The sequence below is a fragment of the Fuchsiella alkaliacetigena genome, assembly GCF_023227765.1.
Classification (GTDB): Bacteria; Bacillota; Halanaerobiia; order Halobacteroidales; family Acetohalobiaceae; genus Fuchsiella; species Fuchsiella alkaliacetigena.
Window position 1 is genome coordinate 1 of record NZ_JALKBZ010000017.1, and the last position, 53,019, is coordinate 53,019.

Here is a 53,019-nt window from a genome sequence, read left to right on the forward strand (position 1 = left end):
CGAAAGTCTAGAGACGTGGTCAGTAATAACATGAAAATAGGGACAGATTAGTGGACTATGAAGCTAAAGATTGGTAAGTCGTGAAGGAAGGACAGGTGAGTTAGTGACTAGACGCACCTACTATACACTTAGAGACAAGATTGTAACAAAACTAAATCTACACTTAGCAGCAAAGACCGTGATAGAAAATGGAGGAAGTGCCGGAATAGATAGAGTAACAATAGAAGAATTTTGTGAGAACTATCAACAGAATATGAGAGAAATATATAGACAGCTACAGGAAGATAGATATGAAGCATCACCGGTACTTAGAGTAATGATTCCAAAAGACGATGGTCGGAAACGTCCATTAGGTATTCCTACTGTGAAGGACAGAATAGCACAGGCAGCAGTAAAGAGAGTAATAGAACCAATATTTGAAAAGATATTTTGTGAATGTTCCTATGGATTTCGTCCAAGAAAGTCGCAAATGGATGCAATAGATAAAGTAGAGGAATATAAAGAACAGGGATATAAATGGATATTAGATGCCGATATCAAAGGATACTTTGATAATATAGACCATAACTTGTTAATGGAATTTATTACTGAAAGAATAAATGATGGTTGGGTATTGAGAATAATCAAGTCATGGCTAACAGCTGGAGTCATGACCGAAGAAGGATACAAACCAACAAAGCAAGGGACACCCCAGGGAGGAGTAATCTCCCCTCTGTTAGCCAACATTTATCTCCATCAATTAGATCAAATAATGACAAAGAGAGGATATAAAATAGTCAGATTTGCCGATGATTTTGTGATACTTACAAAATCTAAAAAGAAAGCAAATAGAGCACTAGAAGTAGTAAGAGAAATAGCAGAAGAAAGACTAAAACTTACTCTTCATCCAGAAAAGACGGTCATAACTAATTTTGGAGAAGGATTCATATTCCTAGGATTTGAATTTATAGCTTGGCGTTATAAACGTCCAAGAAAGAAAGCTATAAAGAAATTCAAAGATAAAATTAGAAAGAAGACTAGAAGACAACAACCCTGGCCAGTAGAAATAATCATAGGAGCGCTTAATCCTATAATCAGAGGTTGGGGAAATTACTTTGGAAATGGGAATGTGAAAAAACTATTCAGAAAACTAGACAAGTGGGTAAGAATGCGCATAAGGTCATATATAGAAAAGAAAAAAGCGATAAAACACCAAAATAAAAGAATCCCCAATGCCGTATTAAGGCAAAAGGGACTCAAATCATTACTTACCACATTGTCCTAACAAGAGTAAAATTTACATCTGTGATAACACAGAGATGATGACTTACTCCTTGTTAAGGGGCAACGACAATGGAAAGCTGTATACGGGAGAACCGTACGTGCAGTTTGATGAGAGGTCCCAGCCGTGAGGCTGGTCCTACTCTATTGAATATAAAGTTATATCTTTTAGGAGTAATTTTGCTTATTTTATGTTTTTAGCTTATTCTGAAGTTTTTAAATGCTTTGGCTGATAACTGATTATTTAAAGCTAAGGTTGCCGTTAGGCAGCTTTATTTTTTTATACCACTTTTTGTTGTTGAATATACTTTTTAAATTAGTATTAGAAGAAATTAATAGGTATATACTAAAAGTGGATTTGTTTGGAGGAGTTTATATGCAATTAACGGGTAAAGTAAAGTTAGGGCGCAAGACAAAAGAGTTGGTGAAAAGGCTAGCCGGAGAAGAAATAGCTGTTATTGCTCATGAAGATATAGATCAGTTAGCAGCTAACTCCTTAATTGAGGCCGGAGTTAAGGCGGTGATTAATGTTAAGACTTCCAGTACAGGTAAGTATCCTAATTTAGGGCCCGAAAAGTTGTTGCAAGCAGGAATTTTAGTTTTAGAAGAAACAGGTTGGGATATCTTTACTGAGCTAGAGGATGGGGAGACGGTTAAAATTATGGATAATAAGGTTATTAAAGACGATCGGGAGATAGCTCAAGGAGTTCAATTAGACCGAGAAAGACTGGATAAGAAGCTAGCTTTGAGTAAAAAAAATTTGGAGTCTGAACTGGATGAGTTTATTGAAAATACTTTAGAGTATGCTAAGAGAGAAAAAGAGTTAATCTTAGATTTAAGCCTTCCGGCTATTGAGACCGAAGTACAGGCTAAGCAGGTGTTGATAGTAGTTAGAGGTCAAGGCTATAAAGATGATTTAGAGACAATTAGTTCTTATATAAAGGAAGTACAACCGGTTTTGATCGGGGTTGATGGAGGAGCAGATGCTTTATTGGAGTATGGCTTTAAACCGGATTTAATAGTAGGGGATATGGATAGTATTACTGATCAAGCCTTGCAGTCAGGAGCTGAGTTACTGGTACATGCCTATCCAGATGGTGAGGCTCCGGGTTGGCAGAGAGTTGAAAAGCTAGACTTGGCGACTGAGGCTAAGAAGTTTCCGGCCCCTGGAACTAGTGAAGATCTGGCTATGCTTTTAGCCTATGAAAAAGGAGCAGAGTTGATTACCGCGGTAGGTACTCACTCTAACATGATAGACTTTTTGGAAAAAGGTCGAGCAGGAATGGCTAGCACTTTTTTAACTCGTTTGAAGATTGGAGCTAAGCTGGTTGATGCCAAGGGAGTTAATAAGCTTTATAATAGCAGCTTAAGAGTAGAACATATTCTAAAGATTGTAGTTGCTGCTTTAGTGCCGATTATAATTATTTTTTTAGTGGCTACTCCTATGCAGCAGATTTTACGTTTATTATTGATTAAGTTAAGGCTTAGTTTAGGCTTTTGAGTTAGGAAGGAGTAATATTTAATGGTAATTGATATTAGATATCAGATAATAACTACAGTAATTATTTTCTTAACTTTAGCTATGGGTATTTTAATAGGTAGTTCTATGGTAGGGCAGGAAGGCGTAGTTGAAAAACAAAAGGAGTTAATTTCTCATTTGGAAGAGGATTTTTTAGAAATACGCAGCCAAAATCAGCAACTCCAAGAGGAAGTTCAGCTTTTAGAAGGTGAATTGGAAAGTAATAGAGAGTTTCAACAGCAGTTATTTCCTTTGGCTGTGGAAGATCGTTTGGCCGATAAGCGGGCCCTAATTCTTTATGAAGAAGAGGAGCTAGAAGATTTAGCCTGGGACTTAACGGGTATTTTAGAGATGGCTGGTAGTGAAGAGGTGCAGATTAAATTAAGAGAGAGTTTTGAAGGAAAACTAGCTGAAGAGGCTGATTATTATTTGGTTTATTTAAACCATCAAGATTTAAATGAGGAGGAGTTGGACTTTGATTTTAAGAATCAGTTTAAAGAATTAATCCATTTTTCTGAAGAAGATTTTAAGGCTAAACAGGCTTTAATAGAAAGTATTTTAAAGTTGGATGGGGCTATTGATAATAAAAAGAGGAGTGTTTCCTTTGACTGAAGAAATAACGGCTTTACTGCCCGCCTATAATGAAGAACAAAGGATTGGAACTACAATTTCAACTTTGCAAGAAATTCCTGAAGTTGATAAAATAATAGTGATTAACGATGGCTCAACAGATAATACGGCTGAGGTTGTAGCTCAAACAGGAGTAAAGTTGCTTAATTTACAGTCTAATCAGGGTAAAGGAGGGGCTTTAACTGTAGGTATCGAAGTAGTGGATAGTGATTTAATCTGCTTATTAGATGCTGATTTAGGTAGCAGTGTAGAAGAGCTAACTAAGCTATTAAAGCCGGTAAGACAGGGAGAAGCTGATATGAGTATTGCTAAACTGCCTCAGCCTGAAACTAAGGGTGGTTTTGGTTTAGTGACTAATTTAGCTCGTTGGGGGATAAAATACTTTACTGGTTTTGAAGCTCTGGCTCCTTTATCTGGACAAAGGGTTTTAACTAAAGAGGTACTTAAGCAGATAAAAGGTTTTGCGCCTGGTTTTGGAGTGGAAACTGAGCTGACCATTAAAGCTTTACAAGGAGGCTTTAAAGTAGTGGAGGTTCCTGTGCAGATGAAGCACCGCGAGACGGGTAGAGACTGGGCCGGCTTTAAACACCGGGGTCGACAGTTTAAAGATGTATTGGCTGTACTTTATCGAGAGTTCAGAGGTGAATAATTTGGAGTTAATACTGATAACTACTTTGGCTTTAGCTTTAACTTATTTAGTTTATCCTTACTTTAGTCGGCTGCTAATAGCAGGTGGTTTAGTGACTAAGAACTATTTAGGGGAGCCGATACCTACTGCTTATGGTTCTTGTTTAGTAATTAACTATCTGTTTATCTTATTAGTGGGGGCTTACTTTAATATTTATTCTGCGGAACTGTTAAAATCTTGTTTATTTTTTTTGTTGGTAGTAGGAATAGTTGGTTTAGTTGATGATTACTTAGGTGATGGAGAAAATAAAGGCTTAAGCGGGCATTTTCGGGAGTCACTTTTCGGAAATAGGGTTACTACTGGTTTTTTGAAGGCACTAAGTATTAGCTTATTTGCTTTGTTGATGGTGATTAAGTGGAGTCAGGGTATCTTTTGGTCGGGAGTGGATTTTTTATTAATTGTGTTGATGGCTAACTTTATTAATCTCTTAGATTTACGACCTGGACGAGCTTGGAAGGGTTTTTTATTGCTATTTTTAGTTTTAGCCCCCCTAGCTGAAGCTATCTTTTTTAAACTATTAATACCTATATTAGCAATGGCTATAGTACTATTACCTATTGATTTGCAAGGTGAGGCTATGTTAGGAGATGTAGGGGCTAATTTTTTGGGTTCTATTTTGGGTTTGAGCTTACTGTGGGCCCTACCTGCTATCTACAAATTGCTATTAGTGGGGGGACTGATTTCCATTCATCTTTATACCGAACGTGTTTCACTAACTGAAGTAATTGCTGCCAATAGATTTTTAGCTTACTTAGATGCCTGGGGGAGAAAATGAACTTTAGACTAATTAAAATCGAATTTGGAGCAGGGAAATTGTTCAGTGGTCCGGAAATATATTAAGTGAAAACTGAGTTTTAGCATTAGCAGAGGAGGATTTAAAATGGCTAAAGTTAAGTTTGAAACAGATAGATGTAAGGGTTGTAAGCTCTGTACTAATGTTTGTCCGCAGGAAATTATAATTATAGAGGAGGAAGCCAATATTAAGGGTTATTATCCAGCAGCTGTGAAAGAAACAGAAGACTGTATAGGCTGTGCTTTTTGTGCTTTGATTTGTCCTGATGTAGTGATTGAGGTATTTAAAGAGTAAAATTATTGAGCTAGAAATTTTTTTAGTTAAGGAGGCTTGAAGATGAGCGATAAAATACTGATGAAAGGTAATGAAGCAATTGCTGAGGCGGCTATTAGAGCTGGCTGTACTCATTTTTTTGGTTATCCGATCACTCCTCAAAATGAACTGCCGGCTTATATGGCTGAGAAACTGCCGGAGCAGGGGGGAGTTTTCTTACAGGCTGAAAGTGAAGTAGCTGCTATTAATATGGTCTATGGAGCTTCAGCAGCCGGGGCTAGAGTAATGACTTCTTCTTCTAGTCCAGGAATTAGTCTTAAGGCAGAAGGTATTTCTTATATAGCAGGAGCGGAGCTACCCTGTGTGATAGTTAATATGGTTAGAGCCGGGCCCGGTTTGGGCGGAATTGGCCCTTCCCAGTCAGACTACTTTCAGGCTACTAAAGGGATGGCTCACGGGGACTTTAGATTAGCAGTTTTGGCTCCGGATTCGGTACAGGAAGCAGTGGATTTGACTAGACAAGCTTTCGATATTGCTGATAAGTATAGAAATCCAGTAATGATACTGGGAGATGGAGTCATTGGTCAGATGATGGAGCCAGTGGAGTTTAAAGAGATAGATAGTCCAGAGCTGCCTGAGAAAGACTGGATTGTCGATGGAGCTGAAGGAAGAGAGAGAAATATTATCCATTCTCTGCGCTTAAAGACTGAAGATCTAACAGAGCATAACTGGAAGTTGGCTCGTAAATATGAACAGATGCAGGAAGATGAAGTTAGGTATGAAGAGAAGCTAATGGATGATGCTGAGGTAGCTATTGTGGCTTACGGGACTACGGCTCGAGTGGTCAAAACGGCTATCAAAGAAGCTAGAGCTGAAGGGATTAAAGTAGGATTAATTAGGCCAATTAGCCTATTCCCTTTTCCGAAAAAAGTAATTAAAAAGGCAGCTCAACAAGTGGACTGCTTTTTAACTGTAGAGATGAGCACTGGTCAGATGGTAGAGGATGTAAGGTTAGCAGTTAATGGAGAAAGATCTGTTGCTTTTTACGGTAGTCCCGGTGGAGCAGTTCCTTCGCCAGCAGAGATCTTGGTTAAGTTAAAGGAGGTTATGGAGTAATGGAAGAGCTAGCAGGAAGACCTAAATCTTTAACAGAACAAGAATTTCATTACTGTCCGGGCTGTACTCACGGGATAGTTCACCGTTTAGTAGCTGAAGTGATAGATGAACTGGATATTCAAGAGCAGACTATTGGCATAGCTCCCGTAGGCTGTGCAGTATTAGCTTATGACTACTTTGATTTGGATATGCTAGAGGCTGCTCACGGGAGGCCTCCGGCAGTAGCTACGGGAATCAAACGAGTTCATCCCGATAAAGTAGTCTTTACCTATCAAGGTGATGGTGATTATGCTTCGATTGGAACGGCTGAATCGGTACATGCTGCCAGTAGAGGTGAAAGAATTACTACTGTGTTTATCAATAATGCTATTTACGGGATGACCGGAGGACAGATGGCTCCTACTACTTTAGAAGGACAAAAAGCTACTACGGCTCCCCGAGGGCGAGATACAAAGGAAGCAGGCTTTCCGTTGCAGATGTCGGAGATGTTGGCTACTTTAGAAGGAGCAGTCTATGTAGCTCGGGTATCAGTAGACACTCCCCAGCGGATTAAGCAGGCTAAAGAAGCGATTAAAAAGGCTTTTAAGGTTCAACTAAAAGGTTTAGGATATGCTTTGGTAGAGGTGCTATCCACCTGTCCTACTAATTGGGGTTTATCGCCTCAGCAAGCTCTAGACTGGTTAGAGGATAATATGATTCCTTATTATCCCTTAGGTGAGTTAAAGAGTGTCGGGGAGGTGGAGTAGAAGGTGTTAGTAGAATTAATAATTGCTGGCTTTGGTGGTCAAGGAGTAATGCTAATGGGCCAGCTTTTGACTTATGCCGGGATGAAGGCTGGGCGAGAGGTTTCTTGGATTCCTTCTTATGGCCCAGAAATGAGAGGCGGGACGGCTAACTGTACTGTAGTATTAGCTGACGAAGAAATAGCTTCTCCCCTGCCTACTGAGCCTAACGTAATAGTGGTAATGAACCGACCTTCTTTGGATAAATTTGCAGAAAAAGTTAAAACTGGGGGTAAGTTATTTGTTAATAGCTCCTTAGTAGATAAAGAAGTGCAGCGCCAGGATATTGAAGTTATTGAGGTGCCAGCTAATGAATTAGCTTTAGACTTAGGTATAGAAAAAGTAGCTAATATGGTAATGTTAGGAGCAGTAGTGGCTAAGTTAGGAGTAGTCGATTTAGAAACAGTAATAGACTCTTTAAGCGAAGTGCTGCCAGCGCATAGACATAACTTGCTTGAGCTTAATAAAAAAGCCTTGCAGCAAGGTAGAGAATTAATAATATAAGTTGAAAATTATCTTCCCGGGATGCTTTAAGTCCTGGGACTTTTTTATATAAGCTAAAAAGGTGGTTTAAAATGTTTAATCCTAGAATAGAGATTAATATAAAGAAGTTGATTAGTAATACTAAGCAAATAGTTGGCTTAGCAGCTCAACAAAAAGTGGAAATCATTGGAGTAACTAAGGGAGTTTGTGCTGATTTAAGGGTGGCTCAGGCTATGTTAACTGGAGGGGTTAAGGGTTTGGCTGACTCTAGATTACAGAACTTAAGGTATTTGCGAAAAAATTTGAAATTAACTACAGAATCTTTACTGCTGTTGAGGATTCCAATGTTGAGTGAAGCAAAGGCTGTAGTTGAGCAAGCCGATATCAGTCTCAACTCCGAATTAAAGGTAATTGCTGCTTTAAATGAGGCAGCAGCTAAGCTGGGCAAAAAGCATAAGGTGATTTTGATGGTGGATATAGGTGATAGGCGGGAAGGAGTTATGCCAGCTAAGCTACTTAGTGTGGTTAAGGAGTTAAAGAACTTTGCTTATATTGAGCTATTAGGCCTAGGAAGTAACTTAGCCTGCTACGGAGGGGTTTTACCTTCGGCCAAAAATATGCAGGCTTTGGTGAACTTTAGTCGTAGTGCAGAGAAAGAGTTAGAGAGGGCTCTGCCTTTGATCTCAGGAGGAAATAGTAGCTCTTTGCCACAGTTAAAAAAGGGGGAGTTACTAGCAGAGATTAATCAGCTCCGAATTGGAGAAACGATTCTCTTAGGGCGGAATATAGTAGACGATACTCCTTTTGGGGATACTTATCAAGATGCCTTTTTATTATCTGCCGAAGTAATTGAGCTGAAAGAGAAAGGAGCTGAACCTCGGGGAGAACGGGGAGAAAATGCCTTTGGTGAGCAGCAGGAAATAAAAAAACGTGGAGTTAGAAAAAGAGCTATTTTGGCTGTTGGGCGTCAGGATATAGATGTGGAAGGCTTAATTCCTTTGCAAGAGGGGGTAAAGGTAGAAGGAGCAAGCAGTGATCATTTGCTTTTAGATGTTAGTGACTATGTTTCGCAATTAAAAATAGGTGATGTACTAAAGTTTCAATTGAACTATAGTGCTCTTTTAAGAGCTATGACTTCACCTTATGTAAATAAAATTTATTGCTAATAAAACACAACAGGAGGTGTTGATGATTAAGCAGGGGCAAACTTTAAGACCAGCTTGGGCGGAGATAGACTTAGCTAAAATAGAGCATAATATTCTCCAGTTTAAAAAAAGATTAGCTGCTGATACGTTATTGATGGCAGTGGTGAAGGCTAATGCTTATGGGCATGGAGCGGTGGAGGTTACTAAGACAGCCTTAGCAGCGGGGGTTGATAAGTTAGCTGTAGCTATTCTAGATGAGGCCTTAGAGTTAAAAGAGGCTGGCTTCGATGAGGAAGCAATTTTGATTTTAGGTTGGACTCCAGCTGAAGCTGCTGGGGAGTTAATCAAGCAAGGCTTTGCTCAAACTATTTATGATTATGATAATGCTCAAGCCTTATCTCGGCAAGCAGTAGAGTTAGATAAAGAATTGAAAGTACATGTTAAGGTGGATACAGGAATGAGCAGGATTGGAGTACAGCCTGCTGAAGCAGTAGATTTCATTAAAGCTATTCATAAGCTGCCTAAATTAGTAGTGGAGGGAGTTTTTACTCATTTTGCTCTAGCCGATGAAAAGGATAAAAGCTTTACTTATCAACAGTTTAATAGCTTTAAAAATGTATTAACAGAGTTAGCAGCTGCTGGGCTGGAGATTCCAATTAAGCACTGTGCCAATAGTGCTGCCTGTCTGGACTTACCTGAAACCCAGTTGGATATGGTTAGATTAGGAATTTCAATTTACGGACTCTTTCCTTCGGCTCAGGTAGAGCAGGAGTTGGACTTAAAGCCGGCTTTATCTTTAAAAGCCAAGATAGCTCAACTAAAGGAAGTGCCAGCTGGAACGGGGATTAGCTATGGGCATACCTATACTACCTCTGCTCCTAGTAAAATAGCTACCATTCCTTTAGGCTATGATGATGGTTATAGTAGACTCTTATCTTCAAATAGTGAAGTTCTGGTAAATGGTCAACGAGCTCCGGTAGTAGGTAGAGTCTGTATGGATCAATTTATGGTTGATGTTAGTGAAGTAGGTGAGGTACAGGTAGCTCAAGAGGTTGTTTTAATTGGCAAGCAAGGCTCAGAAAGAATTACTGTTGAAGAAATAGCAGCTAGAATTGGAACTATTAATTATGAGGTTGTCTGCATGCTGAGTTCTCGAGTGCCAAGAGTTTATATAAATTTATAATAATTAAAGCAGGATAAAGCATTATTAACTAGAAGTTGTATCAAGACAAGAATAAAAATAGTATATATAATTTAAGGAGGCCTGCAGATGATCAAGCAAGCAGACATTTTAAAACGATTTTTAGAACTAGTACAGATAGATAGTGAGTCTAAAGCAGAGCGGCAGATTGCAGATAAGTTAAAACAGGAGTTAAAAGAGCTAGGATTAGAGGTTAGTGAGGACCAGGCCGGAAAAAAGATTGGTGGTAATGCTGGGAATATAATTGCTAAGCTAAAGGGGAGGAATTCTGAACTACCTACTCTTTTACTAACAGCCCATATGGATACAGTTACTCCGGGCCAGGGGATAGAGCCGGTAATTAAAGATGGGGTTATTTACAGCAGTGGTGATACTATTTTGGGAGCCGATGATAAGGCGGGAATTACTGCTATTATGACAGTTTTAGAGACTATATTAGCTGAAGAGAACGATTTGGAGTATGGTAATTTGGAAGTAGTATTTACTGTTTGTGAAGAGATAGGACTGTTGGGAGCTAAGAATTTAGACTATAGTCAGTTAGCAGCTGATTACGGAATAGTTTTGGATACTAACGGAGAAGTAGGCTCGGTGGTTATAGAAGGGCCCGCTCAAAATAAGATAGAGGCGGTAATAAATGGTGAAGCAGCTCACGCTGGCGTTAATCCAGAAGAGGGAGTTAATGCTATTAAAGTTGCTAGTATTGCTCTTTCTAATATGAACTTAGGTAGGATTGATGAAGAGACTACGGCTAATATTGGCGTAATTGAAGGTGGGGAAGCAACTAATATTGTTCCTGATATAGTAAAGTTAGAGGGTGAGGCTCGAAGCAGAGATGAGGCTAAATTAGCTGCCCAAACAGAGCATATGCTGGAAATTTTGGAGAGCTCAACACAGAAGTTAGCAGCTGAAATAGATATTAACACGGAAAGAATGTATTCAGCTTTTGAATTAAGTAAAGAAGAACCGCTAGTAAAGTTGATTTTGAGAGCTGCTGAAAGGATAGAAATAGAGCCTAAACTAATAGCTGGAGGTGGCGGTAGCGACGCTAATATCTTGAACAGTAATGGAATTCCGGCGGTAAATTTGTCTTTAGGGACTAATGATGTTCATTCGCCCGAGGAAAATATTGAGATTAAGGATTTAGTTAATATCAATAGGTATTTATTGGCGATAATTGAAGAGTGGGCTGCCGGAAATAAAAAGAGTAAGGCTGTTTAAGTTGAGGAATTATCTCTATTTCCATCACATAAAATAATAAGTGAATTAGTAAAGAAGATTATCAGGAATAGTTTTAAAATTATCAATAGTTAGGATTGGAGGTATTTTTTTGCTGGCTACTGCTCAAGGCGTAGTAACTGCTATTAATAAAGTCAGAGCTGGCTTAACAGTGGTAGAAGTAGAGCTAAAGTCTGGCCAGCAGCGCCAGGCTATCAACTATGATAGTTTAATAGGTGAACTTGAGCTGGGTAATAGAGTAATTTTGAACACTACCGCGGTGGACTTAGGCTTAGGAACTGGAGGTTATGATTTTGTGATTGCTGCTGTTGATGCTAAGCCTCAGTCTTTGCAGGGCCCCGGTCATATTATGAAGCTACGTTATACTCCCTTACAGTTAAAGGTGGAGGCTGTAGAAGAAAAAAGTAGTGCTTGGAGAAAGGAAATAGCAGACTTTAGCTCTTTAGAGGAACAGCTAGTGTTGGTGGGCTCCTTGCATAGTATGGTAGCTCCGGCAGCTCTTATTTTGGCTAACTTGAGTAGAGAACAGTTGAAGGTAGTTTATATTATGACCGATAAAGCAGCTTTACCTTTGCAGTTAAGCCACAGCATAGTTGAATTAAAAGAAGCGGGGCTAATCCAGAGCACTATTACCGTAGGGCAGGCTTTTGGGGGCGACTTAGAAGCTGTTAATATCTATTCAGGGCTGATAGCTGCTAAGGAGGTACTTCAGGCCGATGTAGTTATTGTAGCAATGGGCCCGGGGATTGTAGGAACGGGAACTGAATACGGTTTTACTGGTTTAGAACAGGGACAGATTATTAATGCCGTTAATGTCTTAGGGGGGACTCCCATAGCTATCCCCAGAATTAGTTTTGCTGATTCAAGAGAGAGACATTACGGGCTCAGTCATCATACCTTAACCGCCTTAAGCAAGGTAGCTTTGACTGAAGCTATTGTAGCCCTGCCTAAATTAAGTGGCATTCAAAAAACTAGAATTGAAGAGCAGTTAGCAACTCATCAATTAATTAATAAGCATCAGCTGAGGTATAAAGAGGGAGCAGAAATATTAGAGATTATTAATGAAGCTAGGATTGCTGTTAATACAATGGGGCGAGACGAAAAGGAAGATCCAGAATTCTTTAAAACAGCTGGAATAGCGGCTTTATTAGCTTTAGAAGAGTTAGGACTATTAATAAGGAGTTGAAGTAATGTGGAATCAGAGTTAAGTGAAGAAATAATAGCAAGCACTGAAGTGTATAGTGGCAGAATTGTAAAGCTGAGGGAAGATCAAGTAAGGCTGCCCGATGGGACAAGTGCCGAGCGAGAAATAGTAGAACATTCGGGCGGGGTGACTATAGTTCCTTATTTGGAAGATACTCAGGAAATTATCTTAGTTCGTCAGTTTAGAAGTCCTTTAGGAAAAATAATGTTAGAACTACCGGCGGGGCTATTAGAGGAAAATGAGACCCCTCGCGACTGTGCTCAGCGAGAATTAGCAGAGGAGACAGGCTATCAAGCTAAAAACTGGGAAAAAATAGGTAGCTTTTATACTTCACCCGGCTTTTGTGATGAGGAGATTCATCTTTATCTGGCTCAGAGGCTTAAAGAGTATCAACAGCATACCGATGAGGATGAGTTTATTGAAATAGTGAAGCTTTCCTTAAACGAGGCTAAAGAAAAGCTGTATACTGCTGAACTGGCTGATGCTAAGACGATTATTGGTTTGCAATACTTGTTTAATTATTGTTCAGGAGGTTAATAGATAGTATGGTTAAATTATTAGGAAATCAGCGGAGTACAGAGTGGACTCCTACTCTAAATATTACTTCTAATGCTTCGGGAGCTGCTAAAGCAGCGCGAAAAGGTGATATAGTAATGATTGTAGATATTATAGATATGTCCACTACTATTGAAGCTACCCTAGATGCTGGAGCGTTAGATGCTTTTGGAGCTAGTCCGGATCATATTTCTTTAAAAATTCAGACTAATCCTGAAAAGATAGGCTACTTTGCTGCTAAAAAGGCTTTAAAGTATGATAGTGAAGTGGTGTTGATAACTGAACCGCGTTTGGCTTCCCGGGAGGAGCGAGAAAAGAATATTAACTTAACTTTGACTGGAATTAAGAGAGCTGGAGCTGAAATTGAAGATATAATTCCTAACTTAGGAGCGGAAGTAGTGAAGCTGTTGGACTTTGAAGAAAAAGTAGTTGTGGCTATTACTGAAACTGGGGGAGTGGCTTATGATGTGGCTTATAATCACGGAGCTCCCGAAGTAATTACAGGAACTATAGCTAGAACCTTTAAGAAAAAGGGAGCTCAGCCAGCTCGAATATCTGCTCAACGAGCGATTAGATTAGCTCAGAAGTTTAAAACAGGAATTACTTTAGTAGCAGCTAGCTCTAACTCTTATGAGGATATTTTAGCGGCTGAACATATCGGCAAATTAATAATTGAAGAAGGTTTTTTGGAATTATAGCTTGTCATACTCTCCCCCCATTAAGCATATGTTTTAGTAAGATGTTTCGTAATTGATGGGGGGAGAGCAATGTTTAATTTAGGCCAGATTAAAAATAGCACTCTGAGATTTATACAGCGTAACTTTTCGATTTTATTATTTTTAGTAGTTATTTTCATTAGTGGAGTAACCTTTGGCTCTATTACAGTTAAGATGTTAAATCACACGGAAAAAAGCGAGTTGATTCATTACCTATCTAGTTTCTTCCAGGGGTTTCAGGGAGAGTTTGTTTTACAAAAGGACTTGCTGGCTCAGCAGGCTATTTTTTATAACTTGAAGTCTATTTTTATATTGTGGATTTTGGGAGTTTCTATGATTGGTTTGCCTTTGATTCCAATTATTATTTTTTTGCGTGGTTTTGTGATTGGATTTGCGGTAGGCTTTTTAGTTGAAGAACTGGCAATTAAGGGATTGATTTTTGCTATTTCTGCTATGTTACCTCATAATATTATTGTAATTCCTGTTTTGATTATAGCTGGAGTAGCTGCAGTTGCTTTTGCGCTTAATCTTTTAAAGAGTAAGTTTTCTAAACGGCCTCTTAATTTTGTGCAGTACTTTTTTGGCTATTCTACTATGATGGGATTATTAGGAATTATTTTGGTAGTAGCGGCTTTAATTGAGAGTTTGTTGACTCCTTTGGTGATGGAGTTAGTGATTAATTTTATTGTGGCGGCTTAGCTGTTAAGTGTATTAATCAAATGATAAATGATAGAGGATAGAGGATAGATAAAGTTCAAAAGATTAAAAGTAGTTTGACACAGCGCCCTGAAGGAAGCGTTCTTTGCTGACTGAAGAAGTACTCTTGGGGTGTGCCCCGTAGCGACGCCATTATTTTGGCTAGTCATTACTTTGGGAAGTGCCCTTGGGGTGACTAAAATCTGACTAAGTTCTGACTAAACCTTAAGAGATAAGTTCAAAATTTCATTTTCCTTACTAAAATATTGGTATAATGTTGCGTTGGCGTGGGAGGCCAAATGGATGTTTAACGCTAGAAAAGTTTATTTTAGTACTTCTAAGACTCATCTCCACTAAAATAAGAACCCGCCAATTTTAATTAGAAAAATTGGCTAAACCAGTTCTTATTTTAGCTCCAATTCGTCAAGAAGTACTAAAAAATAAACTTTAATATCGCTTATAAACACCCATTTGACCGTGCTGATAACGAAATTGGTTTTTCACGATAAAATAATCCCCCAGGGGTGTTTAGGAGCGGAAATCTAGCTTTTTTCGTCGTTTTTATTAAATTATTTTAAAAAGCTCGAGCAAATCATAATAGCTATAGTTTTCATAAATGAAGAAGGAGAGAAAAAAGATTTGGAGCGTTAAACACCCCTGGGGGTACCCAGACCTCGTTAAAAAGCAACATTAGAACGAAAAAGTTTTATTTTGTGAAAAAGAAAGGAGCTAGAGCATGAAAATTAAAAGAGTACTAATTATAGTTCTAGATAGCTTAGGAGTCGGAGCCCTACCAGACGCTAAACAGTTTGGAGATGAGGGGGCTAGTACTTTACCGAATATTGCTCGAGAACTAGGTGGAATTGAACTACCTAACTTAGAAAGATTAGGCTTGGGAAATATAGCCGGAGTAGAGATTAAAGGAGTAAATCAACTATCAAAAGCTGAAGGAGTCTATGCTAAAATGGCTGAGGCTTCCCCGGGTAAGGATACCACTATGGGCCATTGGGAACTGGCGGGAATTATTTCTGAACAGCCTTTCCCTACTTATCCGGATGGCTTTCCAGAAGAGATAATTAAAGAGTTTGAAGAAGCTATTGGGACTGAGATTTTAGGTAACTATGCTGCTTCGGGGACGGTAATTATTGAGGAACTAGGTGTAGAACATTTAGCAACTGGACAACCTATAGTCTATACTTCTGCCGATAGTGTATTTCAGATTGCCGCTCACGAAGATGTAATTTCTGTAGAGGAGTTATATAGTTATTGTCGAAAGGCTAGAGAGATCTTAAAGGGAGAGCATGCAGTAGCGCGAGTGATAGCTAGGCCTTTTAAGGGAGAGCTAGGTAGTTTAGTGCGTACTGCTAGCAGAAAGGACTTTTCCTTAGTTCCACCGAAGCCTACGCTTTTAGATTCTGTTAAAGAAGCGGGACAAACAGTATTAGGAATTGGAAAAATTGATAATATCTTTGCTGATCGAGGTTTGACTGACTCTAAGCATATTGCTGGTAATCAAGAAGGAATAGAGACTATTTGTGACTCATTAACTGAGGTGGAAGCAGGTTTGATTTTTGCTAACTTAGTGGACTTTGATCAGCTATATGGGCATCGAAATGATGTGCAGGGTTATGCTCAAGCCTTGCAGGAGTTTGATAGTCAACTACCGGAGATTGAAGCACTGTTAGAGGAGGATGACCTGTTAATAATTACGGCTGATCACGGCTGTGATCCTACTTATCCGGGCACGGATCACACTCGGGAGTATGTGCCCTTATTAATTAAAGGAGCAGCTATTAAAGCAGGTGTAGATTTAGGAATTAGAGATAGTTTTGCTGATTTAGCTAGTACTGTAGCCGATATTTTGGAGGTAAAAGAGCCTGAAGATGGAAGTAGTTTTAAAGAGCAGATTATGGATTAGCAAAGGAGTGAGCTGAAATGGATTTAACTAAGGTAGAAGAGAGTGTGGATTATTTAGAGGCAGAATTAGCAATTAAGCCGGAAATAGCTTTGATTTTGGGTTCTGGGTTGGGAGTTTTAGCTGAGGAGATTGAAGAAGCTAGGCAGATTCCTTATCAAGAAATACCTAACTTTCCCGCTTCGACGGTGGAAGGACACGCTGGACAACTGGTTTGTGGAGAGTTAGCAGGTAAAGAGGTAGTAGCTATGCAGGGCCGTTTTCACTATTACGAAGGCTACAGTCTAACAGAAGTTACCTTTCCGGTCCGGGTAATGAAGCTCTTAGGAGCTGAGAAATTAGTAGTTACCAATGCTGCCGGAGGAGTTAATGAGAGCTTTAATGTAGGGGATTTTATGGTAATCAGGGATCATATAAATTTCATGGGTACTAACCCTTTGATTGGTAGTAATGAAGAGGAATTCGGGCCCAGATTCCCTGATATGTCCACAGCTTATAGTCAAGACTTGATAGAGTTAGCGGAAGCAGTGGCTCAACAGCAGGGAATAGGAGTTAAAAAGGGAGTTTACTTAGCTGTGACCGGGCCCAGCTACGAAACTCCAGCCGAGGTTGAGTTTATTTCTCGTATTGGAGCTGACGCAGTGGGAATGTCTACGGTACCGGAGGTAATTGTGGCTAATCATATGCAAATGGAGGTGCTAGGTATCTCCTGCATTACCAACATGGCGGCTGGAGTTTTGCCTAAGCCTTTAGACCATGAGGAGGTAATTGAGACTACGGAGCGGGTTAAGCCTAAGTTTATCAGCTTAGTGAAAGGAGTTGTTAAGGAGATTTAAGATGAGAGCCTATGATATTATTTTAAAAAAGCGAGCAGGTAAAGAGTTAACTAAGGCTGAGTTAGAATATTTAATTTCAGGCTATGTAAGTGGAGAAATTCCGGACTATCAGTTGGCTGCTTGGGCCATGGCAGTCTTCTTTCAAGGCATGAAGAAGCAAGAAGTGGCTGCTTTGACTTCGGTTATGGCTGATTCCGGTGAACAGCTGGATTTAAGTTCTATTGCTGGAGTTAAGGTAGATAAACACAGTACTGGCGGAGTAGGAGATAGTGTTACTTTAGTTTTAGCTCCTTTAGTAGCAGCGGCAGGAGTACCAGTAGCTAAGATGTCTGGGCGAGGCTTAGGTCATACTGGGGGAACTATTGATAAGCTAGAGGCGATTCCTAATTTTAGGACTGCTCTGGCTAAGCAGGAGTTTATTGATAATGTTAATCGACTACAAGTAGCTGTAGCGGGACAGACGGCTAACTTAGCTCCGGCTGATAAGAAGCTTTATGCTTTGCGGGATGTAACGGCTACCGTAGACTCTATTCCTTTAATTGCTAGTAGTATTATGAGCAAGAAGATAGCTGCCGGGGCTGATAAGATTTTGCTGGATGTGAAGGTTGGTAACGGAGCTTTTATGAAGGAGCTTGCTGAAGCAGAAGAGCTGGCTAGAACTATGGTGGAGATCGGTAATAATCTTGGTCAGGAGACAGTGGCGGTAATCTCTGATATGAATCAGCCTTTAGGTAAGGCAGTAGGCAATGCCTTAGAAGTTAAGGAAGCTATAGAGACTTTGCGGGGAGAAGGGCCGGCTGATTTGGAGGAGCTTTCTTTGTGTTTAGGAGCCGAGATGCTTAAATTAGCAGGAAGAGTTGAGAATACTAAAGAAGGAAAGGCTAAGTTAAGGGAGCTTTTGGCTAGCGGAGCTGCTTTAGAGAAGTTTAAGGAGTTGATTAGGGCCCAGGGTGGTCAAGAAGAAGTAGTAGATAATCCTAATCTTTTAGCTACTTCGAAAAAAAGAGTTGAAATAAAAGCACCTAAAAGTGGTTATATAACAGAAATTTTAGCCGAAGAAGTAGGTTTAGCAGCTATGCTCTTAGGAGCTGGTCGTGAAAACAAAGAGGCGACAATAGATTTAGCAGTAGGAATTGTTTTAGAGGCTAAATTAGGGGCTAAAATAAGTAAAGGTGATAAACTGGCTACTCTACATGTTAATGAAGATAGTCAGTTGGCTATAGCTAAAGAAAAGTTAGAGAATGCTTATAAAATTGAAGCAGAACAGTTAGTGGCTAGAAACTTAGTTCACCAAGTAATAAATTAGCTCAAAAATAGGTAAAATTCTACATATTAAATAAGATTCTACTATATAGTAGAATCTTATTTAATATTTTGCAGGAATTTACTTACTTGCCTAGAATAATAGAAATATAACAAAGCATTTCTGAATGAAACGTAAGCTGTTCACGAATTAATATTATTTTTTGTAGGTAAGGGGATGGGATAATCTTTTAAAATTTTGAGTAAGCTAAGTTCAGCTTTAAATTAAGCAAGGGGTTAATTATTAAGCAAAGGGGTTAATTATTATGGATAAATTAAAGAAAGAAATTGAAAAACTAAGACAAGAACTTAATCAGTTATCTAAAAGTAGTGATGAACTTAGCCGGAAGCAACGACTTAAGAAAAGTCAGGAGTTAGATGAGTTAATTGTATTATTTATGAAGCAGAAGCAGCAACAACAAGAAGAAGGATACAACTAAATACTAAGCAAGGGTGGAAAAGTTATTATGGAAAAAACAGTTCAGTATTTGAGAGATGCTATTGCTGATCGAGCTACTTGGTTTTACTTATTGATAGAGGAGATGGAAAAGGAAGGTTATCCCCCAGAGAAGATTGCTCGGCGAGCAGTTTTTAACTTCGGCTGCTTAAAGGCTGAGAAAATGAAGTATACTACCGAGCTAAAGACTTTCATTGAAGAGTTTACGGCTAGTCCGGGCCAGGAGGTTTTTGCAATGGAAGTTAAAGAACTGAATCCACAAAAAGCAGTTTTGGAGTTTGAACACTGTCCCTTGGTAAAGGCTTGGCAGGATTTAGGCTGTACGGTAGAGGAGACTGATTATCTTTGTGAATGGGCCGTAGAGGGAGATTATGGAGTTATCTCTCAATTTCCCAGTTTTGAACTGGAGATAGAAAGTAGAATTGGAGCCGGGGCTGAGTGCTGTAGGTTGATAATCACTAAACTTGCTTAGGGTTTTATTGTAATAATGCACAGTTTTATTATCCTTATTCTGAATTTTTCGATAACTTTAGCAAATAATTCTGATTATTCCTTGACAATAATAGCTGGTGATGGTAGAATTAAGTATAAGTTAGATAGCAATAATTATTACTAGTAGTTGCTGTTAATAATATTAGATAGCATTTAGGGGACGTTGAAGTATGGTCTAAATCTGGTCACCTAGAGATCATATGGAGTCAGTGGTGAAACCGCCCTTACTTTTTAAGACAAGTCTTAAAAGGTGAGGTTTTTTTAATTGTAATAAAATTATGTTCTTTCATTACATTAGGCTGCTTTTTAAGGAAGTAATTTACTTAATAAAACTTAGAGGGGGAATAAAAATGAAGAAAAAGATTTTAGTTTTGGTGCTGGCTTTGACAGTAGTTTTAGGCGCTAGTAGTATGGCTTTAGCTGGGGAAGATTATGATGAGTTCAATATTACGGCTAATGTTTTAGAACCAATTAGTATTACGATTGAAAATGATATGATGTTTAGCGAAGTTTGGCCAAATGGAGATGCTGTTGATGCTGATGAGCCTGTTGAAGCTGTGGTAACTGGAAATGATGCAAACTACACTATTGAGATGGAGGAACAGGTAACTTTAACTAATGAAGAAGAGGCTGAACTTGTAGTTGATTTATCTAATACTGCTGAGGGTGAACCAGAGATAGTTGATGGAGATGATACTTTTGAAATTGATGGTACAATTTCTGAAGAGCAATTAGAAGATATTGAGGCTGGAGAGTATACTGGAGAGACTATGGTAACTGTAACTCTTGACTAAAATATTAGCTTGAAATATAATGAAGATTTAAGCAGGGGATAGACCTATATTGGTTTATCCTCTTATCTCTATTTATAATAATATTTATACTATAGTTAGGTTTTGGAGGGAAGATTATGAAAACTAGGTTAAAAGGAAAGCTAGTAATTATTACTTTAATAATGTTAGTATTATTTGTGACTAATAGCGAAAGACTTATGGCAGTTAGTATTCGGGTGGCCCCGGAAAGATTTATCTTTGATGGTGACCAACCAGTAACTAAAGAGGTAAACGTGATGAATGCTTCCAACCAGACTATCAGAGTTAGAGTTTATACTGGGCCGGCTGCTGAACAAGCAGAAGAACAGTACTTAGGAGACTGGATAGTAGTTTATCCTCCGCAGTTGAGTATTGGCCCTGGGGAGCGACGAGTGGTACGTTTTTCACTTAGACCGCCAGCCGAAGTAGAGGATGGAGAATATCGGTCTATTCTTTATTTTGAAGAACAGCCTCGTTCTGAAGAGGAAACTGAAGATGAAAGCGAAGAGCAAGATGATGTACAAATAGATTTTCAACTCTTAACTAGAATGGGAATTAATCTCTATGGTCAGTTTGGAGAACTGGATTATGCTGGTCAACTGGAAGATTTAGAGCTAGAAAAGGATAATGATCAGTTATTGCTTACATGTAACTTTATTAATCAGAGTAATGCTCATTTAAGAATGAACGTAGAGGCTAAAGTAAGAGATGAAGATGAAAATATTGTTAAAGAGCACAGCTCTAATTTTGTAGTTCACCGCAGTGAGGAAAATACCTTTCAGAGAAGTTTAAATTTGGAAGAAACATTAGCTGGGGGAGAAGTAGAACTGATTTTCAAACAGGATGATCAAGTTATTGAAGAAAAAGAAGTCTCCTTTTGATTAAGTTATCTTAATGCCAGGGAGGAAAGAAGATGTGGGATAAAAGGGTATCCATAGTGCTATTTATTATTTGTTTACTGCTTTATTCAGGTGCTCTTATGGCTCAGGGCCCGGGCTTGCAAATTAGGAATATTCAGGACAGTCTATATGGAGGTGAGGTCTTTACTGGAGTTGAGGAAGTTATAATATCTCCCGATAGTAGCGAAGCACTAGAAGTTGAAGTAAGTAGAGGAGAGCCTGGGGGGGAGTTTGAAGTTTCCTTTCCTGATGATGAAGTAGAGTTGGAAGGGGATCGTAATGGTTTTGTAATTATGGCTACTGATTTTACTACTAATTTAGAAGATAATAAAGGATACTTTGATGAAAATGGAGAGGCTATTTTTACTATTGGAGCTACCTTTAAGGAAATTGCTGAGGGAATTGCTGGTGGAGACTATGAAGGGTCAGCCTTTGTGGAAGTTAACTCTTTAGATTAAGTTGGGAACTATACAGGGTGTGTTAATTAATGCAGAAAAAATATTTGGTTTTAGCAATAATTTTGATTATAGTTATTTTATTTACTATTGTTTTTTCTGTATATCCCCATGAAAGTTTTAGAGAGACTTTGCGAGAAATTACTTTTTCTTTTTTAGGGAAAGAATCTGAAGCGGAAGAGGATAAGGAAGAGGATAAGGAAGAGGATAAGGAAGAGGATAAGGAAGAGGATAAGGAAGAGGATAAGGAAGAGGATAAAGAGCTTCAAGTAGAGGAAGTTATAGAAGAGCCTGAGCAAGTGGAAAGCGAAGATGAGGAAATCAAAAGCGAGGAAACTGAAGAAGCAGAGGTTGAGGAAGAAGATAAGGAAGAGGATAAGGAAGAGGATAAGGAAGAGGATAAAGAGCTTCAAGTAGAGGAAGTTATAGAAGAATCTGCGCAAGCGGAAACTGAAGATGAGGAAATAGAGACTAAAGAAGAAATTGAGGAAGAAGATGAAGAGTTAGAGGAAACAGTAGCAAAAGAAACTGAGGAAATCGTAGAAGAGAAGGTTGCCGAAAGACCAGAGGTTGACATAGGTTATATTCAATTGAAAATTGTTGGCGGAGAAGTCGATTCTTTTTTTGAAGTTAGAATTGATCAAGCCGAAAATGTTTATTTACCTTTAAGTGAAATTTTAGATAAAATGGAATTATATATGTTTAATATTGATTGGGAAGAAGAGCTTGTTTCAGGAGCTATTCCTAATTTTGATAAGAATTACTATTTAGATTTAGATAAAGATAAATTAAAAAGTGGCGATCAAATCTTTGAATTAGATAGTAAACATTACTTTATCGAAGCAGAAGAAATATATCTTAAATATCATCTGTTGGGTGAGTGGCTGCCTTTGACTATTAACTGGGATATATTTTACTATGAAGTTAGTATAAATCCTGAATTTCAATTAGTTAGTCAAATTTTTGCCGAAAGAGAGGAAGCTAGAAAAAATCTAGCAGAAATTGAGGAAGAGGTAGAGCTAGCACAAATTAGCAGATCTTTTTTTGAACCCGGTGTTTTTTATTATCAGAGCGGAATAAGTGGCAACTTAAAGGATAAAGAGTTGAACTATTATGGTTCAACTTTGGGTTATATAGGGCCACTGGCTTATGGTGATTTTAGTAGTGAAATTAGCTTTGCAGATGATGGGGAAATGAACTTGAATTTTAGCAGATTAAGATATCGTCATCTTTTAGATTTAGAAGACTTGGTAATAGGCGATACTAGGTTAAGATATCCAGGACTCTTAAAGGATTCTGAGTCGATTACAGGGGCGAGCTTTAGAAGCTTTGATGCTGGGAATAGATTTGGAGAGACTGAGCTGAGTGGTTATGTTCCGGCTGGCAGTGAAGTAGAGCTTTATTATCGAGGGGTTTTAATTGATTATCAAGAGGAACAGGGAGGCACATATAGATTTGTAGATATCCCTATGCAGGGCTCTCAGAATGTATATGAAGTAGTAGTCTATACTCCTAAGGGAGAGATTTATACTAAAGAGAAACAGGTTGCTTCTCGTCCAGAGCTGTTATCGGTGGGAAGTTATTCTTATCGAGGTGGAGTTGGCAGTAATCAAAGTGGAAAAGTTGCTACTGGAGATCTATATTATGGTTGGAGTGATAACTTAAGTTTAGGTGCTAGTGTTACTACTTTTAAGTCTGATTTTGATAGTTCACGAGAGATTTATTTAGGTAAAAGCTTACTGGCTAAACCTAGTTTAGCGACTTCGGTACTTTTCGATAGCTATTTTGATGTTAATTTAGAAGGGGTAGCTTATAGAGCTAACCTAAATAGACTATTAAATGGTTGGAGTGTAGAAGCAGAATTTCTGGGTTATGAAAATATTAAACCACCGGAAAGAGATTATTATCGGCTTGATGGTGAAAAAGCTTATCTAGACCAAGAAGGAAGTTTAAGCTTCAATAATAGTACTGGGCGTTACAATTTAGACTTAAGTTATCATTTAGCCAATTTTTCGCAAAACTTTAGGCATCAATTAAAAGCTAAATATAGATATAGATGGAGTTTAAGAACCCTAACTAAGTTTAGTAATGAATTGACCTTAGGAGTTGATTCTGAGTGGAATAATCGCTTAAGCGGTAGTATAAATCATTCGGGTTGGGAGAGCTATAATTTACAGGCTTCCACTTCTTTAAACTTTAATGAAGAAGGTTTGGATAGATATAGATTAACAGCGGATTTGTTAAGTAAACGTCAAGAAAAAGAAGACTTTAATTATTCTGTTGGTTTTAGTTTTAGTAATGGTGAGTTGAGTCCTCGGACTAGGGCCCAATATCGTTTTGGAAAAAGACTTACTATGAGCGGTAGTCTTAGCCCTAATTATATTGGTTTTAGTCTTAATTTTAATGAAGTTCGGGAAGCAGCTCCTCCTTTTGAAAGAGTAGATAGCGAAAGACCTAATAGAGGTCGGGTAGAAGGTAGAGTTTTTCTAGATGAAACAGGAAGTGGAGAATGGACAGCAGATAAAGAAGTTCTTTCGGGAGTAAGAATTTCAGTTGATGGCGCAGGAGAAGAAGAGATTCTAAGCGATGAACAGGGTCGATTTTCAGCAACGGATTTAACTCCCTATCGAAGAACTAAAGTAGAAGTAGATGCTACCAGTTTAGATGCTCTTTATGTGCCTATTGAAGAAGAAATTTGGGTAGAGCCAAGACCGGGAGTAGGAGAAGAAGTCAATATTGCTGTAGTACCGATTTCAGGAATAAGTGGCTTTGTGCAAGGATTAGAAGAACTGGATATTTTTCCCGGAGAGGTAGAAGTAGTGTTAAAAGATGAAGAAAAAACAGAGGTAAAACGAAGTTCTTTGGAGTTTGATGGGTTTTATATTATGGAGGGAATTCAACCTGGAGACTATTTGTTGGCTCTTGAGTTTTCTGAAGACTTAGATATAGAAGTAGGAGCCGATAGTATTGAAGTTAATATTCCTTACGGTGAACAGCCAGTCTGGTATAGCGGTCAAGACTTCAACTTGCAAAGCATGGATGCAAATCATAAAGGGAGTGAAGAATGATGAAAAATAAAAGTCTGTCTTTAGGTTTGATTTTACTCCTGACTTTATCAATAATATTACTTAATTCCAGTATAATTATGGCTGAAGATAGTGCTGAATTTGATCTTGAGATTACAATTCTAGAGCCAATTAGTATTGAAATTACCGAAAATATTGATTTTGGATCGGTTTTTCCAGGAGAAGAAGAAGAACAGGTAGGTACTGTTGAAGCTATTGTAGAAGCTGCTCCTGACACTGATTATTCAGTGATACTTAATAATGAAGATAGTCAAGTAATTTTGACATCTGCCGAAACTGAGGATGAAATAACTGTTGATTTAGAGCACGATTCTCGGGGAAGTATAGGTAATCAGGGAGAAGAAGATTTTGAGATTGAGGCTACTATTCCAGCGGCTGAATTAGAAGTTGAATCTGGTGATTATAGTGGTACGGCTGTGATAACTGTAATCAGTGATAATTAAAGTAAACTTTAATTAAATAATTATTATTTGCAATAGTTAATTAATTTGATTGCTTGACTATTTATTATTTAAACTGTATAATAATAGTAAGAGATATTAATAGTGGTTATGTTTGGCAGTTGTTTATACTTAGTTTAGTGGGATCAGATCTGGAATTGTAGGGAGCTAAAAAGAATTTAACTTCCCTAGGCAGTTCTAGATCCTTGATGGGTGCTTTTTTGATAAGCGCTTAGCAATTGAATTTTAAGGAAACTTCAAGGAGACTAGGAAGTATGATCTGTATTTGGTCACCTGGATCATACGGAGTCAGTGGTGAAACCGACCTTGATCTTTTAAGGTTTTTTCTTAAAAGTCAGGGGATCTAGAATCAGGGAGGTGCTTTTAATGATGGATATTAATAAAGTTTTTACTTTGAGTTCTATATTGTTGTTGATAATAATTTTTTTAGCTATACCTAGCTTAGCTTTGGCTGAGGAAGAAGGAACTAGTGAGGACTTTCGAATATTAGTTCAGGTCTTAGCTCCGCAAAGTATTGAGATTGAAGAAGATATAGATTTCGGTGCTGTTTCTCACAACTCAGGTGAAGTAGAAGCAGAAACTACAGCCGAAGTCACGGGTGAACCCGAGACAGATTATTCAGCTAGCATTGAGCATGAGGATGGTATAGTTTTTTTAAATCATTTTGAAAAAGAAGATAGCTTAGAAGTTAAGTTAGTTATTGATGACTCAGAAGTAGGTCCTTTAGATGAGGAAGGAAAAGATAGCTTTACAATTTACGCTACTTTAAAAGAGTTTGACCTTAATCAGACTGCTGGCGAATATAGTGGTATAGCTACTGTTACTATAGCTTATAGTGATTAGTTTTTAAATTTATTGATAAATTAAAATTGAAGATTAGAACAATCTCCTTGTTTATTGAGGGGATTTTATTATTTGGATAATAAATTATATTTTTATCAGGCTTATTTTTGGTTCAAAACTTAAAGATATGATAGGTTTGACGTAATAAATTTATTGATGGCTAAATTTGTCTAGGTAACTTCGTTTTAACCCTTTAAAGTAGCGAGTGGTTTCAATTTAGCTATCGGTTCAGCTAAGCCGGTTTTGACTAAAGAATCAATAACTAAACTGATATCTTTATAGGCTAGTGGTGATTCATCGAGCAGTTTATCGTTAGTGCCCGAAACTACCGTTACTCCCTTAATGCTATTTAAATGTTCTTCTCGGCTGATATCTTGTTTAGCCTGTCTACGGCTCATCTTGCGGCCAGCTCCATGAGCTACTGATTCTAAAGATAATTGATTGCTTTCTGAAGAAGCACTTTGAACAATATAGCTGGCTGTACCCATTGAACCGGGAATTAAAGCTACTCCTCCAGGAGCTAACTTAGTTGCTCCCTTGCGGTGTACTAATAGCTCTTTCTCGGTATCTTCGATAAGATGACTTTCTTTTTTGACTATGTTATGGGCCAGATCATAATAAAGTTTTAAATCACCTCTAGCAGTTGAACCGCCTAAAAAATCACTAACTAAGTTGCGGAGTTGATGAGTAAGCAGCTGTCGATTGGCAAAGGCGAAATTAGCTGCACAGGCCATAGCTTGTAGATAGTAATGTCCTTGCGGTGATTGGATTGGGAAAGAGGCTAAGTTTTTATTAGGTAGCTGGAAATCGTACTTGCTGATTCTATCTTTAGCCGATTTAATGTAGTCTTTAGCAATTTGATGACCAAAACCACGCGAACCAGTGTGAATCATAAATACTATTTGTCCTTCTTCTAGCCTTTCTTCTTCAACAAATAGCTTCTCAATGACTTGGATCTCTATAAAATGGTTACCCGAACCTAAAGTAGCTAACTGCTTTCGACCTCGTTTAAGCGCTTTATTGGAGACCTGTTCTGGATTAGCATTATCTAGTTGTCCTTCCTCTTCAGTGCACTTAATATCGTTGTAGTCCCCAAAGTCAAAATTACCGATTAAAAAAGGTAATCCTTGGCTAACTATCTTTTTAAATTCCTGTTTACTAAACTTAAATTTGGATTTACCACCTAAACCGGCTGAAATATTAGCTCGAAACTCATTAATAAGTCCTCCTAAATGTTCCTTGGCTTGCGAGTATTGTAAATTACTGCTTAATAGTCTGACTCCACAGTTAATATCGAAACCTACCGCTCCGGGAGAGACTATTCCTTCTTCTAAATCACAGGCTAAAACGCCACCAATAGGCAGTCCATAGCCTTGGTGAATATCGGGTAGACCTACTACGCTAACGGCTCCAGGCAGTTTGCTAGCATTGAGTAATTGTTTAAGGGCCGTATTTTCTATTTGTTTATAAATTTCTGGGCTGGCAAAGAGTTTTACTTCGCAATTTCTATCCTCTTTAGCTGCAAAGCTATAGTATTTCATTATTTGAACACTCCTTTCTTGATAATAGTTTAACATTTTTTAATCATAAAGCCAAGCTATGACTGCTCAAAAAAATATCTTTTTATTATGCAAAAACTACTTGCATAAAGCAAATAAATATTGTATAATAAACTTAATATGAAATACGTTTTTATATTATGAAAAGAGAGGTGGAATAGATGGTAAACAGACAAGAAAAGGTACTTTCGGGTTGTGCAATTAGTGGAATTTTAAATAGAAAAGGCAAGAAGTTTTCCGGTAGAGAGATTATAGACTCTATTGCGTTGATGCATGATCGCTCTAACGGCATGGGAGGTGGTTTTGCTGCCTACGGTATTTATCCGGAACGCAAGGATGAATATGCTATTCATTTATTTTATGATGATTTAGAGGCTAAAAATAAAGTGGAAAAATTTTTGAACTGTCACTTTGATATTTCAGTAGGAGAGGTAGTGCCTACCAGAGAGATCAGTAGTATAGAGGACTCTCCTCTGATTTGGCGTTATTTCAGTAAGCCAGAAGAACAAAAGCTCTCAGCGTCAGGTCTGGAGGAGGATGAATATGTAGCTCAGTGCGTAATGAATATTAACTCTGATTATCAGGGAGCCTTTGTAGTTTCTAGCGGTAAAAATATGGGAGTTTTCAAAGGGGTAGGTTACCCGGAAGAAATAGGCGAGTTTTATAAGTTAGAGGAGTATGAGGCTTACTTATGGACGGCTCACGGCAGATTTCCTACTAATACACCAGGCTGGTGGGGTGGTGCTCATCCGTTTACTCTTTTGGACTGGTCTATTGTCCATAATGGAGAGATCTCTTCTTACGGAGCAAATAAGCGTTATTTAGAGATGTTTGGTTATAAGTGTAGTATGATGACCGATACGGAGGCGATTACTTATCTTTTTGATCTGATGTTAAGAAAACATGATTTGCCTTTGGAGGTGGCTGTTAAAGCGGTAGCAGCTCCACTATGGAGTGAGATAGAAAGAATGGAAGTAGAAGAACAACAGCTTGTTAAGTCGATTCGTCAGGTCTATAGTAGTGCTTTGTTGAACGGGCCCTTTTCTATTATTCTAGGTCATCAAAACGGCTTTATTGCTCTCAACGATCGGATTAAGCTAAGACCTTTGGTGGTGGCTGAAGATGAAGAAAGAATCTATGTGGCTAGTGAGGAGTCAGCTATTCGAGAGATATGTGCTGATCCGGATAAAGTTTGGAGTCCTCGCGGTGGAGAAGCAGTGATTGGATTATTAGAAGGAAGGAGTGAGATAGAATGAGTTTAAACTATAGATGTCCAGAGTTTTTGGTGGAGCGGGTAGAGAGTAACTGTATAGAGTGCCAGGCTTGTGAACGACAGTGTGCTAATGAAGTCCACTTTTATGATCAGGACTTTGAGAAAATGAGGGCTAAGGATGAAAACTGCGTGAACTGTCATCGCTGTGTAGTAATCTGTCCTACTAATGCTATTGGAATTAGAAAGCATCCTTCTGAGTATAAGGAGAATCATAACTGGACGGCGGGAATGATTAATAATATTCAAAAGCAGGCTGAAAGTGGGGGAGTGCTGTTAAGCGGAATGGGCAATCCTACTAAAAAGAAGATTTATTGGGATCATCTGCTGCTCAATGCTAGTCAGGTAACTAATCCTTCTATTGATCCTTTAAGAGAACCGATGGAACTAAAGACCTTTTTAGGTCGTAAGCCTAGTAAGTTAGAGTTTGATGAGGAAGAGCAGATTAAGGATTTGCCGCCTCAACTGGAGTTATCAGCGCCAATTATGTTTGGAGCTATGTCCTTTGGTTCGATCAGTATTAATGCCTGTAAGTCCTTAGCTCGAGCGGCTAGTGAGGTAGGAATTATCTATAATACTGGTGAAGGGGGCTTACATGAGGATTTACGTCAATATGGTGAAAATACTATGGTGCAGGTTGCTTCCGGTAGATTTGGAGTTAATCAGGACTACTTAGAGGCTGGAGCTGGAATTGAGATCAAGATTGGCCAGGGAGCTAAACCGGGAATTGGAGGTCATCTGCCGGGAGAAAAGGTAGGGCCCGAAGTCTCTAAAACTAGAATGATTCCTGAAGGAACAGATGCTTTATCTCCAGCTCCTCATCACGATATTTATTCCATCGAGGATTTACGCCAGTTAATATATGCTCTTAAGGAAGCTACAGATTATCAGAAGCCGGTCTCAGTTAAGATCTCAGCAGTGCATAACTCAGCCGCTATTGCTTCAGGGATTGCTACTGCTGGAGCTGATATTATTACTATCGATGGCTATCGAGGAGGTACCGGGGCAGCGCCGACTATGATTCGAGATAATGTAGGAATTCCTATTGAATTAGCTCTAGCAGCAGTGGATGATCGTTTACGGGAAGAAGGTTTGCGTAATCAGGTATCTCTAGTAGTTAGTGGTTCAGTTAGAAATAGTGCTGATGTGGTAAAGGCGATAGCTTTAGGAGCTGATGCTGTCTATATTGCTTCGGCAGCCTTGATCTCTTTAGGCTGTCATATGTGTCAGAGCTGTTATACCGGTAAGTGCAACTGGGGAATTGCTACTCAAGAGCCGGAACTAGTGAAGCGTTTAAATCCTGAAGTAGGCTTTGAGCGAGCTAAGAACTTAATTGAAGGTTGGGCCCATGAGATTAAAGAGATGCTGGGCGGAATGGGAATTAATGCCTTAGAGAGTCTGCGCGGTAATAGATTGATGTTGCGGGGGATTGACTTGACTGATAGGGAGTTGGAGATTTTAGGTGTTAAATTAGCTGGAGAGTAAATTTAATGAAACAATATTGGTATATTGTTTTATGAGAAAAAGTTAATTCAAGGAGGAGTTTCAATGAAGCGAATTTATGCTAAAGAAGAGTACTGTCTAGGCTGTAAACTTTGTGAGGTTTACTGTGTAACTAGTCACTCAGCTTCTAAGGATATTATTAAGGCCCATAAGCTAGAAAGTATTACTCCCCGACTTATTATTGAGTCTAGCGATAACTTATCTTTTGCTTTGCAATGTAGACATTGTGATGAAGCAGACTGTACTAGAGCCTGTATCACTGGAGCTATGCAAAAAGATGAAGAGACTGGAGTAGTCAACTACGATGAAGAAAGATGTGTAGGCTGTTGGACCTGTATTATGGCCTGTTCCTTTGGAGTAATTCGCAGAGAGCAGGCAGGAAAGAAGGTAATTGCTAAGTGTGACCTATGTATTGAAGAGGAGGCACCAGCCTGTGTTACTAACTGTCCTAACGATGCTCTGGTGCTTGCAGAACGAGCAGAAGAAGAGGGGGTGCAGTAGATTTATGAGTTATTTAATTATCGGTAATTCAGCGGCGGGAATTGGAGCTGTGGAAGGTATTAGAGAGGTAGATACTGAGGGAGAGATAACTTTAATTTCTGATGAGCCTTATCATAGTTATTCGCGACCTTTAATCTCCTATTATTTAGCGGGGAAGGTTGAAGAAGAAGGAATGAAGTATCGTCCTGATGACTTTTATGAACAGCATCAAGTAAAGACTAAATTAGGTAAAAAAGTTGTAAGTGTTAATGAAGCAGAGCAGCAGGTTACTTTAGAGTCTGGAGAGCAGTTGGAGTATCAACAGTTACTTTTGGCTACTGGTGGGACTCCTTTTATTCCGCCAATTAAGGAAGCTGATAAGAAGAATATATATACCTTTATTAAGTTAGATGAGGCTAAAGAGATAGCTAGTAAAGTAGAGGAGTTGCAGTTAGAAAGAGCGGTTATTTTAGGAGCCGGTTTAATTGGTTTAAAAGCAGCTGAGGCGTTGAGGCAATTAGGAGTTGAAGTAACGGTAATTGAACTGGCTAATCAAGTGTTAAGCGCTATTTTAGATGAAGAAGCAGCAGCTTTAGTACAGCAGCATTTGGAAGAGCAGGGGATAGAGTTTATTTTTGAGGATACTATTGAGGAGTTTTTAGGGATTGCGGAAGTTGAAGGAGTTAAATTAAAATCAGGTAAAGAGCTTAGGTCTCAACTGGCTATTATAGCTGTGGGAGTAAGACCTAATGTGGAGTTAGCAACTGGGACTGAGATTGAGATAGAGCAAGGAATTGTGGTTAATCAAAAACAGCAGACTAATATAGAGGGTATTTATGCTGCGGGGGATGTCTGCCAGGGCCCTAATCCTCTTCAAAATGAAAACACTGTAGTTCCTATTTGGCCTAATGCTTATAATCAAGGCTTAATAGCCGGTAAAAATATGGCTGGTGAAAGTGCAGAGTATCAGCAGAACTTCCCTCGAAATTCGATTGGTTTTTTTGGCTTATCTATGATTACTGCCGGCTTGATAAAGCCTGAAGACGATAGTTACGAGCTTTTAATAAGTAAGTGTGAAGAGTCTAAGTGCTATCAAAAGATAGTCCTAAAAGATAATCAGATTGTAGGCTTTATAAGGCTTAACGATGTTGATCGAGCTGGAATTTTGACCGGTCTGCTGAAAGAAGGAGCAGATATAAGTAAAGTAAAGTCTGAACTATTAAGCGATAGCTTTGGTTATATTTCTTTTGATGAAGAGTGGCGTCAGGCCAAGATTAGTGAGTAGAGGAGGGTTTAAAGATGGCAAAAATAGATGCGCAAGGAGTTTATTATCGAGAACTAAATGAGCAGGTTAAGGAGTTAGTTGCGGCAGGAGAAAAGGAGATTATTTTAGATAATGTGAATGGGCAGCGTTATATAGGTGATGGTTTGGCTAAAGAAGTGAAGATAGAGATCAATGGTACGCCGGGAAATGACCTAGCTGCTTTTACTGATGGAGTGGAGCTAGTAGTGAACGGTAATGGTCAGGATGGAATTGCTAATACTATGAATGCTGGCAAGTTAGTTATTCACGGCAATGCTGGTGATATTTTGGGCTATTCAATGCGCGGTGGTAAGGTCTATATTAAGGGTGATGTAGGTTATCGAGTAGGTATTCATATGAAAGGTTATCAACAGCAGCAGCCAACTATTATTGTGGGCGGAACTGCTGGCGATTTCTTTGGTGAGTATATGGCGGGGGGACGTTTGATTTTACTAGGTTTGAAGAGCGGGCCCGCTGAGGCTGTAATTGGTAATCACGTAGGAGTAGGAATGCACGGAGGAGAGATTTATATTCGCGGTACTGTAGAAGACTATCAAGTCGGTTTAGAAGTTCAGGTTAGCGAGGCTACTGCGGGAGAGTTAGAGGAGTTAAGAGAGTACTTAGCTGATTACTGTCAAGAATTTGATTTAGATTTAGAGGAGGTAATGGCAGCTAAGTTTTCTAAATTAGCTCCTGTTTCTAGCCGACCATATGGTAATATGTATGCTTATTAGTACTTAGGGTGAGTGTGAGTATTCAACTTCTCACACTCATATTAAGTTTAGCAGTTAGTAATTCTGGATTTGTGTAGGAGGTAAATTATGCGTAAAGCACCTAATAACTTAGTCAAATCTTTAAATAAGGCTATCAATGTTTTAGAGGAGTTAGGGAAGTATGAACATGGTTTAAGGCTAACTGAACTAAGTGATAATTTAGGCTTGCATAAAAGTTCAGTCCATAGACTACTATCTACTTTAGCTTATCGGGGCTTAGTTGAGCAGGAACAGGATACTAATAAGTATAAACTAGGTTTAAAAATTTTTGAATTAGGGAGTAGAATATTTAATGACTTAGAAATTCGAGAGTATGCTAGCGATTATTTAAAAGAAATGGTTGATAGAGTTGGTGAAGCTGCTCACTTAGTGGTTCTCGACCAAGGTGAAGTTCTTTATTTGCATAAAGTAGAAAGCCCTAAAACTATCAGAATGCATTCGGAAGTAGGGAGAAGAGCTTCAGCTCACTGCACTGCGGCTGGCAAGGTGATTTTAGCTTACTTGGCAGAGGAAGAAGTTAATGAAATTCTGGAGATCAAAGGCTTGACTCAGTATACTGAAAATACTATTACTGAAATAGCAACTTTTAAACAGCAGCTAGAATCAATTAGAACTAAAAGTTATGCTATTGATAGGGAGGAGCATCAGCTAGGAATATGTTGCATAGCAGCTCCAATTTTTGATTATACAGAGCAGGTAGTAGCTGCTGTTAGCTTATCGGGCCCGACTATAAGGATTACTAGAGATAGAATTCCAGAATTAGCAACTTTGGTGAAGAAGACTACTCAGCAAATTTCTAGTCGCTTGGGTTATAATAAATAATATTGTGAAGGAGTTGATCGTTAAGATTGACTCTTTTTTAGATAGATTGGATTATTAAGCCAAAATGTATTATAATAAGAGGTACTAACTATTGGAGAAGGTGAAATTGATGTTCTTAAAGTTATTACTCTTATTTAGCTTAGTACCTTTATTTGAATTGTGGTTATTAATTCGAGTAGGAGGTTATTTTGGTTTTTTGCCTACTATTTTGTTAGTGGCTTCGACAGGAGTGGTAGGAGCTTCGCTGGCCCGGAGTCAGGGATTTTTGGTAATTAGTCAGATTCAGGGTAATTTAAACTCCGGTAAGCTGCCGGCAAATAGTTTAATTGAAGGGCTGTTGATCTTAATTGGGGGAGTGATGCTGTTAACTCCTGGTTTAGTGACTGATATTGCCGGCTTTAGCTTAGTCTTGCCTAAAAGTAGAGCTTGGTTAAGGGAGCTACTCAAGCGTAAGTTTAAGGGGTTAATTAAAACTGGTAATGTAAAGTTCAGTGTTTTTGGCCCTCAAAGCTCAAGTAGTACTTATCAGCAGCATCAAGGAAAAGAGGGAAAGGAGGAATGGGATAAAGAAGAGTCTATTGATGTAGACTTTGAAGAGTTAGATGAAGACTAGCTTTAATTAATTTGAAACTAATAACTGATCCTCTTCTTTATCCTGAAGATAGACATGTTTAAATTTGGGATCTTCAGTAGCTTGCTGATACTTTTGGTAAGCCTCTTTACGACAGCTACTACAGACTTCAAAGGGAATAATTAAGACTTTAGCCTGACCTATACTTCGTAAATCAGGTCGAATCGAAGAAATGATTTCTATTAGCCCGGAGCAGTCAGTACAGACCTTGATCTTTAACTGCTGATTTTCTCTAAACTGATCAGTATCGTAAAAGATACTGCGTTGAGTAGTATAGTAGTCAGTGCATTGGAACTCCTTTTGAATATCGCTTTCTTCTTTAAGCTTCCAGGCTGTTCTTAAGGAGTCTACTCGGGCTTTAATTTTATCGCTAATAATGGCGTCCTGTTTTTTAATTTCTGGCTGATAGTCAGGCTCTTTAATATTAAGGTGGTCTAGGCCGGCCATAGCTAGGATAATGCCGATATTAATATAAGGTAGAGCTGACTCAATAGAGTATCCTCCTTGTAAAATTGCTAAGTCAGGATTAAGCTTGGAGTTTAACTCAGCATAACCTTGAGCTGTAATTCGCATTCTAGTTAGCGGATCACTATAGTGGTTATCCTGTCCAGCAGCATTGATTACTAAGTCGGGCTGGAAATCATCTAAAATAGGTAGCACTAAATTATCCAGAGCATAGTGTAGACCCTGGTCAGTAGTATTAGGAGGTAGCGGCAGGTTAAGGGTATAGCCGAAGGCTCCGGGCCCTCCTAATTCTTCCACAGAACCAGTACCGGGAAAAAGAGTTCTGCCGTCTTGGTGTAAGGAAATATGTAAAACATTAGGATCATTATAGTAGATATCCTGAGTTCCATCTGCATGATGAGCGTCGGTATCCACAAAGGCAATTTTGAGCTCAGTGCCGTATTTTTGACGCAAATACTCCACCATAATAGCTTCGTTATTGATAGTACAAAAGCCTCGGCTGCCGGGAACTACTCTAAAGGCATGGTGGCCGGGAGGACGGATAATAGCAAAGGCAGAATCAACTTGTTTCTCCATTACCAATTGAGCCGCCTTAATTGCTCCGCCGGCTGAGATTAAGTGCGGTTTAGTAACTATCTCTTCGGCATTAGGGATGCAGACGTGAGTTCTATTTATATCTGCTAGTGAAGCTACTTCGGGATTATATTCTTTGATTCCTTCGATATCTAAAACTCCCTCTTCTAATACCTGGTCTTTAGTATAAAGCAGTCTTTCTTCCCGCTCAGGATGAGTAGGGGAGATAGACCAGTCCAAAGCTGGAAAAAAGATCAGTCCTAAACTCTGTTCAGCTTTAATATTCATCATAAATGCCCCCTTCTTAATTTATTAGTTAAGCCTGGTTTGATTTGAGCTGTAGCTTCGATTATTTGACCAATGGTGTTAAAGCCGCGTACCATGTTAAAGCTTTGAGCTGAGGTAATCTCTATTTCTGTTTTAGAATTTGGTAATTGTTCTGCTAAGCTTTCTTGGAGTATTTTTTTAGCTGTGGCTAAATCTAATTGCTCTATCTTTTCAGTAATTCCTAACTCAGGTAGTTGATAGTAACCTTGAGCCGTATCGGCATAAAGAGTACATTTTTTAGTAGAACGAGCTAAGGCAGCGCCGATGGCATTAACAATTGGTGAGTAATTAGGAATCAGATAGTCTAATTTTAATTTTTTGGCTAGAGTAGGAATCAAGGCTGCGGCTGGCCCGCCAATTCCCACTAAAGAATTAGGTTTTATTTTAGAGATACTCAGTAGTTCATTAATAGTATAGACTGGCTGATTATTTAGTTTATTCAAAATTTCTGTTACTTTTTCTTCAATCTTAGTACAGAAGAGTTCGACGATTTTAAGAGCTACTTTTTTTACTGTTAATCCTAATTGCTTTGCTAAAGGTTCTAAGCTATTCTTAGCTGCTGCTAATTGACCTTGCTGATCTAGACCTAAGACTACTAGAGCGTCGGTGGGAGTAGGGTCTACCCCTCCATAGGCAGCAGCATTTCCGCGACGCTGTGGAGCAATCTGTAGCTGCTGGTCTACTATCTGTACTAAGCTATCGCCGCCGCAGGCTAGAGATTCGTTGTAGAGACCGCGAACTAGAGTTTTATAGTTGTTGATTTCTACTCCCTGAGGTTTAAATAGTGGCTTTTCATCTATAAATAGAGAGATATCAGTAGTGGTGCCGCCGATATCTAAAGCTAAAGTAGTTCCTTTTAAATCACTAGTAGCTAAGACTCCCATGATGCTGGCGGCGGGCCCGGAATTAATGGACTCAATAGGTGCTTGGAGCGATTCTGTCAAAGACATAGTGCCGCCGTCAGCCTTAAGCACTTGCACAGGAGCTTGAATTCCTAAGTCAGCTAGCCCCTCTTTGATAGCAGCAATAAACTGTTGTTGAGTTTCAAGAACTGCGGTATTCAGATAGGTAGTGGCTGTACGGCGAGGAAAGTTAAGCTTGCCCGAAAGTTGATGTCCTAAGGTGAGTAAATCAAACTCAGGAAACTCATCTTTAATCAGCTTTTTAATTTTTATTTCGTGTTTGGGATTGCGAGGTGAAAACTTGGCGCAGATAGCAACTCTGCTAATCTCTTCTTGGGTAAACTTTTTTAAGGCAGCTTTAACCTCGTTTAAATTTAGAGGAGCTACTTCTCGACCGCGGTGGTCAATAGAGCCGGAAAGCACTTCAGTAGCAGGACTATAGTGATACCAGTCGGGATTTAGTCCGGGCCCGGGTATTATTAATAGTCCTACTGGGGGAAAGTTTTCCTGGGCTATTTGATTAGTAGTTAAAGTAGTGCTAAGATTAACCTGGCTTATTTGATTTGTTTTTTTGGATGAAATTAACTCTCTACAGACCTTGAGAATTGTGGCAGCTAAACTGTCTGCTTCGGTGCTTAATTTCGTACTAGCTAATACTTCTTCATTTTTGATCAATACTCCATCGGTATTAGTACCGCCGATATCTATTCCTAACTTCATTTTTTTCACCTCCACTTCTCTTCTTAAATTAATTCTTTATTTACTTGCTTATTCCTTTAAAAAAGGAATAATTATTAAAAAGCTACCATTAAAGGCAGGATAAATAAGTATAAATATATAATTGTATAGAGTAAGACATTAATTTTAAATATGTTGAATTACATATTTAAAATAAGAAGCCAAGGGAGGTGAATTCTGGTTATAGGTTAAGAAGATCTTTATAACCAGAGCATTACTAATGATAAATGAAGAAAATGAACTTAAACTCGAACAAAAAGATGTTGATTTTCGTAAACAGTTCGTTGGTTTTGATGAAGAAGATGAAGAATTATTAAGCGAATTACGGGGATTATTTGCAGAAAAAGCTGACCAAATAATAGATAATTTTTATCAGGTAATTAATCAGTTTCCCCAAGCCAGAAGTTTTATTGAGGAGCATAGTACGGTAGATAGGTTAAAGGAAGCTCAAAAAGAATATTTTTTAGAGTTAGTAGATGGAAACTATGAGGTTGATCACTTTAATGATCGCTTTAAAATAGGCAAAATCCATGATGAGATTAAGCTAACCCCTGAGTTTTATTTGGGAGCTTATGCTATTTACTATAATGAAGTGCTGCCTATCTTAGCAGAGGAGTATGGAGACAATACTGAAAAAATGATGAAGGTTTTTATGGCCTTTATTAGGATTACTAATTTGGATATGCAGGTAGCTATGGAAAGTTATATCAAGGAGTTTATGGAGTTAAATAGTGTCATTGATACTTTGGAAACAGCTAGCACTAATGTAACCGGTATCTCAGAAGAGTTGGCTATTTCTAGTGATGAAATCAGTCAGGTAGCTGATGCCTTAACTAACAGAATTATTGATATTTCCGATAATAGTCAAGATCAATCGGAGACCGTTGAAGAGGCAGCTACCGAAATTAAGAATTTAGCCGAAATGTCTGAAGAGACCTCAGAACAGATCGAAGAAGCGATTGCTACTATTGAAAAGATAGCCGATCAGACTAATTTGTTAGCTTTAAATGCTACCATAGAGGCTGCTAGAGCTGGAGAGCACGGAAGAGGCTTTGCTGTAGTGGCTCAGGAAGTAAAGGCTTTAGCTGAAGAGTCTACTACAGCAGTAGAAAGAATAGAAAAGATGATTAAAGAAGTTCAGGCCGAAACATTGCGGAGTGCTCGAACTACAGTAGAAATGATTGAAGATATTTCGAATGCTTTTGGTGAAATTGTGGATTCTACTCAGGAGGCTACAGCTGCTACTGAAGAACAGACGGCTACAATTCACGAAATGGCCAATTCAGCACAAACCTTAGCTGATGTAGCTAAAAATATGCAGAGCTTAGTAGAGAAGTTTAAGGATAAGTTATAAAATTTACTATTAAGGCACAGGAGGTAACTTCTGTGTTTTAATTTTTAAATCTAAAGTTATATTTTAACGTTTATGTAAAAAACATTCCAAAGGGATTGCTGATTTTTCTGAAAAATGTTATAATTTTAGATAAGAATTATTTTTAATAAATACTTCATTAACTACATATAATTAAATTTTAAAGAGGGGGAATATTATGTCTGAATTGAAATATGAGGATCAAGAATGGCAAAAGGAAATGAAGATTAGCTTAGATGTTAATAATATGTTTGCCGAGCAGGTTGGGGAAGAGCACGGATTAACTGTCAAAGATGTAGAAAGCTTAGAAAAAAGGTTATTAACAGCTCATGAAGCTATTCAAGAAGCTAAAGCAGCAGGAGAAATGGGTTTTATGGAGCTGCCAGCTGGACAGCAGGAGGTTGTTGAAGAAATCGAAGAGTTAGTAGCAGCTAGGAGAGGAGAGTTTGAGAACTTTGTAGTCTTGGGGATTGGTGGTTCGGCTTTAGGAGCTATTGCTTTAGATACTGCTTTAAATCCTCCCTATTATAAATTAGATTCTGCTACTAGGGAAACACCAAGACTGTTCGTTCCCGATAATGTAGATCCGGCTAGACTAGAGAACTTATTGGCAACTATTGATTTAGAAAAGACTCTCTTCAATGTTATTTCTAAGTCTGGCGGTACTGCTGAGACTATGAGTCAGTTCTTAATAGCTCGTGATTTGGTAGCTCAAGAACTAGGATCAGAAAAGGTAGCTGAACATTTTATTGCTACTACCAGTCGTGATTCGGGTAATTTAATCAAGATTGCTAAAGAAGAAGGAATGCCTACTTTTTATATACCGGAAAATGTAGGGGGCAGATTTTCGGTACTTTCTCCAGTAGGGCTGTTGCCAGCTGCTTTTTGTGGAATCGATATTAAGGAGCTTTTAGCTGGGGCTGAGTATATGGATCAGCTTTGTGCAAAAAAGGAAGTTTGGGAAAATCCAGCTTACTTAAATGCTACTCTTCAATACTTAGCTGATCAACAAGGAAAGTCTATTTCGGTAATGATGCCCTATGTACATGCTCTAAAGGATGTAGCTGATTGGTATAGACAGTTGTGGGCTGAATCTCTAGGCAAGGAAAAAGATAGAAACGGCCAAGTAGTTAATGTAGGTCCTACGCCGATTAAAGCTTTGGGGGCTACAGATCAACATTCGCAGGTGCAGCTCTATATGGCGGGCCCTTATGATAAGGTAATTACCTTATTAGCAGTTGAGGACTACGGAGCCGAAATGGAGATTCCTAAGCTTTATCAAGATATCGAGGGAGTTGCTTATTTAGGTGGAAATACTCTTAATGAGTTAATTCAAACAGAACGCTTAGCTACTGAATTAGCTTTAACTAAAAATCAACGCTTAAACTGTACTATTACTTTGCCTGAAGTAAATGAGTTTACTATGGGTCAACTGCTTTATATGTTTGAGTTACAGACTGCCTTTGCCGGAGAATTATATAATATTAATGCTTTTAATCAGCCAGGAGTAGAACTAGGGAAAGCCTATACTTATGGAATTTTAGGTAGATCAGGATTTGCAGACAAAAAAGAGGAGTTTGAAGCACGGCCTGAAAAAGATGATGGATTTATTGTTTAAACTGTATAAAGATCTAGGAAGAATTTACAAAGAGGATTTACTGAACTATTGAAGAAGTATTACATTAGAAGTATTATATTATTTAATATTTATTAATAAACTTAAAAGTAAGTAAAGACATTTTTAAGAAAGTAGACTATTAGAGTTACAGGAGGGTGTATTGTGAGTCGTAATTCAAAATATGTAGTAGTATTAGTTTTAATAGTATTTTTATTTAGTTTTTATGCTTTGGCTTCAGCTTCAAATTTAGGTATTAGAAATTTAAGAGAAGGTACAGAAGGAGCAGATGTTAAGGAGTTACAAAGTAAGTTAAATGAACTAGGTTATGAAGTAGGAGTTGATGGTCTTTTTGGACCTCAGACGGCTGCCCAAGTTAAACAGTTCCAAAGTGAATATGGATTATCAGCTGACGGAATAGTCGGCTCACAAACTCTCTTTGCTTTAAAAAAGTTGACTGAATTAGTAGAGCATAGAGTACAGCCTGGAGAATCTATCTATATATTGGCTAGAAGATATAATACTTCTATTGCAGAGATCAAGGATCTTAATAAGCTTGATAGTGACATCATAAGGGCAGGACAAAAGTTGAAGATTCCTAGTCCAGCTTTAGGAGGAAGTGGTGGTGAAGAGGTATATATCAATGTTAGTTATCAGGTTAGAGTAGGTGATTCATTATCGGTTTTAGCTAGCAGGTATAATAGCAGTGTAAATAAGATTATGGAAAAAAATAATCTGACTAGCAATAATATTCGAGCTGGACAAGAGATAAAGATTCCACGTCGTTTAGAGCCGATAGATGTTAAAAGAACAGCAGTGACTCAGCAAAGGTCACAGTTTATTTGGCCAGCTCGAGGTAGAATAACTTCCGGTTATGGTTATCGAACTCATCCAATTACTAATCGAAGGCAGCTACATACTGGAATAGATATAGCTTTACCTACGGGGACTCCAGTAAAGGCTGCTGCTAGCGGTCGAGTTATCAATAGTACTTGGTTATCTGGCTTTGGATATACAGTAATTATTGAACATGATGAAGGGAAAGAGACTTTATATGCACATAATTCTCGACTGGTTGTTAATGCTGGCGATGAAGTTCGGCAAGGGGAAGTAATAGCTTATTCAGGCAGTACAGGTCAAAGCACGGGCCCGCATTTGCATTTTGAGATTAGAGTTAATGATAACCCGGTAGATCCTAAGAAAAAATTACCTCGTTAGTTCAATAAAAATTCAAATATACTATTTATGATTTAGAGTTCTGATTTAAAGATTAGAACTCTAAATTTTTTTATTCAATATGCAGGAATTTCTTTGAGTAGTATTGAATATGTTATTTAGTGAGATGTGAAAACAATAACTTTCACAAGGAGATGAGTTTAGATGACTTCAAAAATTAATAATCAAAAGGAGTGAATATATATGAACTGTATTATTTGTGGTGTAGAAATTGAGGAAGGATTTAGGAATACCTGTGATAAATGTGAAAAGGAAGTAGAAGAGTTATCGCAGAAAATATTGGAACCTCGTAAGAAAATTAATTTTGCTAAATTGAAAAGAGAAGAGTATAGTCAGGTTTAACTTGGATTTTTTATTCAGAAAATTCAAATATATATAATTTTGTTTTGATATACTTTTATATTTTTGCTTAGTTATCAATTTATTTTAGTTAAGATTGTGTTTATTGCACAATCTTTTTTATTTTTAAGTTGCATACAGGAAAATAGGCCTTGAGAATAGAATAAAGAATAATGAGAGTAAGTTCTAAATTTAGATTTTAATTTGAGGGGAGGAAAAGCAGATGATAGTTAATAAAAGAATAGTATTACTAATTAGTTTAATAATTCTGCTTTGTTATATATTTTCCTTCTCTGTAATAGCGGAAGGAATGGTAGAAGAAGTTGAATTGTTAGTTGAAGGAGAGACGGTTGTTTCCGATTTAGTAGTTAAGGAAATAGATGATAATCTGCTAATACCTCTGCATATTTTAGAAGATGTTTTTGAGCTTGAAGTTGAATGGCGGGAACTTATTAATACTATTAACATTAGTTATGCAGAACAAGAAATTCGCTTAAGAGTAGGAGAAAAACAGTTTGAAATAGATAATGAAATTAGAGGTTTGAAAACAGCAGTACATAAAGAGGGAGAACAGATTTTTATTCCGGTGCAGTTTTTAACTGAAGTTTTTAATTATAGAGTAGAGTTTAACTCTGGTAACTTAGAAGTAACTGAGGCTTCTATAGAGATTAAAGAGGTTAGTTATGAAGAGACAGAGTTTGGTGAAAAGTTAATGATTAAGCTAAGTGATAAGCCAGAGTATGATATCCAGTCTACAAATAGCCCTGAGCAATTAATGATTGATATTTATGACTCCCGCTTGAGTGAGGGTAGAAGTAATTTAAGCATTAATAATGGGATGATATTCCAGGTGAGAAGTAGACAACCTGAAGTAGATAGAAGTAGAATTATTTTAGATCTTTATCAACCTTTAAGATATAATATAGATACTTATTCAAAAAATGATAGTTATTATTTAAGTTTTAAAGTTAATCCTCGGATTATCGATTTTGAGTACAAGCCTCAACGAGATAACTTTGTTTTAGTGGCTACTGAAGCTTTAACCGATTATCAACAGTATTATTTAGAAGAAGATAATAAGTTAGTAGTAGAGTTTGCAGATGCTTTATTAGATGTAGCAGAAAATAAGTTTTTCTTAGATGATCGGTTATTTAAAGAGGTGCGCTTAAGTCAACATAATGAGAATACTGAAGAAGGTTCTAGTTCAGTGAAACTTGTTTTTAAATTAAATGAAGAGTTTGAGGAATTGAAGGAAGATATTAAATTGGATATTTACTCTGATGAAGAGAGTCCGCAGCGCTTAGTCTTAAGTCCTAAGAGACCTGAAAAAGCAACTGATGATTTTGCTGAGGAATTAGTTGCAGCAGAATCTGAGCAACCTATAGAAGACGAGTTATTTGAGCAGGCTGAGGAATCTAATGTACAAGCTGATGAGCTTGTAGAGCTATATGAAGTAATATTGGCTGAAGATCAAGAAGATATTATTCAGATTAAAACTGATCAGCAGATAGCTCCTTTTATAGTTCCTTTAGAAGAAAACTCTCGTTTAGTATTGGATTTTCCTGGGACTATTTTTAGACCCGTAAAGGAAAGTTTAACTTTAGAAGAAGAATTTATAAAGGAAGTCAGAATAGCTCAGTTCAATAAAGAAATTACTAGAGTAGTAGTTGAGTTAGAAGAGTTGGTCAACTATGAAGTTATGCAAAAAGAAATTGAAGAAGGTTATTTGACTGAGCTAAGCTTAAATAAGTCTGGAGAACAGTCAGTTGATTTGGAAAGTATTGAAGATAAGATAGATTTAAGTGGAGTAGATATTTTCACTGAAGAAGGATTTACTAATTTGCAGATTGATTTAGATAGTGCAGTTAATTATGAAGTTAGAGGTTTTGAGCATCCTGATCGTTTAGTAGTGGATATTATGGGAGCAGTTGCTGATTTAGATAGTGATAAGATTGCTGAAGCTGAAGGTTTAATTGAGGAGGTTAGGGTAAGTCAGTTTACTATAAATCCTTTAGTTACTAGGGTTGTATTTGATTTGGTTGAACCAGTAGCTCATCAGGTTATGTCTGAGATGAAAACTGAGCAGATAGAGCTTAAACTCGAAAGCTCAGTAGATGAGGACTCTATTTTAAAGGATCGTTTGATTGTGGTTGATGCCGGCCATGGCGGAGCAGATCCGGGAGCTATTGGGCCTACTGGAGTTACGGAAAAGGCTGTTGCTTTAAAGATATCTCAAAAGCTAGAACAGTTGTTAACAGAAAGTGGAGCTCAAGTAAAAATGACCCGAGAAGCTGATTATTATGTAAGTCTAGGCTCAAGAGCAGAGTTAGCCAATAGATTAGAAGCTGATGTTTTTGTTAGTGTGCATGCTAATTCTTATAGATCTAATAATATTAGCGGAACTGAGACCTATGTTCATCCTGATGCTCATGGTAATGCGTTATTATTAGCCAAATCTATACAAGATTCTCTAGTACAAGAATTAGGATTAATAGACCGAGGAGTTAAGATGGACCAGCTCTTTGTTTTAAATGAGACCGATATGCCTTCGGTTTTGACTGAAGTCGCCTTTTTATCTAATGTTGAGGAAGAAAAGTTATTAGCTACTTCTGAGTTTAGACAAGAGGCTGCTATAGGGATTTATAATGGCTTGTTGAATTACTTTAACCAGGTATTTGAAGGAGGTAGGAATTAATGAAAGGGCAGAGGAAGTATTTATTTATATTAATTGGCTTTTTACTGGCTTTAGGGTTGATATATTTATCTCTTACTCTTCCAGTTGAGGAAAGCAAAGTAGCTGAAGAAACTAAAGTAGTTAAGCTTTATTTTAGTTATGATCAAGCTCAGAGTTTAAAGGTTGAAGAACGAGAAATAGGTACTAAAGATCTTTATCAGAATATAATTGAGGAATTAAGTAAAGGTCCTACTCAAGAAGAGTTGGGAGCCACTATTCCTGCTGAAACTGAGTTGTTAGCTTGGGATTTAAATGGGGGAGAGTTGAGCTTGGATTTCAATGCTAAATTTCAAACTGATCACCCTGGGGGAAGTGCCGGAGAGATTATGACTATTTATTCGATTGTCAATACTATGGCTCAGTTTGAGGAAGTCGAGCGAGTATTTTTTTTAGTTGAAGGAGAAAAGGTGGAGACCTTAGTTGGTCATATTACTCTAGAAGAGGCTGTTCTTCCTAACTACGATTTAGTAGTTGAATGAAATAAATTTTAATTAATTTAATTTTTGGAAAAGATAATATTAATGATCAGTGATAAAATAATAATTATAGTAGTAAAACAATAAATTTTCAGGAAGGTGAAAGGATGAAATCTAGTAATCCCATAGCATTATTCGATTCTGGGGTAGGCGGTTTAACGATTACTAAAGAAGTTATGGAGGAGTTTCCAGATGAGGATATAGTTTATTTTGGTGATACAGCCCATTTACCTTATGGCCCTCGTCCCCAAGAGGAGGTTCGGTCTTTTGTTTTTAAAATCATAGACTATCTATTGCGGTTTTTTAATGTTAAATTAATTGTTATAGCTTGTAATACTGCTACTGCTGCTGGCTTGAAGGCAGCTCAAGAGAGGTTTGAAGTACCAATTATTGGGCCAGTAAAACCAGGAGCTGAAGCAGCAATTGAGCAGACTAGGAATAAAAGAATTGGAGTAATTGCGACTGAAGGAACTATCGGTAGTGGAGCTTATTATCAAGAGATTAAATCGCTTTCTACTGAAATAAATGTTTTTTCTAAGGCTTGTCCAGGCTTTATTCCTTTGGTAGAAGCAGGAAAGATCAGTGGAGCAGAGGTAAGGCGAATAGCTGTTGATTATTTGGCCTCTTTTAAAGAGGTGGGAGTTGATACTTTATTGCTGGGTTGTACTCATTTTCCTTATGTAAGTCACGAGATTCAAAAGGTGATGGGCCCGGAGGTAGAGTTGATCTATCCCGGTCGAAGAATTGCAGTTCAAGCTAGAAAAATTTTAGCTAAGCAGGAGCTTTTGAACTCTACAACAATTGAGGCTAAACGAGATTTTTATGTTAGTGATTTAAATAATCTTTCCTATGATTTTGTAGAAATTGGTAAAGATTTTTTAGAATTACAAGAGCTACGGTTTGCTGAGTTACCTATATTTGTAAATCAGTAGTTTGAGAAGTGCAAATAACTAATTAAACATTGACATTTTTCAGATGATTTGATATAATTTAGCTAAGTAGTGGTCAGACCATATGATATTAAGCTTTTTGGAGGTAGAACTAATGAAGTTTAATCCTGTAAATGATAAAAAGATATATCAACAGATTATAGAACAGATCAAAAAAATGATATATAATGGAGATTTAAAGAAAGGAGCTAAACTTCCTTCCGAAAGAAAGTTAACTAAGGAGTTAAATGTCAGTCGTTCTTCTTTAAGGGAAGCTTTTAGTGCTTTAGAAATGATTGGTTTAATTGAGTGTCGACCTGGAGAAGGTACCTTTATCAAGGAAAAGGTTAGCGATAACTTTTTAGAGCCGTTATCTCTGTTATTTATGGTGGAAGAGGATGTAAATGAAGATTTGATTGAGTTGAGAAAGATGTTAGAGGTCAGTGGAGTTAAATTGGCTGCATCTCGAGCTACTGAGGAAGATTTACAAAGAATTAAAAATAGTATTCGACAAATGGAAGTAAATAAAGGTGATGTTCAAAAAAGTGGAATAGCTGATCGAGATTTTCATTATGCAGTAGCGATGGCTACTCAAAATACATTAGTGTCTAAGTTTTTAAATTCGATTTCTGAGGCGATTGATATTTACTTTGCTAATGCTATGCAGCGCATAGTTAATAATGAGAGTAGAAATGAGGAGTTTATTGCCCAACATCGTCATATTTATAAGGCTCTTGTTAATCGAGATCAAGAATTAGCTGAAACAACGATGTTAGAACATCTAACCTGGTCTAAAAATTTGATAATTAATAGTTAAAAATTTTACTATACTGGTCTGACCATATGTCCTAGAAGGTCTGACCATAGGCTCAATTTTTGGCGAAACGAATAGATTAACTTCGAAAGGGGGAAATTAATTTTTAAAATAAACTTAGTTTTAATTTTTTTGAAAATTTAGATAGTTTGCAAGTTAGGTAAATGAGAGGCTTGAATTAAAGGGGGAGTTAGATATGCTAGTATTATTGGCTGCTTTACCGATTATTATTACTGTTGTATTGATGGTTATTTTTGATTGGCCGGCTCAGAAGGTGATGCCTTTAGCTTGGTTGCTTGCTATTATTATTGCCGGTGGAGTGTGGGGGATGCCTTTGCAGTGGCTGACAGGAGCTACAATTTTTGGGGGTTTGAGTGCCTTTAATATTTTAGTTATTGTCTTTGGAGCTATACTTTTGATGAATACTTTGCAGAGTAGTGGGGCTATTGCTACTATTAATCAGACTTTTACCAATATTAGTCCTGATAGAAGGATTCAGGCGGTTATTATTGCTTACTTATTTGTTTCTTTTATAGAGGGAGCGGCAGGTTTTGGAACTCCGGCAGCTTTGGCGGGCCCGCTTCTAGTAGGACTAGGATTTCCACCTTTAGCTGCAGCTATGGTGGCTTTGATTGGGGACAGTGTGGCTGTTAGTTTCGGAGCAGTAGGAACACCGATTATTGGCGGAGTATCAACTATTTTAGGAGGAGATATTACTGCTCAAATTGAAGGTGCTGGACTGAGCACGGGAGAGTTTTTACATCAAGTAGGTATCTGGTCAGCTATACCCCACGCGGTGATGGGAGTTTTAATTCCCTTGATTATCGTGATGGTGCTGACTAAGTTGTTTGGAGCAGAACGTTCTTTTAAACCGGCTTTTGAGGTAGCGCCTTTTGCTATCTACGCCGGATTGGTGTTTTCAATTCCTTATATTGGGATTGCTTATTTTGTGGGCCCGGAGCTACCTGCTTTGGCAGCAGGACTGATCTCTTTAGCTGTGGTAATCACTACTACTAAAGCTGGCTTTTTGGTTCCCGATCGGGTCTGGGACTTTGCTGAACAGTCGGAGTGGGAAGCAGACTGGGTTGGGGACTTAAAACCAGGCGGCGGCAAAGATGAAGTTAAGGAGTTAACTGTAAGCCCCTTGAATGCTTGGTTACCCTATATTTTAGTTTCGCTGATCTTAGTGGTAACTCGAGTTGTAGGGCCTTTACAGGAGTTTTTGAGTAGTTTTGCTTTGAGTTGGGAAGGTATTTTAGGTACTGACTTAAATTATGCCTTTGAGTATCTGTACTTACCGGGGACTATTACCTTTATTTTAGTTGCTATTTTGACTATCTTTATGCACCGGATAGAAGGTCAGGTAGTTAAAAAAACCTGGCTAAATTCGGTAAAGCAGATAATTCCAGCTACGGTGGCGCTGTTATTTGCAGTGGCGATGGTACAGGTGATGCTTAATTCCGATGCAGGTGCTTTAGAGATTGGGAGTATGATGGATAGTATGTCTGCAGCTGCTGCTGGTGCTTTTGCGGGAGTTTGGCCTCTCTTTTCACCGTTTATTGGAGTTTTAGGCTCTTTTATGTCGGGGAGTAATACTGTTTCCAATATTTTATTTTCCGGCTTTCAGTATGGAGTGGCAGATAGCGTAGGAATTTCTAGAACTGTGATCGTTGGCTTGCAGGTGGCTGGAGGAGCAGCCGGGAATATGATCTGTGTTCATAATGTGGTAGCTGCCTGTACGACAGTAGGTGTTTTGGGTGCGGAAGGAAAGGTGATTAGAATTAATGCTATTCCCGCCTTGCTTTATACCATAGTAGTAGGAGTTATTGGAGCTTTGGGTATTTGGTTGCTAGGGCCGGGTTTGTTTTAATAAATTAGCTAGTTATGGTCTGACCATCTGATGTATTTAGAGGAGGTGAAGCTCTTCAAGTAGTATAGCTAGTGCTAATTGCTTACAAGTTTAAGTGAAAATATTAATAAGGGGTGAATAATTATGGAGATATTAGTCTGTATTAAACAGGTTCCTGAAACTAAAGATGTAGATGTAGATGAGGAAACAGGAAATTTAATTAGAGACGGCGTTGATTCGATAATGAATCCTTATGATCTCTATGCTCTTGAGGCTGCTTTAAGGTTAAAAGAGGAGCATGATGGAAAGGTGACGGTAATTACTATGGGCCCGCCTCAGGCTAAAGAGGTTATTAGAGAGGCCTATATGATGGGAGCTGACCGAGGCTATTTGCTCTCGGATATGAAGTTTGCTGGCGCTGATACCTTAGCTACTAGTTATACTCTTGCCCAAGGCTTAGAGGTAATTGGAAAAAAGGATGCTTATGATTTAGTAATTTGTGGGATGGAGAGTACTGATGGGGATACGGCTCAGGTGGGCCCGGCTATTGCTGAAACTTTGCAGATTCCTCACGTAGCTTATGTAAGCTCTATTTTGGAGTCTGATCAGCAAAAGATGGTAGTAGAAAAGGACATGGCCGATACTGTGGAAATAGTGGAGTTTACTTACCCTAGCTTGATTACTGTAACTAAAGAAGTAGCTCAACCTCGTCTACCCTCTTTTAGATTGAAGTTGGCAACAGAGGATAGAGAGATCACTACCTTAACTTTTGCTGACTTGCCCGATGATGATGAGACTAACTTTGGTTTGAAGGGTTCTCCAACCCAGGTGGAAGAGATATTCCCGCCGGAAAAGGATGTAGAACAGGTGATTTGGGAAGAGCAGAGTGGAGAAGAACTGGCTGAACTGATGTACACCGAATTAAAGGAGTTGAAACTCATATGAGTAACTACACTATAGATTATGTAAACTGTGGCTTATGTGGTGACTGTATTGAGGCCTGTCCTTTTGATGCTATAGAAGAGGTTGAAGGTAAGATTGAGATGAATGCTGGCTGTCAAGCTTGCGGACTTTGTGTTGAGGCTTGTGATGATGGTTTAATTAAGGTAATAGAGGATGATAGAGAAGCGGTTGATAAGGATGAGTATAGCGATGTAATGATCTTTGCCGAACAGGTAGATAGCGAGATTCACCCGGTAACTTTTGAGTTAATGGGTAAGGGTAAGGAGTTAGCCGCTAAAATAGAGCAAGAGTTACACGTAGTCTTAGCCGGTCATAACTTAGCTGAGCAAGCGGAAGAGCTGCTAAATTATGGAGCTGACAAGGTATATCTTTATGATCAAGAAGAACTGCATCATTATAGCGTTGAACCTTATACAGCAGTGATAGAAGACTTTATCAATCAAACTAAGCCTACTATTATTCTAATGGGAGCAACTTCTATCGGTCGTTCTTTAGCACCGCGGGTTGCTACTCGCTTTAAAACAGGTCTAACTGCGGACTGTACTATTCTCGATGTGAGAGAAAATACAGACTTAGTGCAGACTAGGCCGGCCTTTGGTGGTAATATCATGGCCCGGATACTGACTACTAGACATCGTCCCCAGATGGCGACCATGCGTTATAAGGTGATGGAGCCAGCGAAAAGAGTAGCTGAACCTAAGGGAGAGATTATAGAATGTAGTTTGGAGGCTGAAAAGTTAGCTACAAGAGCTCGGATTGTAGATATTACTAAGAAGCCTGAGGTGGAGAGCATTGAAGATGCTGAAGTTATTATAGCTGTAGGCCGGGGAATTCGTGAAGAAAAGGATTTAGAGATGGCTAGAGAGCTAGCTGATTTATTGGGAGGTAAAATAGGTACTACTAGACCTTTGATTGAAAAGGGTTGGACTAAGCATCAGGATCAGATCGGACTTAGCGGCAGAACGGTAAGACCGAAACTGATAATTACCTTAGGAATTTCTGGAGCGGTACAGTTTGTGGCTGGAATGAAGAATGCTGAACATATTTTTGCGGTTAATACTGATCCGGATGCTAATATCTTTGATGTAGCTCACTACGGAGTGGTTGGTGATCTGTATCAAATAGTTCCTAAGTTAATTGAGGATATTCGGAACGGTGAGGGCCCTCTGCAAGAGATGGCTGCGGCTAATTAATATAAACTTAAAGGAGGAAAAAGCTATGAGTTATAATCAGGTTACTGAGGCTGATATAGAGCGTTTAGAGGAGATTTTGGATTCAAAGCGAGTGACTAAAAGAGAAAATATTAATGAGGACTACTCACATGATGAGCTGGCTGAGGTTAAGGTATATCCCGAAGTGATGGTAGAGCCGGAAACAACAGCGGAAGTATCAGCAATTATGAAGCTAGCTTCAGAGAGGAATATTCCGGTTACTCCTCGGGGAACTGGGACTGGGCTTTGTGGAGGAGCAGTGGCTATGGAAGGGGGAATACTTCTGTTAACTACGGCTATGGATCAGGTTATTGAGATCGATGAGGAGAACCTAATGGCTAAAGTACAGCCTGGAGTAATACTATTAAGCTTTGCTGAACAGGTAAATGACCTAGGTTTTATGTATCCCCCCGATCCTGGTGAAAAGAGCGCTACCCTGGGTGGTAATGTAATGACTAATGCCGGAGGTATGAAGGCGGTTAAATATGGGGTAACTAGAGACTATGTGCAGGGTTTGGAGATAGTATTACCCAATGGAGAGATTATTGAGACTGGGGCTAAGGTAGTTAAAAACAGTACTGGCTATAGTATTCAGGATTTGATGATCGGTTCTGAAGGTACTTTAGGGATTATTACCGAGATTACTCTAAAACTAATTCCTTTACCTCAAAAGCAGCTTACCTTACTAGTTCCCTTTGATAGCTTAGATGAAGCTATTGATACTGTACCAGAGATTATTAATGCTAAAATAGTACCTACTGGAATTGAGTTTATGGAGAAAGATGTATTAATAGCAGCTACTGACTACTTAGGTAAGGAGTTTCCGGAAACATCAGCTCCAGCCTACCTACTGTTGACTTTTGATGGCAACGATAAAGAGGAGTTAGAAAAAGAATATGAGGTGGCAGCTCAAGTCTGTCTAGATAATAATGCCTATGATGTTTATATAGCCAATACAGATGAGCGTCAGGATATAATCTGGGATACTAGAGGGGCCCTTTTAGAAGCTTTAAAGGCGGTTAGTCACTTAGATGAATGTGATGTAGTTGTGCCGAGAAACTTAGTAGCTGAGTTTGTAAAGTATACCCATCAATTAGAGGATAAGCACGGGATTAAGATTCGTAACTTCGGTCATGCTGGGGATGGTAATCTACATGTTTATACCATGAAAGAAGATTTGGATGAACAGACTTGGCAAGAGAAGAATAAGGCAGTAATGGATGATCTTTATGCTAAAGCACGGGAAATGAGAGGTTTGGTATCTGGGGAGCACGGTATTGCCTACGCTAAAAAAGAGTATCTTCATCAAGATATTGGTCCTCTTCAAGTGGAGCTTATGCGAGGTATTAAAAACACCTTTGATCCCAATAATATTTTAAATCCAGGTAAAGTAGTATAGTTAAGATTTTAATAACTAGAAATAGCTTAAATTATTAATTTAAAGCAGAATGGTAGAATTTAATTCCGTGTGGAGAGCTTAGCTCAAAACACGGAATATTATTTTTTGATTAAGTAAGCAGGCCATTTAGTCCAGTTTAAAGAATAAATAACTAGGTAATTACTTTTAACCAGAATTTCAAATAAGTTATTTTCACAAAATACTGATAGTATTACTTTTAAAGGAGGGGTTAAGGTAATGCACTATTGGAGATTTGGAATAGGATGGGGGGCATATGGTTTTGATGCTTCTTTTTTGGGTAAAGATATGCTCGTGGAGAGATTGATAAGGAGGAATACCAAGAAATAGCTGAACTTTTAGAGGAGGATAAATCATAATAATTAGCTTTTTGGAATTTAGTTCACAAAAATAATAATGAGAGACTACAAAAATATATCCTTATTTTACATTGGAGAAAATAATTATTTTTTATATACTAAATCACTAGCATTGCAAGAACTTAAATTGAAAAAGTCAAATCGCAAATATAGGATTTAGACTTGATTAAATAGAAAAAGCTCCTTATAATTAGGCTTAGGATAGTCTTTATCCAAATACCTAAAATAAGGAGCAACCACTATGGATAAAGATATCATAAACTTGACCTTTAAGCAATATTTAAAGCCAATTAATTTGAAAAAGTTCAATAATTTAATTGAAAAATTGGAATTAGATAAATATGCCAAGAAACTTACCACTTTCAAATTAATTTCGCTTTTAATTTTCGGACAACTTTTAGCAATTAGAAGTTTAGAATATTTGAGCTTAAGAGTATCTAATAATGAAAACTTACAAAAAGTTCTTAGACTAAAATCAATCAGTGCTTCTCAATTATCTAGGAA

At 38.1% G+C, this 53,019-nt stretch carries 50 protein-coding genes and 2 riboswitches; of the genes, 47 read left to right on the plus strand and 3 right to left on the minus strand.

Going from position 1 to position 53,019, the window contains the following annotated elements; translation table 11 throughout:
• The first annotated feature begins 103 nt into the window (after nucleotides 1–103).
• The 27 genes from ltrA to MWH30_RS06795 all read left to right on the plus strand — a co-directional run bounded on the left by ltrA (nucleotide 104) and on the right by MWH30_RS06795 (nucleotide 25,855).
• Entirely contained in the window at nucleotides 104–1,264 is a 1,161-nt protein-coding gene (ltrA, locus tag MWH30_RS06665; RefSeq protein ID WP_248663335.1) for a group II intron reverse transcriptase/maturase, read from the plus strand.
• A 372-nt stretch (nucleotides 1,265–1,636) separates the two neighbouring features.
• Nucleotides 1,637–2,761, plus strand: a complete 1,125-nt coding sequence (gene steA, locus MWH30_RS06670) for a putative cytokinetic ring protein SteA (protein WP_248663286.1) — start codon at nucleotides 1,637–1,639, stop codon at nucleotides 2,759–2,761.
• Between the two features lie 21 nt (nucleotides 2,762–2,782).
• Nucleotides 2,783–3,391, plus strand: coding sequence for a copper transporter (locus MWH30_RS06675; protein WP_248663287.1), 609 nt, complete (start codon nucleotides 2,783–2,785; stop codon nucleotides 3,389–3,391).
• Entirely contained in the window at nucleotides 3,384–4,058 is a 675-nt protein-coding gene (locus MWH30_RS06680) for a glycosyltransferase family 2 protein (RefSeq protein WP_248663288.1), read from the plus strand. The genes MWH30_RS06675 and MWH30_RS06680 overlap by 8 nt, the downstream gene beginning before the upstream one ends.
• Nucleotides 4,051–4,872, plus strand: coding sequence for a hypothetical protein (locus tag MWH30_RS06685; protein WP_248663289.1), 822 nt, complete (start codon nucleotides 4,051–4,053; stop codon nucleotides 4,870–4,872). The genes MWH30_RS06680 and MWH30_RS06685 overlap by 8 nt, the downstream gene beginning before the upstream one ends.
• A gap of 105 nt (nucleotides 4,873–4,977) precedes the next feature.
• Nucleotides 4,978–5,184: a 4Fe-4S binding protein gene (locus tag MWH30_RS06690; RefSeq protein ID WP_248663290.1), complete on the plus strand. Its 207-nt coding sequence runs from the start codon at nucleotides 4,978–4,980 to the stop codon at nucleotides 5,182–5,184.
• Nucleotides 5,185–5,226: 42 nt separating this feature from the next.
• Entirely contained in the window at nucleotides 5,227–6,279 is a 1,053-nt protein-coding gene (locus MWH30_RS06695) for a 3-methyl-2-oxobutanoate dehydrogenase subunit VorB (RefSeq protein ID WP_248663291.1), read from the plus strand.
• Nucleotides 6,279–7,025, plus strand: a complete 747-nt coding sequence (locus tag MWH30_RS06700) for a thiamine pyrophosphate-dependent enzyme (RefSeq protein ID WP_248663292.1) — start codon at nucleotides 6,279–6,281, stop codon at nucleotides 7,023–7,025. Before MWH30_RS06695 ends, MWH30_RS06700 begins: the two co-directional genes overlap by 1 nt.
• Before the next feature lie 3 nt (nucleotides 7,026–7,028).
• The gene (locus MWH30_RS06705) at nucleotides 7,029–7,565 is read left to right on the plus strand and encodes a 2-oxoacid:ferredoxin oxidoreductase subunit gamma family protein (RefSeq protein WP_248663293.1); all 537 of its coding nucleotides are present in this window, start codon (nucleotides 7,029–7,031) and stop codon (nucleotides 7,563–7,565) included.
• Between the two features lie 71 nt (nucleotides 7,566–7,636).
• Entirely contained in the window at nucleotides 7,637–8,710 is a 1,074-nt protein-coding gene (locus tag MWH30_RS06710) for an alanine/ornithine racemase family PLP-dependent enzyme (RefSeq protein WP_248663294.1), read from the plus strand.
• 22 nt (nucleotides 8,711–8,732) lie between these two features.
• A complete protein-coding gene (gene alr, locus MWH30_RS06715; protein ID WP_248663295.1) occupies nucleotides 8,733–9,872 on the plus strand; it encodes an alanine racemase in 1,140 nt (379 codons plus the stop codon).
• A gap of 87 nt (nucleotides 9,873–9,959) precedes the next feature.
• The gene (locus tag MWH30_RS06720; RefSeq protein ID WP_248663296.1) at nucleotides 9,960–11,108 is read left to right on the plus strand and encodes a M20/M25/M40 family metallo-hydrolase; all 1,149 of its coding nucleotides are present in this window, start codon (nucleotides 9,960–9,962) and stop codon (nucleotides 11,106–11,108) included.
• Between the two features lie 109 nt (nucleotides 11,109–11,217).
• Nucleotides 11,218–12,312, plus strand: a complete 1,095-nt coding sequence (locus MWH30_RS06725) for a DUF3866 family protein (protein WP_248663297.1) — start codon at nucleotides 11,218–11,220, stop codon at nucleotides 12,310–12,312.
• 6 nt (nucleotides 12,313–12,318) lie between these two features.
• Nucleotides 12,319–12,867 carry an NUDIX hydrolase gene (locus MWH30_RS06730; protein WP_248663298.1) on the plus strand — a complete coding sequence of 183 codons (549 nt, stop codon included), beginning with the start codon at nucleotides 12,319–12,321 and terminating at the stop codon, nucleotides 12,865–12,867.
• A gap of 8 nt (nucleotides 12,868–12,875) precedes the next feature.
• Complete coding sequence (locus tag MWH30_RS06735) at nucleotides 12,876–13,583, plus strand: hypothetical protein (RefSeq protein WP_248663299.1); 708 nt, start codon at nucleotides 12,876–12,878, stop codon at nucleotides 13,581–13,583.
• A gap of 69 nt (nucleotides 13,584–13,652) precedes the next feature.
• On the plus strand, nucleotides 13,653–14,300 hold the full coding sequence (spoIIM, locus tag MWH30_RS06740; protein WP_248663300.1) for a stage II sporulation protein M: 648 nt from the start codon (nucleotides 13,653–13,655) through the stop codon (nucleotides 14,298–14,300).
• 733 nt (nucleotides 14,301–15,033) lie between these two features.
• Nucleotides 15,034–16,215 (plus strand): phosphopentomutase, encoded by a 1,182-nt coding sequence (locus MWH30_RS06745; protein WP_248663301.1) that lies wholly within the window; start codon nucleotides 15,034–15,036, stop codon nucleotides 16,213–16,215.
• 17 nt (nucleotides 16,216–16,232) lie between these two features.
• Complete coding sequence (locus tag MWH30_RS06750; protein WP_248663302.1) at nucleotides 16,233–17,048, plus strand: purine-nucleoside phosphorylase; 816 nt, start codon at nucleotides 16,233–16,235, stop codon at nucleotides 17,046–17,048.
• A 1-nt stretch (nucleotide 17,049) separates the two neighbouring features.
• Nucleotides 17,050–18,354, plus strand: coding sequence for a pyrimidine-nucleoside phosphorylase (locus MWH30_RS06755; RefSeq protein ID WP_248663303.1), 1,305 nt, complete (start codon nucleotides 17,050–17,052; stop codon nucleotides 18,352–18,354).
• 262 nt (nucleotides 18,355–18,616) lie between these two features.
• Entirely contained in the window at nucleotides 18,617–18,790 is a 174-nt protein-coding gene (locus MWH30_RS06760; protein WP_248663304.1) for an aspartyl-phosphate phosphatase Spo0E family protein, read from the plus strand.
• Nucleotides 18,791–18,817: 27 nt separating this feature from the next.
• On the plus strand, nucleotides 18,818–19,279 hold the full coding sequence (locus tag MWH30_RS06765) for an L-2-amino-thiazoline-4-carboxylic acid hydrolase (protein ID WP_248663305.1): 462 nt from the start codon (nucleotides 18,818–18,820) through the stop codon (nucleotides 19,277–19,279).
• A 167-nt stretch (nucleotides 19,280–19,446) separates the two neighbouring features.
• A riboswitch (cyclic di-GMP riboswitch) is annotated at nucleotides 19,447–19,532 on the plus strand.
• A gap of 117 nt (nucleotides 19,533–19,649) precedes the next feature.
• On the plus strand, nucleotides 19,650–20,093 hold the full coding sequence (locus MWH30_RS06770) for a hypothetical protein (protein ID WP_248663306.1): 444 nt from the start codon (nucleotides 19,650–19,652) through the stop codon (nucleotides 20,091–20,093).
• A 116-nt stretch (nucleotides 20,094–20,209) separates the two neighbouring features.
• Nucleotides 20,210–20,992 carry a fimbrial biogenesis chaperone gene (locus tag MWH30_RS06775; protein ID WP_248663307.1) on the plus strand — a complete coding sequence of 261 codons (783 nt, stop codon included), beginning with the start codon at nucleotides 20,210–20,212 and terminating at the stop codon, nucleotides 20,990–20,992.
• Between the two features lie 32 nt (nucleotides 20,993–21,024).
• Entirely contained in the window at nucleotides 21,025–21,468 is a 444-nt protein-coding gene (locus MWH30_RS06780; protein ID WP_248663308.1) for a DUF4402 domain-containing protein, read from the plus strand.
• 29 nt (nucleotides 21,469–21,497) lie between these two features.
• Complete coding sequence (locus MWH30_RS06785; RefSeq protein WP_248663309.1) at nucleotides 21,498–24,533, plus strand: hypothetical protein; 3,036 nt, start codon at nucleotides 21,498–21,500, stop codon at nucleotides 24,531–24,533.
• Complete coding sequence (locus MWH30_RS06790; protein WP_248663310.1) at nucleotides 24,533–24,994, plus strand: hypothetical protein; 462 nt, start codon at nucleotides 24,533–24,535, stop codon at nucleotides 24,992–24,994. Before MWH30_RS06785 ends, MWH30_RS06790 begins: the two co-directional genes overlap by 1 nt.
• Before the next feature lie 249 nt (nucleotides 24,995–25,243).
• Nucleotides 25,244–25,327, plus strand: a riboswitch (cyclic di-GMP riboswitch).
• A 51-nt stretch (nucleotides 25,328–25,378) separates the two neighbouring features.
• Nucleotides 25,379–25,855, plus strand: coding sequence for a DUF4402 domain-containing protein (locus tag MWH30_RS06795; RefSeq protein WP_248663311.1), 477 nt, complete (start codon nucleotides 25,379–25,381; stop codon nucleotides 25,853–25,855).
• Between the two features lie 185 nt (nucleotides 25,856–26,040).
• On the opposite strand, the gene MWH30_RS06800 is transcribed toward MWH30_RS06795, so the two are convergent.
• On the minus strand, nucleotides 26,041–27,396 hold the full coding sequence (locus MWH30_RS06800; protein WP_248663312.1) for an RtcB family protein: 1,356 nt from the start codon (nucleotides 27,394–27,396) through the stop codon (nucleotides 26,041–26,043).
• A gap of 179 nt (nucleotides 27,397–27,575) precedes the next feature.
• On the opposite strand from MWH30_RS06800, the gene MWH30_RS06805 reads away from it, so the two are divergent.
• The 7 genes from MWH30_RS06805 (at nucleotide 27,576) to MWH30_RS06835 (ending at nucleotide 34,178) form a co-directional block, all read left to right on the plus strand.
• Nucleotides 27,576–28,670, plus strand: coding sequence for a class II glutamine amidotransferase (locus MWH30_RS06805; protein ID WP_248663313.1), 1,095 nt, complete (start codon nucleotides 27,576–27,578; stop codon nucleotides 28,668–28,670).
• Nucleotides 28,667–30,169, plus strand: a complete 1,503-nt coding sequence (locus MWH30_RS06810; RefSeq protein WP_248663314.1) for a glutamate synthase-related protein — start codon at nucleotides 28,667–28,669, stop codon at nucleotides 30,167–30,169. The genes MWH30_RS06805 and MWH30_RS06810 overlap by 4 nt, the downstream gene beginning before the upstream one ends.
• A gap of 63 nt (nucleotides 30,170–30,232) precedes the next feature.
• The gene (locus MWH30_RS06815; RefSeq protein ID WP_248663315.1) at nucleotides 30,233–30,688 is read left to right on the plus strand and encodes a 4Fe-4S dicluster domain-containing protein; all 456 of its coding nucleotides are present in this window, start codon (nucleotides 30,233–30,235) and stop codon (nucleotides 30,686–30,688) included.
• A 4-nt stretch (nucleotides 30,689–30,692) separates the two neighbouring features.
• A complete protein-coding gene (locus tag MWH30_RS06820) occupies nucleotides 30,693–31,952 on the plus strand; it encodes an NAD(P)/FAD-dependent oxidoreductase (RefSeq protein WP_248663316.1) in 1,260 nt (419 codons plus the stop codon).
• 14 nt (nucleotides 31,953–31,966) lie between these two features.
• Nucleotides 31,967–32,704: a GltB/FmdC/FwdC-like GXGXG domain-containing protein gene (locus MWH30_RS06825; RefSeq protein WP_248663317.1), complete on the plus strand. Its 738-nt coding sequence runs from the start codon at nucleotides 31,967–31,969 to the stop codon at nucleotides 32,702–32,704.
• An 87-nt stretch (nucleotides 32,705–32,791) separates the two neighbouring features.
• On the plus strand, nucleotides 32,792–33,565 hold the full coding sequence (locus tag MWH30_RS06830; RefSeq protein ID WP_248663318.1) for an IclR family transcriptional regulator: 774 nt from the start codon (nucleotides 32,792–32,794) through the stop codon (nucleotides 33,563–33,565).
• Between the two features lie 109 nt (nucleotides 33,566–33,674).
• A complete protein-coding gene (locus tag MWH30_RS06835) occupies nucleotides 33,675–34,178 on the plus strand; it encodes an FxsA family protein (RefSeq protein WP_248663319.1) in 504 nt (167 codons plus the stop codon).
• A gap of 6 nt (nucleotides 34,179–34,184) precedes the next feature.
• Here MWH30_RS06835 and MWH30_RS06840 read toward each other — a convergent pair whose 3' ends face one another.
• Both MWH30_RS06840 and MWH30_RS06845 read right to left on the minus strand, forming a co-directional pair.
• Nucleotides 34,185–35,522 carry a histone deacetylase family protein gene (locus MWH30_RS06840; protein WP_248663320.1) on the minus strand — a complete coding sequence of 446 codons (1,338 nt, stop codon included), beginning with the start codon at nucleotides 35,520–35,522 and terminating at the stop codon, nucleotides 34,185–34,187.
• Entirely contained in the window at nucleotides 35,522–37,183 is a 1,662-nt protein-coding gene (locus MWH30_RS06845) for a hydantoinase/oxoprolinase family protein (protein ID WP_248663321.1), read from the minus strand. Before MWH30_RS06845 ends, MWH30_RS06840 begins: the two co-directional genes overlap by 1 nt.
• Before the next feature lie 238 nt (nucleotides 37,184–37,421).
• Here MWH30_RS06845 and MWH30_RS06850 point away from each other — a divergent pair, with 238 nt between their 5' ends.
• The 13 genes from MWH30_RS06850 to MWH30_RS06910 form a co-directional block, all read left to right on the plus strand.
• Nucleotides 37,422–38,555 carry a globin-coupled sensor protein gene (locus MWH30_RS06850; RefSeq protein ID WP_248663322.1) on the plus strand — a complete coding sequence of 378 codons (1,134 nt, stop codon included), beginning with the start codon at nucleotides 37,422–37,424 and terminating at the stop codon, nucleotides 38,553–38,555.
• Between the two features lie 196 nt (nucleotides 38,556–38,751).
• Nucleotides 38,752–40,191 (plus strand): glucose-6-phosphate isomerase, encoded by a 1,440-nt coding sequence (locus MWH30_RS06855; RefSeq protein WP_248663323.1) that lies wholly within the window; start codon nucleotides 38,752–38,754, stop codon nucleotides 40,189–40,191.
• 162 nt (nucleotides 40,192–40,353) lie between these two features.
• Nucleotides 40,354–41,406: a peptidoglycan DD-metalloendopeptidase family protein gene (locus tag MWH30_RS06860; protein ID WP_248663324.1), complete on the plus strand. Its 1,053-nt coding sequence runs from the start codon at nucleotides 40,354–40,356 to the stop codon at nucleotides 41,404–41,406.
• Nucleotides 41,407–41,607: 201 nt separating this feature from the next.
• Nucleotides 41,608–41,766, plus strand: a complete 159-nt coding sequence (locus MWH30_RS06865; RefSeq protein ID WP_248663325.1) for a hypothetical protein — start codon at nucleotides 41,608–41,610, stop codon at nucleotides 41,764–41,766.
• Between the two features lie 220 nt (nucleotides 41,767–41,986).
• Nucleotides 41,987–44,458, plus strand: coding sequence for an N-acetylmuramoyl-L-alanine amidase (locus MWH30_RS06870; protein WP_248663326.1), 2,472 nt, complete (start codon nucleotides 41,987–41,989; stop codon nucleotides 44,456–44,458).
• A complete protein-coding gene (locus MWH30_RS06875) occupies nucleotides 44,458–44,976 on the plus strand; it encodes a GerMN domain-containing protein (RefSeq protein ID WP_248663327.1) in 519 nt (172 codons plus the stop codon). The genes MWH30_RS06870 and MWH30_RS06875 overlap by 1 nt, the downstream gene beginning before the upstream one ends.
• 104 nt (nucleotides 44,977–45,080) lie before the next feature.
• Nucleotides 45,081–45,905: a glutamate racemase gene (murI, locus tag MWH30_RS06880; RefSeq protein WP_248663328.1), complete on the plus strand. Its 825-nt coding sequence runs from the start codon at nucleotides 45,081–45,083 to the stop codon at nucleotides 45,903–45,905.
• A 112-nt stretch (nucleotides 45,906–46,017) separates the two neighbouring features.
• Entirely contained in the window at nucleotides 46,018–46,719 is a 702-nt protein-coding gene (locus tag MWH30_RS06885) for a FadR/GntR family transcriptional regulator (protein WP_248663329.1), read from the plus strand.
• A 193-nt stretch (nucleotides 46,720–46,912) separates the two neighbouring features.
• The gene (locus MWH30_RS06890) at nucleotides 46,913–48,586 is read left to right on the plus strand and encodes an L-lactate permease (protein WP_248663330.1); all 1,674 of its coding nucleotides are present in this window, start codon (nucleotides 46,913–46,915) and stop codon (nucleotides 48,584–48,586) included.
• A 123-nt stretch (nucleotides 48,587–48,709) separates the two neighbouring features.
• Entirely contained in the window at nucleotides 48,710–49,510 is an 801-nt protein-coding gene (locus tag MWH30_RS06895; protein ID WP_248663331.1) for an electron transfer flavoprotein subunit beta/FixA family protein, read from the plus strand.
• The gene (locus MWH30_RS06900) at nucleotides 49,507–50,721 is read left to right on the plus strand and encodes an electron transfer flavoprotein subunit alpha (protein ID WP_248663332.1); all 1,215 of its coding nucleotides are present in this window, start codon (nucleotides 49,507–49,509) and stop codon (nucleotides 50,719–50,721) included. The genes MWH30_RS06895 and MWH30_RS06900 overlap by 4 nt, the downstream gene beginning before the upstream one ends.
• A gap of 25 nt (nucleotides 50,722–50,746) precedes the next feature.
• Nucleotides 50,747–52,138, plus strand: a complete 1,392-nt coding sequence (locus tag MWH30_RS06905) for an FAD-binding oxidoreductase (RefSeq protein WP_248663333.1) — start codon at nucleotides 50,747–50,749, stop codon at nucleotides 52,136–52,138.
• 618 nt (nucleotides 52,139–52,756) lie between these two features.
• On the plus strand, nucleotides 52,757–53,019 hold a 263-nt coding region (locus tag MWH30_RS06910; RefSeq protein WP_248663334.1), incomplete at its 3' end, for a DUF4372 domain-containing protein.

What these genes read in the sequence shown, in the direction of transcription:
- steA (WP_248663286.1), top strand. Translation starts at nt 1,637, where the DNA reads ATGCAATTAACGGGTAAAGTAAAGTTAGGGCGCAAGACAAAAGAGTTG.
- MWH30_RS06675 (WP_248663287.1), top strand. Translation starts at nt 2,783, where the DNA reads ATGGTAATTGATATTAGATATCAGATAATAACTACAGTAATTATTTTC.
- MWH30_RS06690 (WP_248663290.1), top strand. Translation starts at nt 4,978, where the DNA reads ATGGCTAAAGTTAAGTTTGAAACAGATAGATGTAAGGGTTGTAAGCTC.
- MWH30_RS06695 (WP_248663291.1), top strand. Translation starts at nt 5,227, where the DNA reads ATGAGCGATAAAATACTGATGAAAGGTAATGAAGCAATTGCTGAGGCG.
- MWH30_RS06700 (WP_248663292.1), top strand. Translation starts at nt 6,279, where the DNA reads ATGGAAGAGCTAGCAGGAAGACCTAAATCTTTAACAGAACAAGAATTT.
- MWH30_RS06710 (WP_248663294.1), top strand. Translation starts at nt 7,637, where the DNA reads ATGTTTAATCCTAGAATAGAGATTAATATAAAGAAGTTGATTAGTAAT.
- alr (WP_248663295.1), top strand. Translation starts at nt 8,733, where the DNA reads ATGATTAAGCAGGGGCAAACTTTAAGACCAGCTTGGGCGGAGATAGAC.
- MWH30_RS06720 (WP_248663296.1), top strand. Translation starts at nt 9,960, where the DNA reads ATGATCAAGCAAGCAGACATTTTAAAACGATTTTTAGAACTAGTACAG.
- MWH30_RS06735 (WP_248663299.1), top strand. Translation starts at nt 12,876, where the DNA reads ATGGTTAAATTATTAGGAAATCAGCGGAGTACAGAGTGGACTCCTACT.
- spoIIM (WP_248663300.1), top strand. Translation starts at nt 13,653, where the DNA reads ATGTTTAATTTAGGCCAGATTAAAAATAGCACTCTGAGATTTATACAG.
- MWH30_RS06745 (WP_248663301.1), top strand. Translation starts at nt 15,034, where the DNA reads ATGAAAATTAAAAGAGTACTAATTATAGTTCTAGATAGCTTAGGAGTC.
- MWH30_RS06750 (WP_248663302.1), top strand. Translation starts at nt 16,233, where the DNA reads ATGGATTTAACTAAGGTAGAAGAGAGTGTGGATTATTTAGAGGCAGAA.
- MWH30_RS06755 (WP_248663303.1), top strand. Translation starts at nt 17,050, where the DNA reads ATGAGAGCCTATGATATTATTTTAAAAAAGCGAGCAGGTAAAGAGTTA.
- MWH30_RS06760 (WP_248663304.1), top strand. Translation starts at nt 18,617, where the DNA reads ATGGATAAATTAAAGAAAGAAATTGAAAAACTAAGACAAGAACTTAAT.
- MWH30_RS06765 (WP_248663305.1), top strand. Translation starts at nt 18,818, where the DNA reads ATGGAAAAAACAGTTCAGTATTTGAGAGATGCTATTGCTGATCGAGCT.
- MWH30_RS06770 (WP_248663306.1), top strand. Translation starts at nt 19,650, where the DNA reads ATGAAGAAAAAGATTTTAGTTTTGGTGCTGGCTTTGACAGTAGTTTTA.
- MWH30_RS06775 (WP_248663307.1), top strand. Translation starts at nt 20,210, where the DNA reads ATGAAAACTAGGTTAAAAGGAAAGCTAGTAATTATTACTTTAATAATG.
- MWH30_RS06780 (WP_248663308.1), top strand. Translation starts at nt 21,025, where the DNA reads ATGTGGGATAAAAGGGTATCCATAGTGCTATTTATTATTTGTTTACTG.
- MWH30_RS06785 (WP_248663309.1), top strand. Translation starts at nt 21,498, where the DNA reads ATGCAGAAAAAATATTTGGTTTTAGCAATAATTTTGATTATAGTTATT.
- MWH30_RS06790 (WP_248663310.1), top strand. Translation starts at nt 24,533, where the DNA reads ATGAAAAATAAAAGTCTGTCTTTAGGTTTGATTTTACTCCTGACTTTA.
- MWH30_RS06795 (WP_248663311.1), top strand. Translation starts at nt 25,379, where the DNA reads ATGATGGATATTAATAAAGTTTTTACTTTGAGTTCTATATTGTTGTTG.
- MWH30_RS06800 (WP_248663312.1), bottom strand. Translation starts at nt 27,396, where the DNA reads ATGAAATACTATAGCTTTGCAGCTAAAGAGGATAGAAATTGCGAAGTA.
- MWH30_RS06805 (WP_248663313.1), top strand. Translation starts at nt 27,576, where the DNA reads ATGGTAAACAGACAAGAAAAGGTACTTTCGGGTTGTGCAATTAGTGGA.
- MWH30_RS06810 (WP_248663314.1), top strand. Translation starts at nt 28,667, where the DNA reads ATGAGTTTAAACTATAGATGTCCAGAGTTTTTGGTGGAGCGGGTAGAG.
- MWH30_RS06815 (WP_248663315.1), top strand. Translation starts at nt 30,233, where the DNA reads ATGAAGCGAATTTATGCTAAAGAAGAGTACTGTCTAGGCTGTAAACTT.
- MWH30_RS06820 (WP_248663316.1), top strand. Translation starts at nt 30,693, where the DNA reads ATGAGTTATTTAATTATCGGTAATTCAGCGGCGGGAATTGGAGCTGTG.
- MWH30_RS06825 (WP_248663317.1), top strand. Translation starts at nt 31,967, where the DNA reads ATGGCAAAAATAGATGCGCAAGGAGTTTATTATCGAGAACTAAATGAG.
- MWH30_RS06830 (WP_248663318.1), top strand. Translation starts at nt 32,792, where the DNA reads ATGCGTAAAGCACCTAATAACTTAGTCAAATCTTTAAATAAGGCTATC.
- MWH30_RS06835 (WP_248663319.1), top strand. Translation starts at nt 33,675, where the DNA reads ATGTTCTTAAAGTTATTACTCTTATTTAGCTTAGTACCTTTATTTGAA.
- MWH30_RS06840 (WP_248663320.1), bottom strand. Translation starts at nt 35,522, where the DNA reads ATGAATATTAAAGCTGAACAGAGTTTAGGACTGATCTTTTTTCCAGCT.
- MWH30_RS06845 (WP_248663321.1), bottom strand. Translation starts at nt 37,183, where the DNA reads ATGAAGTTAGGAATAGATATCGGCGGTACTAATACCGATGGAGTATTG.
- MWH30_RS06850 (WP_248663322.1), top strand. Translation starts at nt 37,422, where the DNA reads ATGATAAATGAAGAAAATGAACTTAAACTCGAACAAAAAGATGTTGAT.
- MWH30_RS06855 (WP_248663323.1), top strand. Translation starts at nt 38,752, where the DNA reads ATGTCTGAATTGAAATATGAGGATCAAGAATGGCAAAAGGAAATGAAG.
- MWH30_RS06865 (WP_248663325.1), top strand. Translation starts at nt 41,608, where the DNA reads ATGAACTGTATTATTTGTGGTGTAGAAATTGAGGAAGGATTTAGGAAT.
- MWH30_RS06870 (WP_248663326.1), top strand. Translation starts at nt 41,987, where the DNA reads ATGATAGTTAATAAAAGAATAGTATTACTAATTAGTTTAATAATTCTG.
- MWH30_RS06875 (WP_248663327.1), top strand. Translation starts at nt 44,458, where the DNA reads ATGAAAGGGCAGAGGAAGTATTTATTTATATTAATTGGCTTTTTACTG.
- murI (WP_248663328.1), top strand. Translation starts at nt 45,081, where the DNA reads ATGAAATCTAGTAATCCCATAGCATTATTCGATTCTGGGGTAGGCGGT.
- MWH30_RS06885 (WP_248663329.1), top strand. Translation starts at nt 46,018, where the DNA reads ATGAAGTTTAATCCTGTAAATGATAAAAAGATATATCAACAGATTATA.
- MWH30_RS06890 (WP_248663330.1), top strand. Translation starts at nt 46,913, where the DNA reads ATGCTAGTATTATTGGCTGCTTTACCGATTATTATTACTGTTGTATTG.
- MWH30_RS06895 (WP_248663331.1), top strand. Translation starts at nt 48,710, where the DNA reads ATGGAGATATTAGTCTGTATTAAACAGGTTCCTGAAACTAAAGATGTA.
- MWH30_RS06900 (WP_248663332.1), top strand. Translation starts at nt 49,507, where the DNA reads ATGAGTAACTACACTATAGATTATGTAAACTGTGGCTTATGTGGTGAC.
- MWH30_RS06905 (WP_248663333.1), top strand. Translation starts at nt 50,747, where the DNA reads ATGAGTTATAATCAGGTTACTGAGGCTGATATAGAGCGTTTAGAGGAG.